This is a genomic window from Mesorhizobium sp. M0106 (assembly GCF_040322715.1).
Classification (GTDB): Bacteria; Pseudomonadota; Alphaproteobacteria; order Rhizobiales; family Rhizobiaceae; genus Mesorhizobium.
Map to the genome: position 1 here is coordinate 57,672 of NZ_JAMYUA010000002.1, position 55,986 is coordinate 113,657.

At 63.8% G+C, this 55,986-nt stretch carries 52 protein-coding genes and 1 pseudogene (1 of these 53 cut by a window edge); 18 read left to right on the plus strand and 35 right to left on the minus strand.

The features are described from left to right. Positions 1-105: 105 nt before the first annotated feature. Positions 106-2,526, plus strand: coding sequence for a polysaccharide biosynthesis tyrosine autokinase (locus NKJ55_RS02070; RefSeq protein WP_352448460.1), 2,421 nt, complete (start codon positions 106-108; stop codon positions 2,524-2,526). A 15-nt stretch (positions 2,527-2,541) separates the two neighbouring features. Here the strand turns inward: NKJ55_RS02070 and NKJ55_RS02075 are convergent, their stop codons facing one another. After that, positions 2,542-3,243 (minus strand): metallophosphoesterase family protein, encoded by a 702-nt coding sequence (locus NKJ55_RS02075; protein WP_352448461.1) that lies wholly within the window; start codon positions 3,241-3,243, stop codon positions 2,542-2,544. Positions 3,244-3,436: 193 nt separating this feature from the next. After that, the gene (locus NKJ55_RS02080; RefSeq protein WP_352448462.1) at positions 3,437-5,344 is read right to left on the minus strand and encodes a propionyl-CoA synthetase; all 1,908 of its coding nucleotides are present in this window, start codon (positions 5,342-5,344) and stop codon (positions 3,437-3,439) included. Between the two features lie 381 nt (positions 5,345-5,725). Here NKJ55_RS02080 and NKJ55_RS02085 point away from each other — a divergent pair, with 381 nt between their 5' ends. After that, positions 5,726-6,307, plus strand: coding sequence for a DUF2259 domain-containing protein (locus NKJ55_RS02085; protein WP_352448463.1), 582 nt, complete (start codon positions 5,726-5,728; stop codon positions 6,305-6,307). Positions 6,308-6,592: 285 nt separating this feature from the next. Here NKJ55_RS02085 and dhaK read toward each other — a convergent pair whose 3' ends face one another. The 14 genes from dhaK to NKJ55_RS02155 form a co-directional block, all read right to left on the minus strand. Further along, positions 6,593-7,579 (minus strand): dihydroxyacetone kinase subunit DhaK, encoded by a 987-nt coding sequence (dhaK, locus tag NKJ55_RS02090; RefSeq protein ID WP_352448464.1) that lies wholly within the window; start codon positions 7,577-7,579, stop codon positions 6,593-6,595. Between the two features lie 26 nt (positions 7,580-7,605). Next, complete coding sequence (locus tag NKJ55_RS02095) at positions 7,606-8,028, minus strand: hypothetical protein (RefSeq protein ID WP_023676327.1); 423 nt, start codon at positions 8,026-8,028, stop codon at positions 7,606-7,608. Between the two features lie 8 nt (positions 8,029-8,036). Further along, positions 8,037-9,653 (minus strand): phosphoenolpyruvate--protein phosphotransferase, encoded by a 1,617-nt coding sequence (ptsP, locus tag NKJ55_RS02100; protein WP_352448465.1) that lies wholly within the window; start codon positions 9,651-9,653, stop codon positions 8,037-8,039. Beyond that, positions 9,637-9,939, minus strand: a complete 303-nt coding sequence (locus NKJ55_RS02105) for an HPr family phosphocarrier protein (protein WP_023676329.1) — start codon at positions 9,937-9,939, stop codon at positions 9,637-9,639. The genes ptsP and NKJ55_RS02105 overlap by 17 nt, the downstream gene beginning before the upstream one ends. A 22-nt stretch (positions 9,940-9,961) precedes the next feature. Continuing rightward, a complete protein-coding gene (dhaM, locus tag NKJ55_RS02110; RefSeq protein WP_352448466.1) occupies positions 9,962-10,351 on the minus strand; it encodes a dihydroxyacetone kinase phosphoryl donor subunit DhaM in 390 nt (129 codons plus the stop codon). Beyond that, positions 10,348-10,950, minus strand: coding sequence for a dihydroxyacetone kinase subunit DhaL (gene dhaL, locus NKJ55_RS02115; protein WP_352448467.1), 603 nt, complete (start codon positions 10,948-10,950; stop codon positions 10,348-10,350). The genes dhaM and dhaL overlap by 4 nt, the downstream gene beginning before the upstream one ends. Positions 10,951-11,031: 81 nt before the next feature. Continuing rightward, complete coding sequence (locus NKJ55_RS02120; RefSeq protein WP_352448468.1) at positions 11,032-12,675, minus strand: dihydroxyacetone kinase subunit DhaK; 1,644 nt, start codon at positions 12,673-12,675, stop codon at positions 11,032-11,034. A 67-nt stretch (positions 12,676-12,742) separates the two neighbouring features. Then, a complete protein-coding gene (locus NKJ55_RS02125; RefSeq protein WP_352448469.1) occupies positions 12,743-13,756 on the minus strand; it encodes an ABC transporter ATP-binding protein in 1,014 nt (337 codons plus the stop codon). Then, entirely contained in the window at positions 13,749-14,861 is a 1,113-nt protein-coding gene (locus NKJ55_RS02130) for an ABC transporter ATP-binding protein (protein ID WP_352448470.1), read from the minus strand. The genes NKJ55_RS02125 and NKJ55_RS02130 overlap by 8 nt, the downstream gene beginning before the upstream one ends. Before the next feature lie 3 nt (positions 14,862-14,864). After that, positions 14,865-15,065 carry a hypothetical protein gene (locus NKJ55_RS02135; RefSeq protein WP_023676334.1) on the minus strand — a complete coding sequence of 67 codons (201 nt, stop codon included), beginning with the start codon at positions 15,063-15,065 and terminating at the stop codon, positions 14,865-14,867. Next, positions 15,062-16,012: a carbohydrate ABC transporter permease gene (locus NKJ55_RS02140; RefSeq protein WP_352448471.1), complete on the minus strand. Its 951-nt coding sequence runs from the start codon at positions 16,010-16,012 to the stop codon at positions 15,062-15,064. Before NKJ55_RS02140 ends, NKJ55_RS02135 begins: the two co-directional genes overlap by 4 nt. Then, the gene (locus tag NKJ55_RS02145) at positions 16,009-16,956 is read right to left on the minus strand and encodes a carbohydrate ABC transporter permease (protein ID WP_031211681.1); all 948 of its coding nucleotides are present in this window, start codon (positions 16,954-16,956) and stop codon (positions 16,009-16,011) included. Before NKJ55_RS02145 ends, NKJ55_RS02140 begins: the two co-directional genes overlap by 4 nt. 127 nt (positions 16,957-17,083) lie before the next feature. Next, complete coding sequence (locus NKJ55_RS02150; RefSeq protein ID WP_352448472.1) at positions 17,084-18,415, minus strand: ABC transporter substrate-binding protein; 1,332 nt, start codon at positions 18,413-18,415, stop codon at positions 17,084-17,086. A gap of 212 nt (positions 18,416-18,627) precedes the next feature. Then, positions 18,628-19,317, minus strand: coding sequence for a PIG-L deacetylase family protein (locus NKJ55_RS02155; protein WP_352448473.1), 690 nt, complete (start codon positions 19,315-19,317; stop codon positions 18,628-18,630). Positions 19,318-19,344: 27 nt separating this feature from the next. Between NKJ55_RS02155 and NKJ55_RS02160 the strand changes: the two genes are divergently transcribed. From NKJ55_RS02160 to nhaA, 5 genes are all read left to right on the plus strand, one after another. After that, positions 19,345-20,235 (plus strand): DMT family transporter, encoded by an 891-nt coding sequence (locus NKJ55_RS02160; protein WP_352448474.1) that lies wholly within the window; start codon positions 19,345-19,347, stop codon positions 20,233-20,235. A 75-nt stretch (positions 20,236-20,310) separates the two neighbouring features. Then, positions 20,311-22,929 (plus strand): ATP-dependent helicase HrpB, encoded by a 2,619-nt coding sequence (hrpB, locus tag NKJ55_RS02165; RefSeq protein WP_352448475.1) that lies wholly within the window; start codon positions 20,311-20,313, stop codon positions 22,927-22,929. Positions 22,930-23,019: 90 nt separating this feature from the next. Next, positions 23,020-24,345: an ActS/PrrB/RegB family redox-sensitive histidine kinase gene (locus NKJ55_RS02170; RefSeq protein WP_352448476.1), complete on the plus strand. Its 1,326-nt coding sequence runs from the start codon at positions 23,020-23,022 to the stop codon at positions 24,343-24,345. 63 nt (positions 24,346-24,408) lie between these two features. Beyond that, on the plus strand, positions 24,409-24,972 hold the full coding sequence (locus tag NKJ55_RS02175) for an ActR/PrrA/RegA family redox response regulator transcription factor (protein WP_023676342.1): 564 nt from the start codon (positions 24,409-24,411) through the stop codon (positions 24,970-24,972). A 91-nt stretch (positions 24,973-25,063) separates the two neighbouring features. Further along, positions 25,064-26,257 (plus strand): Na+/H+ antiporter NhaA, encoded by a 1,194-nt coding sequence (gene nhaA, locus NKJ55_RS02180; protein ID WP_352448477.1) that lies wholly within the window; start codon positions 25,064-25,066, stop codon positions 26,255-26,257. Positions 26,258-26,274: 17 nt separating this feature from the next. Here nhaA and NKJ55_RS02185 read toward each other — a convergent pair whose 3' ends face one another. The 7 genes from NKJ55_RS02185 to NKJ55_RS02215 form a co-directional block, all read right to left on the minus strand. Beyond that, positions 26,275-27,702: a gamma-aminobutyraldehyde dehydrogenase gene (locus NKJ55_RS02185; RefSeq protein ID WP_352448478.1), complete on the minus strand. Its 1,428-nt coding sequence runs from the start codon at positions 27,700-27,702 to the stop codon at positions 26,275-26,277. A 25-nt stretch (positions 27,703-27,727) separates the two neighbouring features. Continuing rightward, entirely contained in the window at positions 27,728-28,543 is an 816-nt protein-coding gene (locus tag NKJ55_RS02190; protein ID WP_352448479.1) for an ABC transporter permease, read from the minus strand. Next, positions 28,533-29,483 carry an ABC transporter permease gene (locus NKJ55_RS02195; protein ID WP_352448480.1) on the minus strand — a complete coding sequence of 317 codons (951 nt, stop codon included), beginning with the start codon at positions 29,481-29,483 and terminating at the stop codon, positions 28,533-28,535. Before NKJ55_RS02195 ends, NKJ55_RS02190 begins: the two co-directional genes overlap by 11 nt. Positions 29,484-29,497: 14 nt before the next feature. Beyond that, positions 29,498-30,493: an ABC transporter ATP-binding protein gene (locus NKJ55_RS02200; protein WP_352448481.1), complete on the minus strand. Its 996-nt coding sequence runs from the start codon at positions 30,491-30,493 to the stop codon at positions 29,498-29,500. Between the two features lie 189 nt (positions 30,494-30,682). Beyond that, positions 30,683-31,837 carry an ABC transporter substrate-binding protein gene (locus NKJ55_RS02205; RefSeq protein ID WP_352448482.1) on the minus strand — a complete coding sequence of 385 codons (1,155 nt, stop codon included), beginning with the start codon at positions 31,835-31,837 and terminating at the stop codon, positions 30,683-30,685. Positions 31,838-32,092: 255 nt separating this feature from the next. Then, positions 32,093-33,019 (minus strand): LysR family transcriptional regulator, encoded by a 927-nt coding sequence (locus tag NKJ55_RS02210; RefSeq protein ID WP_023676350.1) that lies wholly within the window; start codon positions 33,017-33,019, stop codon positions 32,093-32,095. A gap of 79 nt (positions 33,020-33,098) precedes the next feature. Continuing rightward, the gene (locus tag NKJ55_RS02215) at positions 33,099-33,875 is read right to left on the minus strand and encodes a DeoR/GlpR family DNA-binding transcription regulator (protein ID WP_352448483.1); all 777 of its coding nucleotides are present in this window, start codon (positions 33,873-33,875) and stop codon (positions 33,099-33,101) included. Positions 33,876-34,310: 435 nt separating this feature from the next. Between NKJ55_RS02215 and NKJ55_RS02220 the strand changes: the two genes are divergently transcribed. Both NKJ55_RS02220 and NKJ55_RS02225 read left to right on the plus strand, forming a co-directional pair. Next, on the plus strand, positions 34,311-35,195 hold the full coding sequence (locus NKJ55_RS02220) for a phosphotransferase (RefSeq protein WP_352448675.1): 885 nt from the start codon (positions 34,311-34,313) through the stop codon (positions 35,193-35,195). After that, entirely contained in the window at positions 35,192-37,645 is a 2,454-nt protein-coding gene (locus NKJ55_RS02225; protein ID WP_352448484.1) for a GcvT family protein, read from the plus strand. The genes NKJ55_RS02220 and NKJ55_RS02225 overlap by 4 nt, the downstream gene beginning before the upstream one ends. 18 nt (positions 37,646-37,663) lie before the next feature. On the opposite strand, the gene NKJ55_RS02230 is transcribed toward NKJ55_RS02225, so the two are convergent. After that, positions 37,664-38,296, minus strand: a complete 633-nt coding sequence (locus NKJ55_RS02230) for a class I SAM-dependent DNA methyltransferase (RefSeq protein ID WP_352448485.1) — start codon at positions 38,294-38,296, stop codon at positions 37,664-37,666. Positions 38,297-38,399: 103 nt separating this feature from the next. Here NKJ55_RS02230 and NKJ55_RS02235 point away from each other — a divergent pair. Next, a pseudogene (locus tag NKJ55_RS02235) lies at positions 38,400-39,302 on the plus strand (phosphotransferase). Here the strand turns inward: NKJ55_RS02235 and NKJ55_RS02240 are convergent. From NKJ55_RS02240 to ilvD, 3 genes are all read right to left on the minus strand, one after another. After that, a complete protein-coding gene (locus NKJ55_RS02240) occupies positions 39,299-40,219 on the minus strand; it encodes a DMT family transporter (RefSeq protein WP_352448486.1) in 921 nt (306 codons plus the stop codon). The pseudogene NKJ55_RS02235 and the gene NKJ55_RS02240 sit on opposite strands and share 4 nt — an antisense overlap. 220 nt (positions 40,220-40,439) lie before the next feature. Then, entirely contained in the window at positions 40,440-41,714 is a 1,275-nt protein-coding gene (locus tag NKJ55_RS02245; RefSeq protein WP_352448487.1) for an amidohydrolase family protein, read from the minus strand. Between the two features lie 231 nt (positions 41,715-41,945). Continuing rightward, a complete protein-coding gene (gene ilvD / locus NKJ55_RS02250; RefSeq protein ID WP_352448488.1) occupies positions 41,946-43,790 on the minus strand; it encodes a dihydroxy-acid dehydratase in 1,845 nt (614 codons plus the stop codon). Between the two features lie 287 nt (positions 43,791-44,077). Between ilvD and NKJ55_RS02255 the strand changes: the two genes are divergently transcribed. Continuing rightward, positions 44,078-44,551 carry a VOC family protein gene (locus NKJ55_RS02255; RefSeq protein WP_352448489.1) on the plus strand — a complete coding sequence of 158 codons (474 nt, stop codon included), beginning with the start codon at positions 44,078-44,080 and terminating at the stop codon, positions 44,549-44,551. Positions 44,552-44,724: 173 nt separating this feature from the next. Here NKJ55_RS02255 and NKJ55_RS02260 read toward each other — a convergent pair whose 3' ends face one another. The 5 genes from NKJ55_RS02260 to NKJ55_RS02280 all read right to left on the minus strand — a co-directional run bounded on the left by NKJ55_RS02260 (position 44,725) and on the right by NKJ55_RS02280 (position 48,556). Continuing rightward, a complete protein-coding gene (locus tag NKJ55_RS02260; RefSeq protein ID WP_352448490.1) occupies positions 44,725-46,317 on the minus strand; it encodes a peptide chain release factor 3 in 1,593 nt (530 codons plus the stop codon). Between the two features lie 89 nt (positions 46,318-46,406). Next, positions 46,407-46,613: a hypothetical protein gene (locus NKJ55_RS02265; protein ID WP_352448491.1), complete on the minus strand. Its 207-nt coding sequence runs from the start codon at positions 46,611-46,613 to the stop codon at positions 46,407-46,409. Then, positions 46,607-46,768 carry a hypothetical protein gene (locus tag NKJ55_RS02270; protein ID WP_352448492.1) on the minus strand — a complete coding sequence of 54 codons (162 nt, stop codon included), beginning with the start codon at positions 46,766-46,768 and terminating at the stop codon, positions 46,607-46,609. Before NKJ55_RS02270 ends, NKJ55_RS02265 begins: the two co-directional genes overlap by 7 nt. 266 nt (positions 46,769-47,034) lie before the next feature. After that, positions 47,035-47,961, minus strand: coding sequence for a haloalkane dehalogenase (locus NKJ55_RS02275; RefSeq protein WP_352448493.1), 927 nt, complete (start codon positions 47,959-47,961; stop codon positions 47,035-47,037). Positions 47,962-47,965: 4 nt separating this feature from the next. After that, a complete protein-coding gene (locus NKJ55_RS02280; protein ID WP_352448676.1) occupies positions 47,966-48,556 on the minus strand; it encodes a TetR/AcrR family transcriptional regulator in 591 nt (196 codons plus the stop codon). 118 nt (positions 48,557-48,674) lie between these two features. On the opposite strand from NKJ55_RS02280, the gene NKJ55_RS02285 reads away from it, so the two are divergent. Continuing rightward, positions 48,675-49,751: an NAD(P)/FAD-dependent oxidoreductase gene (locus tag NKJ55_RS02285; RefSeq protein WP_352448494.1), complete on the plus strand. Its 1,077-nt coding sequence runs from the start codon at positions 48,675-48,677 to the stop codon at positions 49,749-49,751. Here NKJ55_RS02285 and NKJ55_RS02290 read toward each other — a convergent pair. Both NKJ55_RS02290 and NKJ55_RS02295 read right to left on the minus strand, forming a co-directional pair. Continuing rightward, positions 49,745-51,118, minus strand: a complete 1,374-nt coding sequence (locus NKJ55_RS02290) for an amidase (RefSeq protein WP_352448495.1) — start codon at positions 51,116-51,118, stop codon at positions 49,745-49,747. The two genes, NKJ55_RS02285 and NKJ55_RS02290, sit on opposite strands and share 7 nt — an antisense overlap. Before the next feature lie 170 nt (positions 51,119-51,288). Then, complete coding sequence (locus tag NKJ55_RS02295) at positions 51,289-51,504, minus strand: DUF6356 family protein (RefSeq protein WP_352448496.1); 216 nt, start codon at positions 51,502-51,504, stop codon at positions 51,289-51,291. Between the two features lie 115 nt (positions 51,505-51,619). Between NKJ55_RS02295 and NKJ55_RS02300 the strand changes: the two genes are divergently transcribed. The 3 genes from NKJ55_RS02300 (at position 51,620) to NKJ55_RS02310 (ending at position 53,316) form a co-directional block, all read left to right on the plus strand. Further along, a complete protein-coding gene (locus NKJ55_RS02300) occupies positions 51,620-52,090 on the plus strand; it encodes an Lrp/AsnC family transcriptional regulator (RefSeq protein ID WP_352448497.1) in 471 nt (156 codons plus the stop codon). Positions 52,091-52,174: 84 nt separating this feature from the next. Next, on the plus strand, positions 52,175-52,660 hold the full coding sequence (dut, locus tag NKJ55_RS02305) for a dUTP diphosphatase (RefSeq protein ID WP_352448498.1): 486 nt from the start codon (positions 52,175-52,177) through the stop codon (positions 52,658-52,660). Further along, complete coding sequence (locus NKJ55_RS02310) at positions 52,660-53,316, plus strand: HAD family hydrolase (RefSeq protein ID WP_352448499.1); 657 nt, start codon at positions 52,660-52,662, stop codon at positions 53,314-53,316. Before dut ends, NKJ55_RS02310 begins: the two co-directional genes overlap by 1 nt. Before the next feature lie 33 nt (positions 53,317-53,349). On the opposite strand, the gene NKJ55_RS02315 is transcribed toward NKJ55_RS02310, so the two are convergent. Beyond that, entirely contained in the window at positions 53,350-53,934 is a 585-nt protein-coding gene (locus NKJ55_RS02315) for a TetR/AcrR family transcriptional regulator (RefSeq protein ID WP_352448500.1), read from the minus strand. An 80-nt stretch (positions 53,935-54,014) separates the two neighbouring features. On the opposite strand from NKJ55_RS02315, the gene NKJ55_RS02320 reads away from it, so the two are divergent. The 3 genes from NKJ55_RS02320 to NKJ55_RS02330 all read left to right on the plus strand — a co-directional run. After that, complete coding sequence (locus NKJ55_RS02320) at positions 54,015-54,425, plus strand: SRPBCC family protein (protein ID WP_352448501.1); 411 nt, start codon at positions 54,015-54,017, stop codon at positions 54,423-54,425. 75 nt (positions 54,426-54,500) lie between these two features. Beyond that, positions 54,501-55,358 carry a hypothetical protein gene (locus tag NKJ55_RS02325; protein ID WP_352448502.1) on the plus strand — a complete coding sequence of 286 codons (858 nt, stop codon included), beginning with the start codon at positions 54,501-54,503 and terminating at the stop codon, positions 55,356-55,358. Between the two features lie 77 nt (positions 55,359-55,435). Further along, positions 55,436-55,986, plus strand: the 5' portion of a protein-coding gene (locus NKJ55_RS02330) for an isocitrate lyase/PEP mutase family protein (protein ID WP_352448503.1). The gene runs 253 nt beyond the window's last position; 551 of the gene's 804 nt are visible here — the first part of the coding sequence; its start codon is at positions 55,436-55,438; its stop codon lies beyond the right edge, outside the window.

A 55,986-nucleotide genomic window follows, 5' to 3' on the forward strand; every position in this document is an offset into this window, starting at 1 on the left:
ACAGGCCGTTGCGCCGCGCGTAACGCGCACTGTCCGGCGCAAGGTTTGCACCCTATGTCCCGACCTTCGAGGCGGTAGCGCCTGCAAACTAGAATTGGACCGAAGATGAACTATGCCAATTTTCCTGTCGACAAGAGGACGCCATTGCCGGCTTCTAATGCGGCAAACGCCGAAGACTTCATCGACATCGAGCGCCTGCTTGGCATGGCCGCGCGGCAGGCGAAAGTGGTTGCCGCCTGCGCCGTCATCGGTCTCTTTCTCGGCGTGCTCTATTTGCAGACGACGCCTCCTACCTATGTGGCGACGAGCAGCGTGCTGATCGACGAAGGATTGAACAAGGTCGTCGACGACATTTCGGCGGCGTCGGTCAGCATGCAGACCGACTCCGCCGTTCTGAGCCAGATCGAAATACTACAGTCGGCCAGGCTGGCTGGGGTGGTCGTCGACAAGCTGAAGCTCGATCAGAACGACGCTTTCATGAACCCTCCGACATCGGCCCTGTCGAAGGTTGCTGGCTTTGTGCGCGGTATCGTCCAGTCTGTCCGCCCCAAGCGCGCCGCTAGCACAACCGATGTCACTCAGCTTGATGCTGCGACGCGTGACGCGATCACCGCATCCTCATCGCCCCGTGACTACGCAATCTTCAAACTGCAGACCCAACTCGATGCCGAGCGGATCGGCCGGAGCTTTGTGATCAGCATCTCCTTTCAGGCGACCGATCCGGCGCTTGCGACCGCCATCACCAAGGCCTATGCCGATGCCTATCTAGCCGATCAACTTGATGCCAGCTTCGACGCGACCGAGCGGGCGGCGGTCTGGCTGCAAGGCCGGCTGACCGAGCTTCGTGAGAGCTCCCAGGCGGCTGCACTGGCGGTCGAAAAGTTCAGGGCCGAACACGGATTGGCCGTCAATGACGGCCAGCTGATCAGCGACAAGCAATTGTCCGATCTCAACACCCAGCTGATCGTCGCGCAGGCCGATACCGCACGTGCCGGCGCCCGCTATCAGCAGTACAAGTCGATCGTCGAAAGCGGGTCGGACAATGCGTTCAAGGACGCTGCGATATCGAACGACCAACCGAGCAGCTCGGTCATCACGACGCTGAAGAACCGCTATCTCACCGTATCCAAGCGGCAGCAGGATGTCGAAGCCAATTTCGGCCCGCAACATCCGCAGGCCGTCGCGCTCGCCAAGGAGAAGGCCGACATATCGGCGCAGATTTTCGGCGAGCTGAAGCAACTGACCGAAAGCTACCGCAACGAATACGAGGTCGCTCTGGCGCGCGAAACCGCGCTCCGCGCAAATGTCGCCTTGGCGGCTGGCAAGAGCTCCATCGACAATCAGTCGCAGGTCAAGCTGCGTGAGCTGGACCAAAAGGCGACGGCGCTGTCGACGCTCTACCAGACGTTCCTGAACCGCTATGAGGAGGCCGCCCAGCAGCAATCCTTCCCGGTCGGCAAGATCCGGGTCATCTCGGACGCGACGATGCCGCAGTCGGCCGCAACCCCGCGCACAGCCATCGTGCTGGGGCTTTCGCTGGCGCTTGGCATGATGCTGGGGGCAGGGGTTGGTGGCCTGAATGAATTCAGGGAACGCTTCTTCAGGACCGGCGAGGATGTCCGCGACCGTGTGGGCCTCAAATTCCTCGGCTACCTGCCGGTCATCGGCAAGGCTGGCAAGGATGACCAGCGCAATGGCGGTCAGCCTGACGTCAAAGTCGTTGAATCCAAGTCCGCCAAGTCCTCCAAATCCCAGCCCTCCAAAACATTGTCGGCAGCCGAAAAACGTGCGCGGATGCGGGTAACCGTCGATGCCCCGGCATCGATGTTCTCCGAGACGCTGCGCAACGCCAAGATCGCCTTCGACGTCGTGATGGAGGGCCAGGGCAGCCGGGTCATCGGCGTGGTCTCGGTGCTTCCCGGCGAGGGCAAGTCGACGGTGGCGGCCAATCTTGCCGGGCTGCTTGCCGTCAACGGATCGAAAACGCTGCTGATCGATGGCGACCTGCGCAATCCCGGCCTCAGCCGCAGCCTCGGTATGGAGGCCGAGCAGGGCCTGATGGAAGCTGTGGTGAGCGGGCAGACATGGCAGTCGGTCGGCAAGATCGACCGGCAGACCAAGCTGGCTATCATCCCGGCCGTCCTGCGTGGCCAGTTTTCGCATACCAGCGAGCTTCTGTCTTCAGCCGGCATGCGGCGTTTCATCGATAACGCCAAGGAAACCTTCGAATACATCATCGTCGATTTGCCGCCGCTCGGGCCTGTCGTCGACGCCAAGGCCTTCGCTCCGCTTGTCGACGGCTTCGTGCTGGTCACCGAGTGGGGACGCACGCCGCGTGCGATGGTGCAATCCATGCTCAGCTCGGAGCCCTACATCGCCAAGAAGATCATTGGCGCGGTGCTGAACAAGGTCGAACTGAAGAAGCTGGCCAAATATGGCGCGATCGGCGGCTCGGAAAAATTCTTCGACAAATATTCGAGCTACTATCTGGAAAAATCGGAAGCGCGCACCAGGGCAGCCGCCTGAGCGACGACATCGCGCTCAGGAAAATATCAACCTGGCGCGGTTGTCGACGATCCTGAGGGCGGTCAGCTGGCCGGTTTGGAAGGCGCCGGTGTCTATGCCAAGCCGGCGTCCCTCGAGCTTCGGAGTGTCGACCGGCGTATGTCCGTGCACGACATAGCGGTCGAGAAGATGCGCAGCGTCGAAGAAGTCCGAACGGATATTCAGCAGGTCGTCCTCGTCCTGCGCGGCCAGCTCGATGCCGGGCCTGATGCCGGCATGGACGAACACGAATTTCGCCGAACAGACCATGACCGGCAGCGCGCGCATGAAGCTAATGTGGTCGGCTGGAATGACTTCCCGAATGCGCTTGTCGACCTCCTCGCTTGACCCATAGAGATCGGCCATGCGCGACGGGTCGACGCCGTAGGAAAACAGCGTTTGCAGGCCGCCTATTGCCAGCCACGACTCTCTCGAAATGATCCCGTCGAGATAGTTCAGCATCACGACTTCGTGGTTACCGGCAAGGCAGATGCGCTGGAAGCCTTGGAGTGGCGGCGCCAGCAGATGATCGAGCACGCGCGCCGACTGGGGGCCACGATCGACGTAGTCGCCAAGCATGATGATGAGCTTGCGCCCTTCGAAGGGCGCCGAATCGAGCAGGATCTTCTGCTCCAGGGCGCGGAGTTCCTTGTAGCAGCCATGCACGTCGCCGATCGCATAGACGACTGCGCCCCGCATATCGATCTCCAACCGCTGGCGTGCCGCGGCCTGGGGCTTTCTCGATCGCTGGAACAGGGTCACGTATGGCATCTCGCATGGCTGTGGGTGCGTCTCGATTCCGAAACAACATGACGACACCGCGCGTGGATACCACGTCCGGCGCCGGTCGTTCCATACCGGAGCTTCGGACGCAACTCGGCTTCGGCGCCCCTTACAGGCCGATGCCGCGCCGGTTCAGCGCGGCGGTGATCTCGTCGAGGATGGCCGGGTCGTCGATCGTTGCCGGCATGGCCCATTCCTCCTTGTCGGCGATCTTCTGCATGGTGCCGCGCAGGATCTTGCCGGAGCGCGTCTTCGGCAGGCGCTTGATCGTCACCACCGTCTTGAAGGCAGCGACCGGGCCGATCCGTTCGCGCACCAGGGTGACAACCTCATTTTCGATGATGCCGGCGTCGCGGTCGACGCCGGCATTCAGCACGACGAAGCCGAGTGGAACCTGGCCTTTCATAGCATCGGCAATACCGACGACGGCGCATTCGGCGACGTCGGGATGCGCGGCCAGAACCTCCTCCATGGCGCCGGTCGATAGCCGGTGGCCGGCGACATTGATGATGTCGTCGGTGCGAGCCATGACATAGAGATAGCCATCCTCGTCCATCATGCCGGCATCCGCGGTTTTGTAGAAGCCGGGGAACTCGTCGAGATAGGCTTGGCGAAACCGCTCGTCGGCATTCCACAGCGTCGGCAGGCAGCCGGGGGGCAACGGCAATCTCACCACGACATTGCCAAGCGTACCACGCTTGACCTCATGCCCGGCATCGTCGAGCACGCGGATGTCATAACCGGGCATCGGCACGCCGGGCGAGCCGTATTTGACCGGCAGCAGGCCCAGTCCGGCGGGGTTGATGGTCATCGGCGAGCCGGTCTCGGTCTGCCACCAATGGTCGATCACCGGCACGGTCAATTTCTGCTCCGCCCATTTGATGGTTTCCGGATCGGCGCGCTCGCCGGCGAGGAACAGCGTCCGGAATTTGGACAGGTCGTATTTCGGGACGAATTCGCCCTTCGGGTCCTGTCCTTTGATGGCGCGAAAGGCGGTTGGCGCGGTGAACAGCGCGACGACGCCATGCTCGGCGATCACACGCCAATAGGTGCCGGCATCGGGCGTGCCGACCGGCTTGCCCTCGAACAGGATCGTTGTGCAGCCATGCAGCAGCGGGCCGTAGACGATATAGGAATGGCCGACCACCCAGCCGACATCGGAAGCCGCCCAGAACACTTCGCCCGGTTTGACGCCGAACTCGTTTTCCATCGACCATTTCAGCGCGACCATATGGCCGCCATTGTCACGCACGATTCCCTTCGGCTGGCCGGTCGTGCCCGACGTGTAGATGATGTAGAGCGGATCGGTGGCAAGCACCGGAACACAGTCGACATTGGCACCCGCGGCCCGCTCGCGCGCCACGGCGTCGGCATAGTCGATATCGTGGTTTTCCCTGAGTTCGCAGCGCAGTTGGTCGCGCTGCAGGATAAGGCAGCTTTCCGGCTTGTGCCGCGACATCTCGATCGCCTTGTCGAGCAGCGGCTTATAGGCAACGACGCGCCCTGGCTCCAGGCCGCAGGAAGCGGAGATGATCAGCTTCGGCTTGGCGTCGTCAATGCGGGTGGCGAGCTCATGCGAGGCAAAGCCGCCGAAGACCACCGAATGCACGGCGCCGATCCGCGCGCAGGCGAGCATGGCGAAGGCTGCTTCCGGCACCATCGGCATGTAGATGATGACGCGATCACCCTTTTGAATGCCGCGATTCTTGAGCACCGAGGTCAGTGCGACCACCTCGCGCTTCAACTCGGCATAGGTGAATTTCCTGATTGTGCCCGAAATCGCGCTGTCATGAATAAGCGCGATTTGGTCGGCGCGGCCGCCCGCCACATGGCGATCGACGGCATTGAAGCAGGTATTGCACGAGGCGCCATTGAACCACCGGCCATAGACGCCGGCATTGGCGTCGAACACGGTCTCGAAGGGCGAGAACCAGTTGATTGCGCCGGCAGCATCAGCCCAGAATTTTTCCCGGTCGCGTTTCCAGCCGTCGTAGACCTCATGGTAGCGTGACGCCATCCAGCTTTCTCCCCAGGAATGTTTGCTGTCCTTGAAATAGCGTATGCTGGTTTGTGTAACCATGTATTTGTGCGTTTCGTTTGCTGTCGTTCTAACTTGGCCGCAAGTGCGGGTCATGGTGGTCTGGGGGCCGGTATCGTTCGAATTTTCGGCATTAGGGGCAGGGCGCGATGAAATTGCGATATGAGCTTGGGTTTGCCGCGGTTGCGACGCTGGCGGTGGTGCTCGCTTCAGCTGCTCAGGCAGGCGACGCGGCGGCAAGGCGCATCATCGGCTTTTCGCCAGACGGCAACTACTTCGCCTTCGAACAGTACGGCACGCTCGATGCCGGTGCTTCGGATTCGGGCTGGTCGGAGATCGACATCATCGACACGCGGACCGATGAGTTCGTCGGGCGGCAAGCCGATCGTCATCGCCGACGAGACGGAGGATTCGACATTGACGCTTGCGCAGGCGAGGGCACAGGCCGCCGAACTGGCGGCGCCCTTGCTGGCCAAATATGCCATCGCGCCGCGCGGCGAGCGGACTGCCTTGGACAGGTTCACCTTTCCCGACGACATGGTCGCCTACAATGACATTGCGCGCCTCGAGCAGGTTTCGCAAAAATGGCTTTCGCCGGCCTATGACGAACTTGGCACCATCCAGCTCGAGCAGATCCGTGCCGACAGCACGGCGGATTGTTCAGCGAGTTTCGACGCGACGCTGCAAGGCGAAACGACCGGCAAGGCGCTCGGCTTTCGCCTGACGCTGCAGGGTCAGGACGGCAAGCCGATCAAGCTGCTGCATGAGGACAAGGCGGTGCCCGGTTCGAGGAATTGCCCGACTTCCTACAGCCTGTCGGAATCTTACGCATTCACCCCGGATGGAAAACCGGGCGTGCTTGCGGTGCTCGTGCAGCGCTTCAGCCAGGGATTTGAAGGGCGCGACCGCCGTTTCATCGCCGTGACTGGCCAGGCGCACTGAGGCAACGCGCTGAGACGTAGTCCGCTACCCGAGTTTGTTGTCCCTAAAGCGGGAGGGCAGCGAGCATAAGTCCGACCCCGCCGACGATCAGCAAGGCGGCTGCCAGCACCTTTCCATGGCGCTCGAAACCCGTCGGCGCCCGATCCCAATTGTAACGCATGCTCGAACTCCCCAAACCCGCAGATTCTTTATCTTACGCAGGGTGAGGAGGGCAACCTGTCTGGCGATGCGCGGCGTTGCCGATACCGGTCTTGTCACCGACTATTTCTGGGGCATTCTCCGCCGCTACATGCCCCAGCGCAGCGCGGCCGTATGTACCGGTGCATCCCACCAAACAGCCGCCTCGTCGTCGAGCATGCTCAGCGTGATCGAACAGCCGGCCATATCGAGCGAGGTCACATAGGACCCGACCAGCGACCGGATCACCGTCACGCCGTGCTTCTCGAAGATTTTGCGGGCGCTGTTGTACATCAGATAAAGTTCCATCAACGGTGTGCCGCCAAAGCCGTTGACGAAGAGTAGCGCCTGGCCTCTGGCACCGTCGCCCAGGTCACCCAGGATTGCGGTACAGATCTCCTCGGCGATAGCATCGGCGCTTTTCAATGTGTCGCGCCGCCTCCCAGGCTCGCCGTGGATGCCGACCCCGAACTCCATCTCGCCGTCGCCGATATCGAAGGTCGGCTTGCCCGCCGCCGGCACGGTGCAACTGGTCAGCGCCACGCCCATCGAGCGCGTCGCGCCGTTGACGCGCTCGCCGAGCGCCTTCAACGGCTCCAGTGCCATGCCTTGTTCGGCCGCCGCGCCGACGATTTTCTCGACCACCAGCGTGCCGGCGACGCCGCGCCGGCCGGTGGTGTAGGACGAGTTTTCGACCGCAACGTCGTCATTGGTCACGATTTGCATCACGCCTTCCGACATTTCAGCGGCCATGTCGAAATTCATCACGTCGCCCTCGTAGTTCTTGACGATGAACAGGCAGCCGGCGCCCGTATTGACGACTTCGGCCGCCGCCATCATCTGGTCAGGCGTTGGCGAGGTGAATACCTGGCCGGGGCAGGCCGCATCCAGCATGCCGTGCCCGACGAACCCGCCATGTAGCGGCTCGTGACCCGAGCCGCCGCCGGAGATCAGCGCCACCTTGCCCGGTGTGAGCAGCTTGCGGCGGACAAATCTGTGTTCCGCGCCAAGCGCCAGGATATCGGCATGCGCGGCAACGAAGCCGTCGAGGCTCTCGGTCAGCACCGTATCGACCGAATTCAAAAATTTCTTCATGGCCGTCCTCCCGAAATAGCCCAGCGTCAGCTGCCCTTGCCGGCAATGCTGGTGATCTTCTGGATGAAATCGTTGACCGCCCGGTCGAGCGCCGCGTTCTGCTTGTCGTCGCCGAAATCGGGAACGATCAGCGAGACATGGCGTGTCTTGCGCAAGCCTGCGGCCAGCGACATCTTTCCCGGATGCGCCCGATGGTAGGCCTCAAGGAAATGATCGCGTTCGGCCGGGCTGAAATGGCAGACGGAGAAGATAGCCGGCAAATGCTTCGACGGGATCGGCGTCGAATAGGCCGGGCTGGAAATCTGCGTGACGAAGCTGCGATGCTTGCCCAGCGCATCGGCGAGGCGCTGGCGCATGCCGGACGGGCGCTGGTCGATCACCTGCGACAGGATCGTCTTGTAGGCGCGGATCGCCTCTTCGGGGCCGGATTGCGACGCCTTGTCTGCCATACCGGGGCCTAGATCGAAACGTCCGCGATGGCCGCCTTGGCCATCGCGAGTTGGGCGGGAGCGACGGAGAGGTCACGCAGGCCGGTTTCGAGCAGCGCCGGGATCGAGGCGGGGTCGCCGCCGGCATCGCCACACAGGCTGACCGGGATATTATGCTCGCGGCCGAAGGCGGCAACCGAGGCGATCAGCCGGAGCACGGCCGGATGCCTGACGGAATTCAAATGTGCGACCGACGCATTGTCGCGCGCGGCGGCCATCACGTATTGGGTCAAATCATTCGAACCGATCGAGAAGAAAGCGGCCTTGGCGAATGCCTCCGGTGCGATGGCCACCGACGGCACCTCGACCATGATGCCAAGCGGCGGCATTTTGTGCGCGATGCCGCGCGCCAAAAGGTCAGCCTGCTCCTCAGCGAACAGCGCGGTGGCGTGTTCATACTCTTCCGGAACGGCGATCATCGGGAACATCACCTTCAGATTGCCGTGCATGGCGGCACGTAGCAAGGCGCGGATCTGCACACCAAAGACCTCCGGACGCATCAGCGACAGCCTGATCCCGCGCAGGCCAAGGAATGGATTACCTTCCTCGACGGTCAGGCCCGGCACAGGTTTATCGCCGCCCGCATCGACAGTACGGATCGTCACCGGCCTGTCGCCTGCCCATTCCAGCACTCTACGGTAGGCGCGATATTGCGTCTCCTCGTCCGGCAGCGTCTTGCCGAACAGGAATTCGGTCCGCATCAGCCCGACACCGTCGCACGCCGCAGCATCGATGCGGTCGACATCGGACGGATCGGCAATATTCACCTGCACGTGGACCGCTATGCCGGTCTTCGTTGCTGCCGGCCTTGTCAAATAGGCTGCCGCTTTGTCGCGATGCGCCGCGAAAGACGACGACGATCGCCGGAATGCGTCGATCTCCACTTTCGAAGGCGCCAACACGATGCCGCCATGTTCGGCATCGAGCAGTGCGATTCCGGCAAGGTGAGCCGGCGAAGCACCGGGCCCGGCTACCCCACGCGCTACGAGCCCCAACCCCACCACCATTGGCACGCCGCGTGAGCGTGCCAGCATTGCGACATGACTTGCGGCACTTCCGGCCGCAAGTGCTATGCCGCCGCCGGCACTCCAGTCGGTTTCGAGGAAGCGCGTCGGTGCGATATCCTCGCCGTAGAAGATCGCACCTGCCGGCGCGGCAATGTCGCCGCCCCCGGCAAGCGCGCGTAGCACCTGGTCGCGTATGTCGCGCATGTCGGCCGCGCGCGCCCGGAAATAGTCCTGCTCGGATGTTTCATAGCCGGCTATCTCGGCGTCGAGCGCTTTTCGCCAAGCCACATCAGCAGCCATGCCCTCGGCAATTCGCTCAAAGGCCGGGCCGGTCAGCGCGTCGTCCTCCAGCATGGCGAGCTGGAATTCGAGGATACCGGCCGCCTCGCTGTCGCTGGTTTCCATCAATGTCGCGAGCCGGCCTGCGGCAATGGAGATGGCGGCCTCAAGCGCCGCCTTCTCGTCCGCGGCAGTCGCCTTGCGGACATAACGCACAGCAGCCTGGTCCAGATTGAACAGCGGCCCCTCGGCATAGCCGGCCGATGCCGAAATGCCCTGCAGCCTAAGCGGTTCGGGCATGGTCCTTGCCTTCGTCGAAATCGCGCCGCACCAGCTCGACCAGTGCGCCGACCGCCTCGCCGGCGCCGTCCCCTTTGGCTCTGATATGCAGGACAGTGCCTTTCGGCGCTTTCGCCGCCATCACCTTGACGATGCTCTTGGCGTCGAACCATGGCCCGTTGGCGGCGAGCGCAATCTCGACGTCGGCCGAAAACGTCTTGGCAAGCTTGGTGAACTTCACCGAAGGACGCGCATGCAGTCCCACCTCATGGGTGATCAGGACGCTGGCTTCGGCTGCTGCGGACATGCTTGTCAAAATTCCCGTTCGTTCACGACGGCGACAATTCGTGCGCCGTCGCCACCACTTCCCTGAGCGAGGCGCCGCCGGAAGCCTCGGTCGCCGCCATCACCGCGCCTTCGACGATCGGCGCATTGCAGACGATGATCTTCTGGGCGCGTGGTTCGCCGATCATCTCGACCGCCATCTCGCTATTGGTCTCGGCACCGCCGAGATCGACGAGGATCGCGACCCCCGCCTCCGACCAGGCCTTGTCGATGGCGCCCATGATCGCCTCGACATTGGTTCCCAGCCCGCCATGGCCGTTTCCGCCGCACCATGCAAGCGGCACTTCGTTGCCGACCATCTGCCGCACCATGTCGGCGGTGCCTTCGGCGACCAGCGGCGAATGCGATACGATGACGATGCCGACATTGCTCATGCGCGCCTCTCGATTGCCTCGGCTACGGCCCGCACCAGAAGCGCAGTCGAGCGTGCGCCGGCATCCATATGACCGATCGAACGGTCGCCAAGGAATGAGGCGCGTCCACGCAGCGCCTTCATCGGCACGGTCGCGTCGGCCGCGTTGTCGGCGATCTCGACGATGTCCGCTGCCGTCTTTCCCTGCAGCAGGGCCTCATGCACCGGCTGCAGCACGTCGAGCATGGTTTTTTGCCCGGCCTGCGACTTGCCTCTGGCGGCAACCGCTTCGATCGCCTTGCCGAAGGCCGCCGCCAGGTCGGCGCGACCCGGCGCGGCGGAAATCTCCTTGCCGAGCGCCATGAACAGCGTGCCGAACAAGGGACCGGAGGCTCCGCCGACGGTCATCACCAGTTTGGTGCCGATCGCCTTCAGCGCCTCGGGCAACGGCTTTGCCGCAACCGCGCCGGCCTCGGCCCGCACTGCCTCGAAGCCGCGTTTCATGTTGAGCCCATGGTCGCCGTCGCCGATGGCCTGGTCGAGACTGGTCAGCTCTTCGGCATGTGCGGCGATCGTGTTTGCCGCCGCCTCGATCAGCCTGAAAATATCCGCTGCCGCCATATCACCCATGCTCCTGGCCCCTGCGCTGCCGGCAGTACGAGAAAATTGCATATCCGGCAATTGAAGCATTCTTTTCCCCAGTCAAGCGGGTTCGAGCAACGCAGCGAGGGCAGTGAAGACCTCGGCGACGGCAAAGGCGCCGGGGTCGACCACGCCGTCGAGCTGGCTGCCAATATAGGCGGACCGCCCGGCCTTGGCCTTACGCATGGCAGCGGTGGCCTCGGCTCCGCGTTGCGCCGCGACCGCCGCATCTTCCAGACTCCCCCTATCCAGCGCCCTCAAGGCGGGTTCCAGGGCATCGATCATCGTGCGATCGCCGACCCTCGCTCCACCATAGAAGGACATCCGATCGAGGCCGGCGAGAAGCGCCTTGGGAAGCGTTTCGCCAGATTCCAGCGCCTGCGCGGCGGCGGTGAAGAAGATCGACAACAGCACGCCGCTAGAGCCGCCCATGCTGGCGCTCAGGATGTCGCCGACGACGGCGAGCGTTGCGGCAGGGTCAGCGAGCGGCAGTGTCGCAATGCGGCCAAGCACGCTGCGCGCACCGGCCGCCACAGTCGATCCGGTGTCACCGTCTCCCGCCTTGGCATCCAGTCCGTTCAACGCGCCTTCAAGCGAGATCAGCCGTTCGCAGACCGCGACAACCAACCGGTCGGTGCGTGCGTCCTGGCTGGCTTTCGACGCGTTGTTCGGGCCGGCGGCTTTGGCCATCGGCACGACGCTGGCTTGGCGAACGGCTCTTGCCGGCAGCCAGGCGTGGGGGCCTACCGGCGCCCGCAACGCCGCTTCGCGCGACGCATCGAGCCGGATCAGCGACAGGGAAAAGCCGTTCATGTTGAGCGCGGTCATAAGCTGCCCGGGCCCGATTGTCAGCGTCACCTTTTGCGCCAGCGGTGAAGCCAGTACCGCATTGGCGACAAGCAACATTTCCAGCGGTGGCACCGAACCGAGATTATTGATCAGCAAGGCGTAGTGGCTGACCGGATCAAGCCGCGCGGCAAGGCGCTCCGACATGATCGCAACCAGCCTTTCGGCACTTTGCACCGCAATCCGCTCAACGCCCGGTTCGCCATGGATGCCGAGGCCGAGTTCGGCATCGTCCGCCCCGAATCTTTCTTCATGGCTCTGGCCGGGGATCGAGCAGGATGACAGCGATATGCCGAGCGAAACGATATCCGCCGCCACTGCCCGCGCCGCCCCGGCAATCGCCGCCAGGTCAATGCCGGCTTCCGACTGGTGGCCGGCGATCTTGTGCACGAACAAGGTGCCGGCCAGGCCACGCGGCTGGGCAATGTCCGGCAGGGCGATATCGTCGGCGACAATCACCATCTCGACCCGGAAGCCTTCGGCGCGCGCCTTCTCGGCTGCCAGGCCGAAGTTGAGGCGATCGCCGGTATAGTTGTTGACGATCAGCAGACACCCGGCGGGACCGGTCACCGCGCGGATGGCGGCCAATACCGCTTCCACGCTCGGCGAAGCAAAGATCTCGCCCGAAACCGCCGCCGTCAGCATGCCAATGCCAACAAAGCCGGCATGGGCAGGTTCGTGCCCGGCCCCGCCGCCGGAAATGACCGCAACCTTGGTCTTATCCCAGTCCGCGCGGAGAATGACCTTGATCTCGGGATAGCCGTCGAGGCGAGCGAGATCGCCGGCGCCGGTAGTATCGAGGAAGCCGTCCAGGGCCTCAGTTACGATCGTATCCCTGCGATTGAAAAAATGCTTCATCGAATTGGTCCAGTCCGGTGCCCGAAATTGCCGGTTGAAAGGTGCCAGGAAAACACTCGCGCAGCGCTCACATCAGCCGTCGCCCATCGGGGCCGAAATACAGCGGCGAGCGATAGCGGATCATGATCTTGTCGCCCTGAGCCAGGTCGGTGTCGGGGTCGGTTAGCGTCACCAGCTTCCTGGTCCCCACCGTCACATGCAGATGGTTCTGGTCGCCGAGATGCTCGACCCAATCGACGACGCCGTCGGCATGGCCGTTCGCCGCCTTCTCGATCGAAAGATGTTCGGTGCGAGCACCGATCGTCTTTGTTCCCGCCGGCGCGCCGCCATCCGGCAGCAGTCCGACCGGCAACAAATTGATTGCCGGTTGGCCGAGCCGTGCGGCGACGTGTAGGTTTGCCGGCTCAGAATAGATCGCGCGCGGGGAACCGATCTGCACCAGCACGCCGTCGGCGAGAATGCCGATGCGGTCGGCCATGGTCATCGCTTCGATCTGGTCGTGCGTGACGTAGAGCATTGTGGCGCCGAGTTCCGCCTGGATGCGCTTCAGCTCTAGCCTGAGATCGGCGCGCAGCTTGGCGTCGAGCGACGACAGCGGCTCGTCCATCAGGTAGATCGACGGCTTGCGCACCAAGGCGCGGCCGATGGCGACGCGCTGCATCTCGCCGCCAGAGAGTTTGGTCGAGCGATTATTCAGCTTGTGGTGGATGCGCACCATCTTGGCCACGTCCTCGACGCGGCGGCGGATCTGATCCTCCGGCATTTTCCGTGCTGGCGAGCGCAGCGGAAAGGCGAGGTTGTCGTAAACCGACAGATGCGGATAGAGCGAATATTGCTGAAATACGAAAGCGGTGTCGCGCTCGGCCGGCGACAGCGTCGTCGTGTCGTGGCCGGCAATATGGATCGAGCCCGCTTCCGGACGCTCCAACCCGGCGATCAGCCTGAGCGTCGTCGTCTTGCCGGCGCCGGTCGGCCCGAGCAGCACGACGAATTCCCCGTCGGCGATATGCAGGTCGAGATTGTCGACGGCGACATGCTCGCCAAAAGCCTTGGTCACGCTTTTGATGTGAACGTCAGCCATGATGTGCTCTCCCCTGGGAGGCCGAGTCATGGATTTCGGTGCGCACCGCACGCCCGGATCCTTTTGCGAACAGCGACAGCCGCGCGCTGCTCAGCGCCAGGCCCACATGATCGCCCGGATTGAGCCGGATTTCGGCCGGCACCCTGGCCTTGATGATGCCGTCCGCTGTCTCCACCGCGACGATCTGAGTGGTGCCGAGATATTCCGTGCCGTAAATAGCACCGCGCAGCTTCGAAGCGTCATCGAAGCGGATGTGCTCCGGTCGGATGCCAAGCGCCATCTCGGCCGGCGCGACGTCCTCGCGGATCTCCGGCACGGCCACCTTCGCGCCTTGCACAACAATTTCCCTGGCGCCCTTTGAAAGCCCGCCGCCGAAGCCGAGGAAATTCATCGGCGGCGAGCCGATGAAGTCGGCGACGAACATCGTCGCCGGCCGGTCGTAGATCTCGCGCGGCGTGCCGAACTGCTCGATGACGCCGTGGTTCATCACCGCGATCTTGTCGGCCATCGACATCGCTTCCATCTGGTCATGCGTGACATAGACGGTGGTGGCGTGAATGCGGTTGTGCAGTTCTCGCAATTCATGGACCATCAGGTCGCGGAATTCGGTGTCGAGCGTGCCGAGCGGCTCATCCATCAGGAAGCATTTTGGCCGCCGTACGATGGCGCGGCCGAGCGCCACGCGCTGGCGATCGCCGCCGGCAAGCCCGGAGACCGATTTGTTGAGCAGATGGTCGATCCGCAAAAGCTTCGCCGTCTCCTCCACTCGGCTCCGGATTTCAGCGCCTGGCACGCCTTGCGCCAGCAGTGGAAAGCCGATGTTCTTCCGCACATTCATGTGCGGATAGAGCGCGAACAGCTGGAAGACGAAGGCGATGTCGCGCTCGCGGGCACGCCGCATGGTGACGTCCTCGCCGCCAAGCAGGATCTTGCCGCCGGTTGGCAGTTCGAGCCCGGCGATCATGCGCAACGTCGTCGTCTTGCCGCAGCCGGACGGCCCCAGCATGACGAAGAATTCGCCGTCCTCGACGACGAAGTTGGAATCTTGCACGGCGACGAAATCGCCGAATGCCTTCCTCAGATGTTCGACCCTGATCTCGGCCATCGTCTACTCCGGAAATTTCGAGACGATGATGAACATCGCCGTGCCCGCAAGCATGGTGATGAAGGAATAGGTGTAGAGCACCAGTGCGAAGGGCTGGAACAGCATCAGGAAGCCGATGGCGATGATCGCGGTGGCGACGTTTTCCATCAGCCCGCGCCTGGCCCAGACGGGCCAGCGCGATTTGCGTTTTGCGGTCATGCTCATTTACGCACCGCGCCAAAGGTGATGCCGCGCAGCAATTGCTTGCGAAGCAGGATGGTGAAGACCAGGATCGGCACCAGAAAGATCGTCGTGCCGGCCGCGACCGCCGGCCAGTCCTGACCGCCTTCGCCGATGATGGTCGGAATGAAGGGCGGCGCGGTCTGCGCCGTGCCCGAGGTCAGCAGCGCAGCGAAGGCATATTCGTTCCAGGCAAAGATCAGGCAGAAGATGGCGGTTGCGGCAATACCGGTGGTCGCCTGCGGCAGCACCGTGCGCCAGAACGCCTGCAGCCTGGTGTAGCCGTCGATCATCGCCGCTTCTTCATATTCGCGCGGGATCTCGTCGATGAAGCCTTTCAGCAGCCACACCGCCAAGGACACGTTGACCGCCGTATAAAGCAGGATCATGCCGAGAGCCGTGTCCGACAGGCCAAGCTCCCGGTACATCAGGTAGATCGGGATGGCGACCGCGATCGGCGGCATCATCCGCGTCGACAGGATGAAGAACAGAAGGTCGTCGGCGAGCGGCACCTTGAAGCGCGAAAAACCATAGGCCGACAGCGTGCCGAGGAAAACCGCGCAAAACGTCGAGCCGAACGCGATAATCAGCGAATTGACGAAGCGCGGCATGAAGTTGGACGGGCCGGCGATCACCATATTGCGCTTGCGCACCGTCTCGTCGCACAGGCCCGTCGCCGGTCCCAGCGAGTTGATGTATTCCGGTGTTTGCCGAGTCCGGGTCGAGAACAAATTGCAGTAGCCCTCGAGGCTGGGCTGGAACAGGATCTTCGGCGGATAGGCGATCGAATCCGGCGGCGTCTTGAAGCTGGTGGCGAAGATCCACAGCAGCGGCACGATCGAGATCAGCGCGTAGGCGACGATGATGGCGCCGGCGACGCGCTTCGACGTGGCCGACGGCGCGACAACGGAATGGGCTGACGTCAGGCTCATCTCTGCTTCACCTTGTTGAGCGCCTTGACGTAGATGTTTGCGAGGCCAAACACTGCGACGAACAGGATGATGGCGAAAGCCGAGGAATAGCCCGTCCGCCAGCTTTCGAAGGCCTGCCGCTTCAGCGTGATCGAGGCCACTTCGGTGGTCGATCCCGGCCCGCCGCCGGTGAGCAAATTGACCATGTCGAACATCTTGAAGTTCTCGATGCCGCGAAACAGCACCGCCAGCATGATGAAGGGCAGCGCCATCGGCAGCGTGATCGACCAGAACTGCCGCCAGTTGGAGGCGCGGTCGACCTCGGCCGCTTCGTAGATGTATTCGGGGATCGAGCGCAGGCCGGCGAGGCAGATCAGCATTACGTAAGGCGTCCACATCCAGGTGTCGACGATGATGATCGACCATGGCGCCAGTGACACGTTGGAGAGCATGCTGATCTCGGTTGCCGGAATGCCGGTGACGAACGAAACGGCGTAGGCGAACAGCCCGATCTGCGGCTCGTAGAGAAAGCGCCAGAAATTGCCGACCACCGCCGGCGATAGCATCATCGGCACCAGGATGATGGTCGTCCAGAAGGCGTGGCCGCGGAACTTGCGGTCGATCAGCCAGGCCAGAGTGAAGCCGATCAGCGTCTGCAGCAGGATGGTCCAGAACACGAAATGCGCCGTCGTCTGCATGGCGATCCAGATGTCCTGGTCGGCGAGGATGCGCTTGTAGTTGGCCAGCCCGAGGTTCTTCACAACCTCGTTGGGCCGATTGGCGCGAAAATTGGTGAAGGACAGATAGATTGCCCAGAACAGCGGAAAGATGTTGATAGCTAACAGCAACAGGATCGTCGGCGAGATGAACAGCCAGGCGAGGCCCTTGTCGCTGATGCCCCGGACCTTGCGGGCCAACGGCTCGGGCGTAGCCCGGGCAACGCTGTCCGCCGTCCGATTGAGCATGGTCAGTCCTGCTTCGGTCACTTGGCTCGTCTCTGACAATGGAATTTATCTGAACTGTGTCCCGTGCCAAGTGGCACGGGACGGTTCGGTCATGGGCTCGGGAGGAGCCGGTTACATCTTGCCCCGGCTACATCTTGCCATCGTCCTGGAAGACCTCGGTCCAGTCCTTGACGAGGCCGTCGAGCGCATCCTTGGCCGAGCCTTGCCCGGCAACGACATAGTCGTGGAAGCGCTTCTGCGATGCCTGCAACAGCGGGGCATAGCTCGGCTCGGCCCAGAAGTCCTTCACGATGGCCATCGAGTCGAGGAAGGTCTGCGCATAGGGCTGGCTGGCCGGGAAGGCGGGGTCCTTGACGACCGCGTTGAGGCAGGAATAGCCGCCGAGCGACCACCATTTGGACTGCACGTCCTTGTTGGCGAACCATTTGATGTATTTGAGCGCGGCTTCCTGCTTGTCGGAATAGGAGACCACCGAGATGCCCTGGCCGCCGAGCTGGGCGAACTGGTCCCCGTCCGGACCTTTGGGATTGACGAAATAGCCGATCTTGTCGCCGCCGACATTCTCGTCCTTCTGCAGGCCTGGCCAGGTGAAGGCGAAGTTCATGTGCATCGCCACCTGGCCGGATTTGAAGGCATCAACGCCTTCGCCCATGTAGCTGTTCGAGGCGCCGGGAGGGGTGCAGCAATCGTAGAGGGCTTTGTAGAACTCCAGGCCCTTCACCGATTTATCGGAGTTGACGAAGCCTTCCATCTCGTAGGGTTTTTTCGGGTTTTCGTACTGGAAGCCAAAGCTGTAGAGCACGTCCATGGCGCCCATGGTGATGCCTTCCGAGCCGCGCTCGGTGTAGATCGACGCGCCATAGACGGTCTTGCCGTCGATGTCGCGCTTCTGGAAGAATTCGGCGATCTGCTTCAATTGGTCGAAGGTCGTCGGCGGGCCGAGATCCCAGCCGTACTTTTCCTTGAATTCCTTCCGCAGCTCCGGCTTGGAGAACCAGTCCTTGCGGTAAGTCCAACCGACGACGTCACCCATGGCCGGCAGCGCCCAGTAATTCGGCGAGTTCTTCGGCCATTCCGAATAGCCGACGACGGTCGCCGGCACGAAATCATCCATGCTGATCTTCTCCTTGTCGAAGAAGTCGTTCAGCTTGACGTAATGGCCGTTCTCGGCGGCACCGCCGATCCACTGGCTGTCGCCGATGATGAGGTCGCACAGCTTGCCGTGCGAATTCAGCTCGTTGAGAAAGCGATCGGCATAGTTGGTCCACGGCACGAATTCGAATTTCATGCCGATGCCGGTTTCCTTGGTGAAGTCCTTGGACAATTCCACAAGCGCGTTGGCCGGGTCCCAGGCTGCCCAGCAAAGCGTCAGATCTTCTGCCTGCGCGACATTCGAAACGGCTGTCGACGCAAAGAGTGTCGATGCCAGTCCCAACGCCAATTTCAAGGTCGATTTCATGCCTTCCTCCCATTTGCGAAACACGTCCGGATGACGGTTTCAAGAGCCCGCTAAACCCCTCCTCCGGGGCCCAAACACAACGACGCGGCGGCGCACCGGATGTTTAGTAATTTGTTTAGTGATGCAATTTTTACTAAACAAAGCAAGCGAATTCGTTGCTGCACCGCAGCATGCTGGACAGGAAAGCAACGTGAGAAGTTGCGGCGACCTGTCTAGGTCACCGTCTTGTTGCTGACAGCCACCGGACGGATCACTGGGGCCGGCGGCAGCAGCGCGCGGATATCGGCGAAGGGGAAGACTGGCTCGAAGCGGAAGGCCTCGGCAAACGATCCGGCCGGGCCGTTGCACTGGCCGGCGCGAAAGGCGTTCTGCGTGCGCGCCGCGTCGACGAAACGCTCGGGATCCTGCGACTGGTGCGCCCGGATCGCCTCCGCCTTGAGATCGAAATGCCTGGAGGTGTCGACGTAGTGCGTTGGCGAAAACCCGGTGCCGCCGAACGTGTCGGCATGTAGCACCGGCACCGAGAATGACGCTGCGATGCGCACGCCATCCGACAGCGCGCGGTGGTCGCCATGATAGTCGTTCGGCGCATGCGTTATCACCAGATCCGGCCCTATCTCGCCGATCAGTGCTTTGAGCGCCCCGATCAGCGCGGCATCCGCGACCAGCCCGCCATCGGGAAAGTCAAGGAAGCGCGGCGTCACGCCAAGCAGGCCGGCCGCCGCCATCGCCTCCTTGCGGCGCGTGCGGGCCAGCGCTGACGGATCGCCGTAGCCGCCCCTGGTGCCATCCGTGGCTATGGCAAAAAAGAGTTCTGCGCCTTGCGCGGCATAGGCCGCCATCGTACCGAACATGAAGATCTCGATGTCGTCCGAATGCGCGCCAAGCGCCAATATCTTCACTCTCATCTCTCCCGGAAATGGAAAAACGTGCCTAACGGAATTCTGCTCGCGCTCATCGCCTATGCAAGCTATTCGTGCAGCGACGCCGTTGTCAAAAGCCTGGGCGGGCAGTTCAACGTCTTCGAGATCGGCTTCTTCTCGACATTGTTTGCCGGCTGCTTTCTGCTCTTTGCCAGGCCGGCAGGCGAGCGCTGGCTCGATTTCTGGCGCACCAACCGGCCCTGGGCGGTACAGGCCCGGGCCTGGGCCGGCATCGCCTCGGGCGTGCTCAGCGTCTATGCCTTCACCACCATCCCGCTGGCGGAAGTCTATGCGCTCATCTTTCTGGCGCCGCTGTTCGTCACCATCCTGGCCACGCTGGTCCTCAAGGAGAAGGTCGGCCCGTGGCGGTGGCTGGCGGTGGTCGCCGGCTTTGCCGGGGTCATGCTGGTCGTCAGGCCGGGGTTTCGCGAATTGCATCTTGGTCATCTGGCGGCGTTCATCATCGCCTTCCTGGCCGCCACCAATGTGATCCTGATGCGTTCGCTCGCCGCGCAGGAAAAGCGCACGACGATGCTCGGCGTGCTGATCGGCTACGGCCTGCTCTTCAACGGCGCCGGTGCGGCGGCCACCTCGTTCTCGTTGCCGGATGGCAGGCAATGGGCCTGGCTGGTACTGGCCGGCGCCTTTACCGCCGGCGGCCAGCTGTTGCATCTGCTGGCGGTCAAATACGCACCGGCCAACCGCATCGCGCCGACGCATTACTCGCAGATCGTCTGGGCGGTGGTTCTGGGTGCGCTGTTCTTCAGGGAATATCCGGATTTTCTGTCGCTGGTCGGCTTGGCCGTGGTCGGCGGTTCCGGCCTGCTGACCATGGTGCGCGAGGAGGTGCGGCTCGGCACGGTGCGCTGGAACCCGTTTTCGCGGACCAGGCTTTGAGTCGGCGCCGAGGTTGCGCCGCGACCGCCACCGCTGATATGCGGTTGCTGCCAACTGGCTGCACAGCATAGCACAATGACGACAAAACCCTTGCCGGACCTGGCGGTCTCCGTTGTCTTGCCGGCGCTCAATGAAACGCTGAGCCATGGTAACAGCGCCGTGCTGGTGGCGCCGCCCGGTGCCGGCAAGACGACGCTGGTTCCACTGGCGCTGCTCGACGCTGAATGGCTCGGCGCCGGAAAGATCATCCTGCTCGAGCCGCGCCGCCTCGCCGCCCGCGCTGCCGCCCGCCGCATGGCCGAATTGCTCGGCCAAGAGCCCGGCGAAACCGTCGGCTATGCCATGCGCATGGAAAACCGCAGTTCCGCAAAGACCAGGGTTCTCGTCGTCACCGAAGGTGTGCTGTCCCGCATGATCCTCGACGACCCGGAACTGCCTGGTGTCGCGGCGGTGCTATTCGACGAGTTCCACGAACGCTCGCTCGACGGCGATTTCGGGTTGGCGCTGGCGCTTGACGTGCAGGGTGCGCTGAGGCCCGAACTCAGATTGCTGGTGATGTCGGCAACGCTCGACGGCGCGCGTGTCGCAAAATTGCTGTCCGGCGCGCCGGTGATCGAGAGCGCAGGCCGCGCCTTCCCGGTCGACATCCGCTATGACGAGCGGCCGGCCGGCGTCACCATCGAGGACGCCATGGCCAAGGCGATCCGCTGGGCGCTTGCCGGGGAGGAGGGCAGCGTGCTCGCTTTCCTGCCCGGCCAGCGCGAGATCGAGCGCACCGCCGAGCGGCTGGCGGGCAAGGTCGGCGCCGATACCGACATCGTGCCGCTCTATGGTATGCTCGACAACAAGGCGCAGGACGCGGCGATCAAGCCGGCGCCGCTCGGCCGCCGCAAGGTCGTGCTGGCGACGTCGATCGCCGAAACCTCCATCACCATCGACGGCGTGCGCGTCGTCATCGATTCCGGCCTGTCGCGGCTGCCGCGCTATGAACCGGCGAGCGGCCTGACGCGGCTGGAGACGGTACGTGCTTCCCGCGCTTCCGCCGACCAGCGCGCCGGCCGTGCCGGGCGCACGCAGCCGGGCGTCGCCATCCGGTTGTGGCGGGCCGAGCAGACGGCGGCCCTGCCGGCCTTCACGCCGCCGGAAATCCTCGAGGCCGATCTTTCCGGCCTGTTGCTCGATAGCGCAGCGTTCGGCGTCGCCGATCCGACCAGTCTATCCTTCCTCGACCCCCCACCGGCTCCGGCGCTCACCGAGGCGAGGGTACTGCTACGTGCGCTCGATGCTGTCGATGCGGCAGGACGCCTGACGGATGCCGGTGCCGCGATGCGCCGGCTGGCGCTACCGGTGCGGCTCGCCCATATGGTCGCCGAGGCGGCAAGGACCGGAGAGGCGCTCGAGGCGGCGATGCTCGCCGTATTATTGACAGAGCGTGGCCTTGGCGGCGATGGTGCCGATCTCGAACGGCGGCTGCTGCGCTTTCGCGCCGAAAGATCGCCGCGCGCCACCGCCGCCCGGCAGCTGGCTGAGAGGCTGGCAAAGCAGGCTTCACCCTCCCCCTCGAGGAGAGGGTCGGCGAGCGAGCCGAGCGCAGCGAGACGAGGGAGACGGGGCGGGGTCGTCGATGGCGTGCCCGAACCGACCCCACCCCGATCCGCTACGCGGATCGACGCGCCGGGGCGAGCCACGGGTCTCGCCCGTCCTTCCGACCCCCTCAAGGGGGAGGGCAGCACAGCCGGCGCTCTCCTCATCCATGCCTGGCCGGATCGGGTCGCCAAAGCGCGCGGCGAGCGTGGCCGCTTCGTGCTTGCCAACGGCTCGGGCGCCATGCTCGACGCCTCCGATCCGCTGGCCGGCGAGACCTGGCTCGTCGTCGCCGACCTGCAGGGCAAGGCGCAGAACGCCCGCATCACCGCAGCGGCAGCCATCGATGAGGCCGACATCCGCACTGCGCTGGCGGAAAAGATCGAGGCCCGCCGCGAGGTGAGCTTCCACCGCGACAGGCGCGCGGTGCGGGTGCGCGAAACGGTTCGCCTCGACGCCATCACGCTGTCCGAACGCATGCTGCCGGCGCCGACCGGTGCCGACGCGGATCGCGCCATCCTCGACGCCTTGCGCGAACACGGCCTGTCCCTGTTGCCGTGGAACAGAGAGGCGGAGACGTTGCGGCAGCGGCTCGGCTGGCTGCATCGCGGCCTCGGCGTGCCATGGCCCGATGTCTCCGATGCCGCGCTCCTCGAGCGCCTCGACGACTGGCTGCTGCCGTTCCTTTCCGGCGCGGCATCCTTTGCGGCAATCGATCCCAGCGTGCTTTCGCAAGGCCTGATGACGCTGGTGCCGCACGAATTGCAGCGCAAGATCGACACATTGGCGCCGACCCATTTCGACGCGCCGTCGGGCAGCCGGCTGCCGATCCGCTATGACGGCGAATGGCCGGTGCTGGCGATCCGCGTGCAGGAACTGTTCGGCCTCGACCGGCATCCGGCGATCGCCAACGGCACTGTGCCGCTGACGCTCGAATTGCTGTCGCCGGCGCACCGGCCGATCCAGACGACGCGCGACCTGCCCGGCTTCTGGCGCGGCTCCTGGGCCGATGTGCGGGCAGAGATGCGCGGCCGCTATCCCAGGCATGTCTGGCCGGAGAACCCGCTTCTCGCCGCCGCCACCAGCCGGGCCAAGCCGCGCGGTACCTGATGCTTCCAGACTGTCATCCCGAACCGAGGGCCGGCTTCGGCGGTTTTTCGGAAAAGACCTCCGGCTGTTTCCCCTCTATAATCACTGGCCATGATAAACATCCTGCACGCACCCGACTTCCAGCAAAGCCAGCGGCTGCGCCTCAACACGCTGATCAGGTTGCGCTGGCTTGCCATCGTCGGCCAGAGCCTGACCGTGCTTGTCGTCGCTTACGGGCTGAAATTTCCGCTGCCGGTCAGCATGTGTTTTGCGCTGATCGCCTGTTCGGCCTGGATGAACCTTTTGCTGACCTTCCGCTATCCGGCGGCGCATCGGCTTACCCCGTTCTCGGCCTTCGCCATCCTGACCTTCGACAGCCTGCAGCTTGCCGGCCTGCTCTACATGACCGGCGGACTCACCAATCCGTTTTCGCTGCTGATGACCGTGCCCGTCGTCGTCTCGGCGACGTCGCTGCCGCTGCGGCTGACCGCCATGCTCGGCGCGCTGGTGATCGTGGCGGCGACGCTGCTGGTCTTTTACCACCTGCCGCTGCCATGGCATGAGGGCGCGCCATTGGCGATGCCGTTCATCTATGTCGCAGGCATGTGGATGGCGGTGTTCTGCTCCATCGCCTTTACCGCGATCTATGCCTTCCGGGTGGCCGAGGAGGCGCGGCTGCTTGCCAACGCGCTTGCCGCCACGGAATTGGTGTTGCAGCGAGAGCAGCATCTCTCTGCCCTCGACGGCCTCGCCGCGGCCGCCGCGCACGAGCTCGGCACACCGCTCGCCACCATCACACTTGTCGCCAAGGAAATGGAGAAGGCGCTTGGCGAAGATCCGAAATACGGCGAGGACGTGAAGCTGCTGCGTTCGCAGAGCGAGCGCTGCCGCGAAATCCTGAAGCGCCTGACCAGCCTGTCCTCCGAGAGCGAGGTGCACCTCTCGCGCCTGCCGCTGACCTCGCTGGTCGAGGAGGTGACGGCGCCGCACCGCGATTTCGGCATTTCGATCAAGCTTCGGCCGGGCGAGCGCATCGGCCCGGAACCGGTGGGCCGGCGCAATCCCGGCGTCATTTACGGCCTCGGCAATCTGGTCGAGAACGCGGTCGACTTCGCCCGCAACAGCGTGACAGTGCGCTGGAACTGGAATGAGGCCGCCGTCAGCTTCTCGATCATCGACGACGGGCCGGGCTTTCCACCGGAGATCATCGACCGTATCGGCGAACCCTATATGTCGACGCGACAAGGCACCGAAGCTGGCGGCGGCCTCGGCCTCGGCCTATTCATCGCCAAAACCTTGCTCGAACGCTCCGGCGCGACGCTCGATTTCCGCAATTCAAGCGAGCCCGGCGAGGGCGCTATCGTGCAGATATCGTGGCCGCGCAGCGTCTTCCTCAATCCCGAGCAGGCTTCGGCCACCATGTTCGACACGGCCTAAATTGGACAATAGCGTTGCGAAACTATATTTGCGTAAAAATCAGGCAGCAGGATTTTCAGCACGATGAGTACTGACGAAACGATTGGCGCAATGGTCGAAGGCGAGGATACCTCGCTGCTGATCGTGGACGACGACAAGCCGTTCCTGACGCGGCTTGCCCGCGCCATGGAAACCAGGGGTTTCGTGGTCGAGACGGCGGAGAGCGTCGAGGAGGCGGTTGCCAAGGCGCGCGCCAATCCGCCGGCCTATGCGGTGGTCGACATGCGGCTGGCCGACGGCAACGGCCTCGACGTCGTCGCCGCGATTCGCGAGAAGCGCGACGACGCCCGCGCCATCATCCTCACCGGCTACGGCAACATCGCCACTGCGGTGACGGCGGTAAAGCTCGGCGCCATCGACTATCTGTCGAAGCCGGCCGATGCCGACGATATTTTTGCCGCTCTGACCCGCACCGCGGGCGAACGCGCAGCGCCGCCAGAAAATCCAATGTCGGCCGATCGCGTGCGCTGGGAACACATCCAGCGCGTCTACGAAATGTGCGACCGCAACGTCTCGGAAACCGCACGCCGCCTGAACATGCATCGCCGCACGCTGCAACGCATCCTCGCCAAGCGCGCGCCGCGCTAAAGGGCTCTCATTACAGGCTTGCCCGGCCAGCGCTGTTTGCGCATCATCGCTTGGCGGTGTCGGACCTTGCCGCTGATACGACGGAGGCGACATGCAGGACGAAAAGCGGCTGGTCTCCATGCTGCGCGAATTCCTCGACAGCGAGGCGGCCGGCGGCCTCATCCTGATGGCTGCGGCGGCCTTGGCCCTGATCGTCGCCAATTCGCCGCTGGGCGAGGCTTATTTCTCCGCCCTCCATGCCTATCTCGGACCGCTCAGCGTCTCGCACTGGATCAATGACGGCCTGATGGCGGTGTTCTTCCTGCTGGTCGGCCTCGAGATCAAGCGCGAAATGCTTGACGGCCAGCTGTCGACCTGGCCGCGCCGCGTGCTGCCCGGCATCGCCGCCGCCGGCGGCATGGCAGCGCCGGCACTGGTCTACGTCGCCATCAACCGCAACAATTCAGCCGCTCTGTCCGGCTGGGCGATCCCAACCGCCACCGATATCGCCTTTGCGCTCGGCGTGCTGTCGCTGCTCGGCAGCCGCGTCCCGGGCTCGCTGAAGATATTCCTCACCGCGCTCGCCATCATCGACGATCTCGGCGCGGTGCTCATCATCGCGGTGTTCTATACCAGCGGCCTCTCGCTCGCCTATCTCGGCGCCGCCTTCGCCGTGATCGCGCTGCTGGTGGTGCTCAACCGCATGCGGGTGCTGACGCTGCTGCCGTACATCTTGCTCGGCATCGTTCTGTGGGTTTTGGTGCTCAAATCGGGCGTCCATGCGACGCTCGCCGGCGTCGCGCTGGCCCTCACCATACCGCTGAAGATATCGCCGGGCAGCGGCCATGATCTCGACCATTCGCCGCTGCACCGGCTCGAACACGGCCTGCACAAAGTCGTCGCCTTTTTCGTCATCCCGATTTTCGGCTTTGCCAACGCCGGCGTCTCGCTCGCCGGTCTCAGCGCTGCCGCCCTGGCCGAGCCGCTGACGCTCGGCGTCGCCGCCGGCCTCGTCTTGGGCAAGCTGGTCGGCGTGTTCGGGTCTTCCGCGCTTGCCATCCGGCTTGGCTTCGCCGATCTGCCGGTCAATGCCGGCTGGCTGCACATGGTCGGCATTTCGCTGCTCTGTGGCATCGGTTTCACCATGAGCCTGTTCATCGGCCTGCTCGCCTTCGCCAGCGACGCCGCCCTGCAGGACGCGGTCAAGGTCGGCATCCTCGCCGGCTCCTTCATCGCCGCGCTCCTCGGCGCCGCTGTGCTGCTGGTGGCGCCGGCCGCAGGCGAGGCGGAGGAGGCGGAAGAATAGGCGTCTCCTCGCGGGCGCTACCCGTGAGCGACCATGACGTGGCGGACGGCGGTATAGTCCTCCAGCGCGTAGAGCGACATGTCCTTGCCGTAGCCGGATTGTTTTAACCCGCCATGCGGCATCTCGTTGGTCAGCATGAAATGGGTATTGATCCAGGTGCAGCCATATTGCAGCCGGGCCGCCGTCGCCATGGCGCGCGAAACATCCTTGGTCCACACCGACGACGCCAGGCCGTAGTCAGAGTCATTGGCCCAGTTCACCGCTTCGTCGACTTCGGAAAAGCGGGTGACCGAGACCACCGGACCGAACACTTCGCGGCGCACGATCTCGTCCTCCTGCAGCGCGCCGGCGACGACGGTCGGCTGGTAGAAGAAGCCGGAGCCCTCGCCCGGCTTGCCGCCCGTGGTGATCTCGATGTGCTTGAGCTCAGAGGCGCGCTCGACGAAGCTCGAGACGCGGTCGCGCTGGCGACGCGAGATCAGCGGGCCGATCTCGTTTTCGGTATCGTCAGGACGATCATACTTGATGGTCGAGACGGCAGCGGAGAGGTCGGCGACGAGCTTGTCGTAGATCTTCTTGCCGGCGTAGATGCGGCAGGCGGCGGTGCAGTCCTGGCCGGCATTGTAATAGCCGAAGGCGCGCAGGCCGTTGACCACCGCGCCGAGATCGGCGTCGTCGAAGACGATGACCGGCGCCTTGCCGCCGAGCTCGAGATGCGTGCGCTTGACCGATTTGGCGGCAGCCTGCAGCACCTTCTTGCCGGTGGCGACGTCGCCGGTGATCGAGATCATGTTGACCTTCGGGTGGTTGATCAGCGTGTTGCCGACGCTGTCGCCACGACCGAGCACGACGTTGACGACGCCTTCCGGCAGGATCTCGGCAAGGATTTTCGCCAGCTTCAGCGCGGTCAGCGGCGTCTGTTCCGACGGCTTGAAGACGACGGTGTTGCCGCCGGCAATCGCCGGCGCCAGCTTCCAGGCCATCATCATCAGCGGATAGTTCCACGGCGCGATCGACGCGACAACGCCGATGGCGTCGCGGCGGACCATCGAGGTGTGGCCGGGAATGTATTCGCCGGCGACCTGGCCGGGCATCGAGCGGACCGCGCCGGCAAAGAAGCGGTAGCAGTCGACGATCGCCGGGATCTCGTCATTGAGCACGGCATTGATCGGCTTGCCACAGTTCAGCGCCTCGAGCGCCGCGAAATCCTGTGCAGCAGCCTCGATGCGATCGGCGATCTTCAGGAGATAGCCGGCGCGCTGCGCCGGTGTTGTGCGGGACCAGGTGACGAAGGCTTTTTCGGCAGCAAGCACGGCCGCCTCGATCTGCGCTGGGCTGGCCTCAGGCAGATTGAGGATGGTCGCCCCGGTCTTCGGGTTGAGGATCGGCTCCTCGGTTTCGGTGCCTTTTTCGAATTTCGAGCCGATCAGCATCTGCGTGTCCATGGAAGTCTCTCCCTTATGAACGAGATCATTTGCCCGAACCGGCGATCTGGTCGCCGTCGCGGGTCAGGTAATAGGCAGCGAGGATGGGGAGCAGCGTCACCAGCACTACCACCATCGCCACGACATTGGTGACCGGACGCTGGCGCGGACGGATCAATTCTTCGAGCATCCAGATCGGCACCGTCTGCTGCTGGCCGGCGGTGAAGGTGGTGACGATGACCTCGTCCAAGGACAGCGCAAAGGCAAGCATGCCGCCGGCCAGCAGCGCGGTTGCGATGTTGGGCAGCACGACATGCCGAAAGGTCTGGAAACCATCGGCGCCGAGATCCATCGACGCCTCGATCATCGAGCCGGAGGTGCGACGGAAACGGGCGACCGCATTGTTGTAGACGACGACCACGCAGAAAGTGGCGTGGCCGAGCACGATCGTCCAGAACGAGAACGGGATTTCGGCCAGCGCGAAGGCCGAGCGCAGCGCGATGCCGGTGATGATGCCGGGCAGCGCGATCGGCAGGATGACCAGCAGCGAGATGGTTTCGCGGCCGAAGAATTTTGTGCGGGACACGGCGGCTGCGCACAGCGTGCCGAGGATCAGAGCGATGGCAGTCGAGATCGCCGCGACCCGCACAGACAATGACAGCGCCTGCCAGACGTCGGGGCGGTTCCAGGTGACGGCGAACCATTGCGTGGTCAGGCCCGGCGGCGGCCAGACGAAGCTCTTCTCCTCGGTGGTGAAGGCATAGACGAAGATCAGCAGGATCGGCAGGTGCAGAAAGAGCAGGCCGCCGGTGGCAGCGAGCTTCAGGCCGATCGGCGCAGATGGGCCACGGTCAGAGCGCATCGAAAGCCCCCATGCGCTTGGCGCCCCAGAGATAGAAGCCCATGATGACGATGGGCACCACGGTAAAGGCGGCGGCGAGCGGGATGTTGCCGGCGGTGCCTTGCTGCGAATAGACGGCCTGGCCGATGAACAGCCGCGAGGTGCCGATGATCTGAGGAATGATGTAGTCGCCGAGCGTCAGCGAGAAGGTGAAGATCGAGCCGGCAACGATGCCGGGCAGCGCCAACGGGAACAGCACGTTGCCGAAGGTCTGGCCGGGCGAGGCGCCGAGATCGGACGAAGCCTCGACCAAATTGCCCGGCACGCGCTCGAGTGCGGCCTGCACCGGCAGGATCATGAATGGCAGCCAGACATAGACGAAGACGACGAAGGTGCCGGTTGAGGAGACCGACAATGAGTTGCCGCCGACGATCGGCAGCGATAGCCAGGCATCAAGCAGCCAGAGAAGATGCAATTTGGCCAGCAGCCATGTCAGGATGCCTTCCTTGGCCAGGATCAGCTTCCAGGCATAGATCTTGACCAGGTAGCTCGACCACAGCGGCAGCATGACGCCGAGATAAAACAGCGCCTTCCAACGGCCACGCGCATAGCGCGCCGCGTAATAGGCGATGGGAAAGGCGATGACCGCCGCAGCCAGCGTCACCAGCGCCGCCATCGTCACCGTGCGCAGGATGATGTCGAGATTGGCGGCCTGCAGCAGGTCGCCATAAGTCTTCAGCGTGAACTCGCGGTTGATGAGGCCGGAGAACTCATCGATCGAAAAGAAGCTCTGCAAAAGCAGCGCAAACAGCGAGCCGATATAGACGATGCCGAGCCAAAGAACCGGGGGTAGCAGCATCAGGAGCAGCAAGAATTGCGGCCGGCGCCAGAAGAGATCGGAGAGCCCGCCGCGTACGCCGCCACTACCCGGCAGGATGGCGGGGGCCGTGGCCCGCGGCATGGCAGCGTCCAGGCTCATCCTGGCTCGTCCATCAGATGCAAATGCTCGCGGTTGAAGGTGAGCACCACCGCCTCGCCTTCCCGGGGCAAGGCAGCACCCGCCGGCACGATGGCATGCAGCCGCAAGCCCTCTGCATCGAGCGCCAGTCTTGTCGTGGCGCCGAGATAGTTGGTCGAGACCAGGCGGGCGGCAACCCCTTCGCCGTTGGCCCGGCCAATACGGATGGATTCGGGCCGCAGGCTGCCCCAGCGATGCTGGCCGGCATAGCGCTGGACGAAATCCGGCGGCAGCACGTTGGACGAGCCGACGAAATCGGCGACGAAGCGGGTCTTGGGGCGCTGGTAGATGTCTTCCGGCGTGCCGATCTGCATGATCTTGCCGTCATTGAAGACGGCCACGCGGTCGGCCATCGACAGCGCTTCGCCCTGGTCGTGGGTGACGAACACGAAGGTGATGCCGAGCGCCTTCTGCAGCGATTTCAACTCCTCCTGCATGTTTTCGCGAAGCTTGAGGTCGAGGGCGCCGAGCGGCTCGTCGAGCAACAGCACCTTGGGCTGGTTGACCAGCGCACGGGCGAGCGCGACGCGCTGGCGCTGGCCGCCGGAAAGCTGGCCAGGGCGACGGGCGCCGTAGCCGGGAAGCCGCACCAGCGCCAGCGCTTCTTCCGCCGCCTTTTGCCGCTCCGGTCTGCCGACGCCCTTGACCATCAGCCCATAGGCGACGTTGTCGAGCACGTTGAGATGCGGGAACAGCGCATAATCCTGGAACACGGTGTTGACGTTGCGGCGATAGGGCGGCACGCCCTCGGCGCGTTCGCCGAAGATCGAGATCGAGCCCGCCGTCGGCTGCTCGAAACCGGCGATGAGGCGCAGGCACGTCGTCTTGCCCGAGCCGGAAGGCCCGAGCATGGCGAAGAACTCGCCCGGCACGATGTCGAGATCGACCGCGTCGACGGCACGCACGCTGCCGAAATGGCGAGAGACGTTTTGGAAGGAAACGGCGGAGGTCATGGGGCTGTCCTGATCTGTCAGGCTCATCAAATTTCAGGCGGTAGCGCTGCCTCTCATCCGCCTGCCGGCACCTTCTCCTCGTATAGTGGACGGGGAGAAGGGAGGCGCTCCAACGCTGGCGACCCCCCGTTCTTCACGGGGAGAGGGTAAGGGTGAGGGGCAGCGCCGAGCTTCGTAGGTGAGGCGAACTCACCGCCCGCCGATGACGCCGATATAGTCCGACACCCAGCGGTAATAGGGCACGCACTGGTCGTTCTGGGTGGCGCATTTCGAGACCGGCGTCTTCCAGAACTTGATCTTGTCGAAATTGTCGTACCCGTTGGTCTTGCAGCCTTCCTCCCCGAGCAGTTCGTTGCCCTTGCAGGCGGCGGGCACAACCGGCAGCGAGCCGAACCAGGCGGAGACGTCGCCCTGCACTTTTGGCGACAGCGAATGCTCCATCCACATGTAGGCGCAGTTCGGGTGGGCAGCATCGGCCTCCATCATCGTGGTATCGGCCCAGCCGGTGACGCCCTCCTCGGGGATAGTCGAGGCGACCGGCTTCTTGGCCGCGATCAGCGTGTTGACCTGGTAGGGCCAAGAACCGGAGGCGACGACGCCTTCGTTCTGGAAATCGTCGACCTGGATGGCGGCGTCGTGCCAATAGCGTCCGACCAGCGTACGCTGGACCCGCAGCAGGTCGAGCGCCGCCTTGTACTGATCCTCGGTCAGTTCGTACGGATCCTTGATGCCGAGCTCCGGTTTGTGAGCCATCAGGTAATTGGCGGCGTCGGCGATGTGGATCGGCCCGTCATAGGCCTGGACGCGGCCCTTGTTCGACTTGCCGTCGGGAAGCTTCATTTCCTCGAAGACCACGTTCCAGCTCTTCGGCGCCTCCTTGAACACTTCGGTGTTGTACATCAGCACGTTCGGCCCCCACTGATAGGGGACGCCGTAATGGACTCCGCCGACGGTGAACCAGGGCGCATCCTTCAGCCGGTCGTCGACCGTCTTCCAGCTCGGGATGAGGTCGGTGTTGATCGGCTGGACGCGCTTGCCGGCGACCAGACGCAGCGAGGCATCGCCCGAGGCGGTGACCAGGTCGAAACCGCCCTCGTTCATCAGCGAGACCATCTCGTCGGAGGTGTTAGCGGTCTTGACGTTGACCTTGCAGCCGGTTTCCTTCTCGAAGGACGTGACCCAATCATAGCCCTTGTCGGTTTCGCCGCGCTCGATATAGCCCGGCCAGGCGACGATATTGACCTCGCCTTCGCCTTTGCCGAGCTCCTTGACCTGGGCGATGGCCTGGCCGGAGAAGCTCAGCGCGACCGTTAAGGCAGTGCATGATTTCAGCAATGAATTCATCGTCGATCTCCCATTTTGCATGACCTCGAAACCGGTTTCGGGTTTCGGAAGAAGATCATGCGCCCGTTCAAAAACGTTGGATGCGCGGCTCTGAAAGCCCGATGCGAAAACTAAAAGTCTTAGAGCGTACTATGTGCGTCCAATTGGACGCACGTCGCTCTAACGGCAGCTTTGTTCCCTGACCGAAAAGTGCTGCGAAATTTCCGGTTTCGCAAATTCATTTATCAGAAAGCCGATATCGGTTTTTCCGATACGTCAGCGGCCGATCTTCTCGGGCCGTTGGCGCACCATGCGCTGCGACTGGGCAAGTCCGATGAAGTCGCGCGCCGCCTGCGGCAGGCCGGAGCCGCGCCGCCAGACCATGCCGACCTGGACGACTGGTAACGACCCCGAAATATCGCGCGATTCGATGCGGTCGCCTTCCAGCGACCATGGCCGGTAGACGAGGTCGGGCAGCAGCGCCACGCCGGCGCCGGTAGCGACGAGGCTGCGCACCGCTTCGACCGAGCGGGTGCGGAAGGCGACATGCGGCTTGGCGCCGATTGCCGTCAGCAGCTTTCCGGTGTTCTCCTCGATCTCGTCGACGGTCAGCATGATCAGCGGTTCCGAGGCGATGTCGCCGATGCCGATGATGTCGGCACCGGCCAAGGGATGGCCGAGCGGCAGCCACAGCCGATAGGCCGAGACTTCGAGGATTTCGGACTGCAGTGCCGTGCGGTCGCGCAGGTTCGAGGTGACCATGACGGCAATGTCGAGCTTGCCGCCAATTAACAGGTGCTCGAGATAGTCGCCATTGTCCTCGATCGCCGAGACCTCGACACCCGGATAGGCGCGGCGGTAGCGGGCAAGAAGATCGGAAAGCACATAGCCGGCGACCAGCGAGGTGACGCCAAGTTGCAGCCGCCCGCTTGCCGCGGCCTGTTCGCCGAAGAAGGCGCGGCGCGCATCGGAAACGTCGGCCAGGATCTTTCTCGCATGGCGCAGGAACTGGTGGCCTTTGTGGGTGATGTTCAAGCCGCGCGGGTGGCGCTCGAACAGCTCGACGCCGAGATCGTGCTCCAGCTCCTTGATCGCCTCGGTGACCGAGGATTGCGAGATCGACAGGTTCTGGGCGGCGCCCGACACTGTGCCCTGCTCGGCGACGGCGATGAAGAACTGCAATTGGCGGATGGTGAAAGCCATGGCCGGACTAAACACGGCAGAGGCGGCGCTGGGAAGTGGGTGCTGGCGCAGATCTCCCGATGGTGCTCCCGATAAGAGCTCAGCCCTCGCTTCCGCCATCGGCAATGCTGAGTCGTGCGCCGGCCTGGGCAAGGGCGGCGGCGATGTCGTGCGGCGGCGGACGGTCGGTCGCGAGTTCGGAAAAGCCGCCGAAGCCGCAGACCTGAACAAGGCCCTGGCGGCCGAATTTGCTGTGGTCGGTGACGACAAGCGAACGCTGGCCGCGCGACAGCACCATGCGGGCGAATTCGGCCTCTTCCAGATCATAGTCCATGACGCCGGTGACGGCATCGACCGCACCGGTCGATATCACTGCATGGCTGACGGAAAAGCGGCTGACGAATTCGATGGCCGAGACGCCGAAGGCAGCACCGGAATCGCTGCGCAGCTCGCCGCCGGCCATGTAGACCTTATTGCCGTTGACGGTGGCCAGCGTGCGGGCGATGTCGGAGGAGTTGGTGACGACCGTCAGCCGCCGGTGGCCGAGCAGTTCCCGGGCCAGGAAAGAGGTGGTGGTGCCGGTGTCGAGCATGATCGATTCGCCGTCGCGGATGGTGGCGGCGACCATGCGCGCTATTGCCCGCTTGGCATCGGCGTTCTCGCGCATGCGCCGCTCGAACGGCGCTTCGCCGGCAATCGACGGCAGGCCGACGGCGCCGTGCATCTTGAGGATGGAACCGTCGCTGGTCAGTGGCTTGACGTCGCGGCGTACTGTCTCCAGCGAGACGCCCAGCCGGTCGGCCAGGCTCGCAATGGTCACGGTGCCTTCCTCCTTGAGGAGGCGCAGGATTTCGCCATGCCGCTTCGAGTGGACCATCGGTTCCATCCGGTCGGATTGTTGCACCGCTGACCGTTTCTACGGCATAAATGCCACTAACTCCAAGGAATTTAGCAAAATTCGGGCAAAAAACCAGAAAATACCACAATTTCGCGTTGACAACGCCTCCAGCGTGGCGCGACATTATCGCTGTGACAGGCTCGGAACGGAGGACGGAGGCTGAGCCGCACGAAAAATCGCTTGCCCGAACGCCCGGGAGATCGTCGGGTGCAAGGGTACCGAAATTCAGGATCCGCGGGGGCGGATGCCGGTGTCGAAGAACCCGGCACAAAGGGGCTCGTCGGTGCGGTGCGGGATACCGATCCCGAGATCTGCACCGACGAGATCTTCGCGTTGCCTCCATTCCTCCGTCCGATTGTCATCGCTGGCCAGCCGTGACATGCGTGGAAAATTGACCCAATGTTGGACGAGATCGTGACTGTCGAAGACCGCATCCGTGCGCTGCCTTGCTGGACCGGCAGCATCGACATCGCGCCGCTGCCGGGCGGGCTGAGCAATGCCAATTATCTGGTCAAGGACGCGGCCGGGCGGCACGTCGTGCGGCTCGGCCAGGACTATCCGTTCCACCATGTCTTTCGCGAGCGCGAGATGATGACGGCGCGGGCAGCGCACGCGGCAGGCTTCGCTCCGGCCGTCCACTTCACTGGACCCGGCGTCATGGTGACGGAGTATCTCGGCGCCAAGGCCTATGTCGCGCAGGACGTGCGCGCCGATCTCGGCCGCGTTGCCGCGTTGCTGCGCGGTTTCCACCGGGAGATGCCCGGTCATGTCTCCGGCGCCGGCTTCATGTTCTGGGTATTCCATGTCATTCGCGACTATGCGCGCACGCTGGAGGAAGGCCGCAGCCGCAAGTTGGGCGAACTGCCGCGCCTGCTGACGCTGGCGGACGAGCTCGAGCGCGCGCAAAAGCTGCTGCCGATCGTCTTCGGCCATAATGACCTCTTGCCGGCTAACATAATCGATGACGGTCACAGGCTGTGGCTCATCGATTTCGAATATGCAGGCTTCAACACCGCGATGTTCGACCTTGCCGGCGCGGCGTCGAATGCAGGCATGAGCGACGAGGAGTCCTTCGCCTTCCTGACCGCCTATTTCATGAAGGAGCCGGACCCGGCGATACGGCGCTCGCACGCCGCCATGCAATGCGCGTCGCTGCTGCGTGAGGCGATGTGGGGCATGGTTTCCGAGCTTTACCTCGACGCGCCCGGTGTCGACTACGCCGCCTACGCTGACGAAAACCTGGCGCGGCTCGAAGCCGCCCTGGAAAACTACAAGACAAAATACGGGACGCGGACATGACCTTGCCCGCCCAGGCCGGGATCGTCGTCATCGGCGGTGGCATCATCGGCTGTTCGACGGCCTATCATCTGGCGCGCGACCACAAGGCCGAAATCGTGCTGCTCGAACAGGGCAAACTGACCTCGGGTTCGACCTGGCATGCTGCCGGGCTGGTCGGCCAGCTGCGCTCGTCGGCGTCGATCACGCGCGTGCTCAAATATTCCGTCGATCTCTACAAGGGGCTGGAAGCCGAAACCGGCCTCGCCACCGGCTGGAAGATGACTGGCTGCCTGCGCCTCGCCACCAATGCCGACCGCTGGACCGAGTATAAGCGGCTGGCAACGACGGCTAAGAGCTTCGGCATGGACATGCATCTGCTGTCGCCGGCCGAGGTCAAGGAAATGTGGCCGCTGCTGGAAACCGGCGACCTCGTCGGCGCGTCCTGGCTGCCGACCGACGGTCAGGCAAGCCCTTCCGACATCACCCAGTCGCTGGCCAAGGGTGCGCGCATGCATGGCGCAAAATTGTTCGAGGAGGTGCGGGTCACCGGCTTCGAAATGAGAGACGGCCGGATCACCGCGGTAAAGACCAGCAAGGGCGATATCGCCTGCGACAAGGTAGTGAACTGCGCCGGGCAATGGGCGCGGCAGGTGGGTGCGCTCGCCGGCATAAACGTGCCGCTGCAGCCGGTGAAGCACCAGTACATCATCACCGAAAAGATCGATGGCCTGCCGACCGACGCGCCGACAATTCGCGACCCCGATCGCCGCACTTATTTCAAGGAGGAGGTCGGCGGGTTGGTGATGGGCGGTTACGAGCCGAACCCGCAGGCGTGGACGACCGGTCTGCCGGGCGGCGATGTGCCGGACGATTGGGAGTTCCGGCTGTTCGACGATGATTACGATCATTTCGAGCAGCATATGAGCCAGGCGATCGAGCGTGTCCCGGCGCTCGCCAATGCCGGCGTCAAGCAGATGATCAACGGGCCGGAGAGCTTTACGCCGGATGGCAATTTCATCCTCGGTGTGGCGCCGGACTGCGCCAATATGTTCGTCGGCGCCGGCTTCAATGCCTTCGGCATCGCGTCCGGCGGCGGCGCCGGCTGGGTGCTGGCGCAATGGGTCGTCGACGGCGAGGCGCCGCTCGATCTGTGGGTGGTCGACATCCGCCGCTTCTCCGATCTCCACCGCGACCGGCAATGGGTCCGCGACCGCACGCTGGAAGCCTATGGCAAGCACTACACGATCGGCTTCCCGCATGAGGAATATGTCAGCGGCCGGCCGCGCATCGTCTCGCCTTTGTACGAGCGGCTGCAAAAACATCGCGCCGTGTTCGGCTCGAAACTTGGCTGGGAGCGGCCGAACTGGTTCGCGCCGGAAGGCATCGAGCCGAAGGACGTCTATTCGATGGGCCGGCAGAACTGGTTCCCGGCGGTTGGCGACGAGCACCGCCACGTGCGCGAAAAGATCGGTATTTTCGACCAGTCGTCTTTCGCCAAATACGAAATGACCGGAGCCGACGCGCTGAAGGCGCTGGACTGGATCTGCGCCAACGACGTCGCCAAGCCGGTCGGCCGGCTGACCTACACGCAGCTCCTCAATACGCGCGGCGGCATCGAGGCCGATTTGACCGTGGCGAGGCTCGGTGAGGAAAAATTCTACGTGGTCACCGGCACCGGTTTCCGCACGCATGATTTCTCCTGGATTGCCGATCATATCGGCCGGGAGTTCGACGTGACGCTGACCGACGTCACCGAGGATTTCGGCACATTGTCGCTGATGGGGCCGCGCGCCCGTGACGTGCTGTCAGCGGTGACCGATGCCGACGTCTCGAATGCCGCCGTTCCATTCGGCCATGTTCGCGAGATCGCCATTGCCGGTCATGCCATCCGGGCACTGCGCGTCACCTATGTCGGCGAACTCGGCTGGGAACTGCATGCGCCGATCGCGGCGACGGGCGAGGTTTTCGACGCGCTGATGACGGCGGGCGCTGTCCACGACATTCGCCCGGTCGGCTATCGGGCGCTGGAATCGCTGCGGCTGGAAAAGGGCTACCGCGCCTGGGGCGCCGACATCACGCCCAACGACACGCCGCAGGAGGCCGGCCTCGGCTGGGCGGTGAAGCTCAGGAAGAACACCGATTTCCTCGGCCGGCGGGCTCTGGAAAAGCTCGACGGCGCGGCGCTCGGGAAACGCTTTGCCGGCTTCACTGTCGATGATCCGGACGTCGTGCTGCTCGGGCGCGAGACCATCCTGCGCAACGGCGAGGCGGTCGGTTATCTCACCAGCGGCGGCTATGGCTACACCATCGGCAAGAACATCGGCTACGGCTATGTGCGCAATGCCGATGGCGTCAACGATGATTTCCTCACTTCCGGCAACTACGAGCTGGTGGTGGCAATGGAACGGACGCCGGCTAAGATACACCTCGAGCCGCTTTACGATCCGGCAGGAGCAAAGGTGAAGGCGTAGAGCCTTTCGGTTTCAGCCTCAGTTCACGATGAGCACCAGCCCCCGGCTCGGCACGGTATCGGCCTCGCCTGGCATCGAAACATAGGACGGCGTCTCTTCGGCGCGCGTGACGGTGCCTTGCGCCTCGAGATCGGCGATCCGCGCGGCAAACCCGGCATCCCACAGCGTGTTCTTCACTGTCAGCACGATCACCCCGCCCGGCCGGCAGATGCGGATCAGCTCGTCCAGACCCTCGGCCCCGACATGGCCGGACGTGAAGACGCCGGCTGAGATGATCCCGGCATAGGCGTCGTCCACGAAGGGCAGCGGTCCGCCAAGCGCCAGGCAGTGCAGCGCCGAATAGACGCCCTTGCGCGCGGCTTGCGCCAGCATGCCTTCCGAGATGTCGAGCGCCTCGACCTGCGGATAACCGGTAATGGCAAGCCATTCGCCGATGAGCCCGGTGCCGGCGCCGGCATCGAGCAGAGGAGCGGCGCCGCGCGGCAGATGGCGGGCCAGCAAGGCAAGGCAGATGGTGGGATGGCGATAGCCAGCCGCCGACATGTCGGCGTCATAGGTGCCTGCCCAACTGTCGTAGAGCGCCGCGACGTCTTCCGGCCGCTTCGCCGCATAGGCTGCGGCGAGTGCGCTCTGCTGATTGCTGTCCGTCATCGCTTTCCGTCGCCTGGTATCGATCCGCAACGCGATCATAGCCAAACGGCGAAAACTGTGGAACCGTCGTCGTCCCAATAACACGGGGAAAGGAGCGAAATCCATGGCGGACGACCGGGCGCGCGCCGCACTTGCGGCCATTCCGATGCTGGCCGGCTATGACGGCCCTCTGGAACGGCTCGGCGGTCTCACCAACCTCGTCTTCAGGGGTAAGGATTTCTGCCTGCGTATCCCCGGCAAGGGCACCGAGGAATACATCAACCGCGCCAACGAGGCAGTGGCGGCGCGGGAAGCGGCGAAGGCCGGCGTCAGTCCCGAAGTGCTGCATGTCGATGCCGAGACCGGCGTGTTGGTGACCCGCTTCGTTGCCGGTGCCGAGACGATGTCACCGGAAAAGTTCAAGACTCGGCCGGGCAGCCCGGCACGCGCCGGCAAGGCCTTTCGCAAACTGCACACATCCGGCGCGGTGTTCCCCTTCCGCTTCGAGCTGTTTGCGATGATCGACGATTATCTGAAAGTGCTGTCAACCAAGGACGTCGCCCTGCCTGCCGGCTACCACGATGTGGTCCGCGAGGCGGAGGCAGTGCGCTCAGCACTTGCGGCTCAACCTCTGCCGATCGTCGCCTGCCACTGCGACCCGCTCTGCGAAAACTTTCTCGATACGGGCGACAGGATGTGGATCGTCGACTGGGAATATTCCGGCATGAACGATCCGCTCTGGGATCTCGGCGACCTCAGCGTGGAAGGGCAATTCGACGCCGCGCAGGACGAGGAGATGATGCTGGCCTATTTCGGCGGCGAGCCGAGACCGGCGGAGCGCGCCCGCATCGTCATCTACTAGGCGATGTGCGACCTGCTGTGGACGCTGTGGGGACTGATCCAGCTTGCCAACAAAAATCCGGCCGACGACTTTCGCGCCTATGCCGACGGCCGGTTTGCGCGCTGCAAGGCACTGATGGAGATGCCGGAATTTTCGCGGCATCTCGCAGTGGTGCGCCGGGGTTAATTCACACCCTTCGGAACGTTTTCGGGCGGTACCGTGTCGACCACCTTCTGGCGGTGGAAGATGAACAGGCCGGCCAGCACGACGATGGCCGAGCCGATCAGGATGCGCGGCCCAGGCACATCGCCGAAGAAGGCCAATCCGAAGACCACTGCCCACAAAAGCAGGCTGTAATGCAGCGGCGCCAAGGTCGAGGCAGGGGCAAGCTTCAACGCCCGGGTGATCATCAGGTGCGCGCCGCAGGAGACGACGCCGAGAAGCAGCATGGCGCCGAAATCGAGCGATGACGGCGTCTTCCAACTGCCTATGGTCAACGCAGCGCCGACCAGCAGCGTGCCGATGGTTTGCCAGGTGACCAGCGAGGTGTCGCTGGTGCCGCGCAGCCGCCGATTGAGGATGATGGCGAAGGCAAAGGAAATGCTGCCGGCGAGCGCGAACATCGACGACAGCGAGAACGCGGCCGAGGACGGCTTCAGCATGATCAGCACGCCGCAGAAACCGACCAGGATAGCCGCCCAGCGGCGCCAGCCGACCCTTTCGCCGAGCAGGAAGTGCGACAGCGCCGCGACATAGATCGGCCCGGCCATGTAAAAGCTCATCACATCGGCGAGCGGCAGATAGACGACCGCCGCGTAGAACAGCGCCGTGTCGAGCGTCGTCATCACCACGCGCAGCAGCTGCAGCTCCGGCCGCTCCATGCGAAACAGCTTGGCCGGGCCCTGATGTGCAATCATCGGCCCGAGTATGAAAAAGGCGCCGATCGAGCGGATCAGCACGACCTGGCCGACGGAAAAACTGGCGACCAGCCACTTGCCCATCGCATCGTTCAACGCAAACAAGAAATCGCCGGCGAGCATCAGCAGGATGCCCGCCAGCAGCACGTTCATGATCGTTGAGTACTGGGCTGCGGGCCGCGCCATGCCGTTACCGGTTCCTCGCCGTGGGGGTACGGTGACCCGCGTCGTAGTCGCAAGCTGCGGCCATGACGAGGCGAAAATCGAGAATTCGGTAAGACCAGCGCCGGAAATCGGCTGGACTAATGCATGTCGCGCAAAAGTGTGCAGCGGTTTTGCGATAACGACACGCTTAAAAACAAGACCTTAAAGCGCGTCGCGTGGGTCCGTTCAAACGCGACGCGCTTTAAGCGTGGCGCCGGTTCACCGTGCCCGGCCTTCCGGCGATCGAAAGCCGCGTGTCCTGCCGGCTCCGCTCGGCCACCACCTTGCCTCTGGCGATGACGCAGAGGCGCTCGGGGCGCAGCCGCAGCGCTTCGACCGGATTGCCGGCATCGAGAACGACCAGGCTGGCGCGCTTGCCGACGGCCAGGCCAAGGTGATCGAGGCCCATGATGGCTGCATTGACGTTGGTGACCATGTCGAAGCAGCGCGCCATCTCGGCCGGGCTCGACATCTGCGCGACATGCAGGCCCATGAAGGCGACGTCGAGCATGTCTGCGGTGCCCAGCGAATACCAGGGGTCGAGCACGCAATCCTGGCCCCAGCCGACGCGGATGCCTTGCGCCAGCATCTCCTTGACCCGCGTCAGTCCGCGGCGCTTGGGAAAGGTGTCGTGGCGGCCCTGCAGCATGATGTTGATCAGCGGATTGGGGATCGCCGAAACGCCGGCCTCGGCAATCAGCGGCAATAGCTTCGAAACGTAGTAATTATCCATCGAATGCATCGATGTCAGGTGCGAGCCGGCCACTCTGCCCTGCAACCCGAGCCGCTGCGTCTCATAGGCAAGCTGCTCGATGTGGCGCGACAGCGGATCGTCGGTCTCGTCGCAATGCAAGTCGACCATCAGGCCGCGCCTGGCCGCCATCTCGCAGAGTTCCGTCACCGAGCGCGTGCCGTCGGCCATTGTCCGCTCGAAATGCGGAATGCCGCCGACGACATCGACGCCCATGTCGAGCGCGCGGATGGTGTTTTGGCGCGCCGTCGGCGAGCGATAGAAGCCGTCCTGCGGAAAGGCGACCAGTTGCAGGTCGATATAGGGGGCGACCGTCTTCTTCACCTCGAGCAGCGCTTCCACCGCCAGCAGGCGGTCGTCGCAAACATCGACATGGGTGCGGATGGCGAGCAGGCCCATCGACACCGCCCAGTCGCAATAGGCGAGCGCACGGTCGCGCACCGCTTCGTGGGTCAGAAGCGGCTTCAACTCGCCCCAAAGCGAGATGCCTTCGAGCAGCGTGCCCGAGACATTGATGCGCGGAATGCCGAGCGAAAGCGTGGCGTCCATATGGAAATGCGGATCGACGAAGGGCGGCGAGACCAGATTGCCATGGGCATCGATCGCCGTGCCGGCGCTGACGTTCAGCTCGGGCTCTATCGCTGCGATCGTTTCGCCGACGATGCCGATATCCGCGATCCTGCCGTCGGGCAGCGTCCCGCCGCGCACCACAAGGTCAAAATCCATCTAGCGCCACCTCGTTCAAAAAAGCCGTTTCTTTCCATGCAGCGTGCTGCCGCAAGGCGGAACCTTCAGGCGCGGCCCTTCCCTTCTTCCCTTGTGGAAGAAGGTGGCCGCGAAGCGGCCAGATGAGGGGTGTTCCAGCTTGGCGCCGGCGGCACTCCGTCCAGCACCCCTCAACCGTCTTGGCGTTGCGCGCCAATCCACCTTCTCCCACAAAGGGAGAAGGAAAAGCCTCTATTCCGGCACGTACCGCACCGCCCCCTTGGCGGCACTTGTCGCCATCGCCGCATAGGCGCGCAAGGCCGTCGTCACCTTGCGCTTGCGCTTTTCTTCGGGCTTCCAGGCAGCCGTTCCCCTGGCCTCCATCGCGGCACGACGGGCGATGAGTTCGGCGTCGTCGACAGCAAGCCTGATGGTGCGGTTGGGGATATCGATCTCGATCGTGTCGCCTTCCCTGACCAGCCCGATCAGACCGCCTTCCGCGGCTTCCGGCGAGACATGGCCGATCGACAGGCCGGAGGTGCCGCCGGAAAAACGACCGTCGGTGATCAGTGCGCAGGCTTTGCCGAGGCCTTTCGATTTCAAATAGCTGGTCGGGTAGAGCATTTCCTGCATGCCGGGTCCGCCGCGTGGCCCTTCATAGCGGATGACGACGACATCGCCGGCCTGGATCTTGTTCGACAGGATCGCCTTGACGCTGGCGTCCTGGCTTTCGAACACTCTTGCCGGACCGGTGAATTTCAGGATCGATTCATCGACGCCCGCCGTCTTCACGATGCAGCCATCGATTGCCAGATTGCCTTTCAGCACGGCAAGGCCGCCATCCCTGGAGAAAGGATGTTCGGCCGAGCGGATGACGCCCTTCTCGCGGTCGAGATCGAGATCGTCCCAGCGGCGGTCTTGGCTGAACGCGACTTGCGTCGGCACGCCGCCGGGTGCCGCCAGGAAGAAATCCCGGACATTCTGGCTGGTGGTGCGCGAAATGTCCCAATGATCGAGCGCTTCGCCGAGGCTTGCGGTGTGCACCGTCGGCAGGTCGCGGTTGATCAGCCCGGCGCTATCCAACTGGCCGAGGATGGCCATGATGCCGCCGGCGCGATGGACATCCTCCATGTGGACGTCAGCCTTGGCCGGAGCCACCTTGCACAGCACCGGCACCCGCCGCGACAGCCGGTCGATGTCCTCCATGGTGAAGTCGACCTCGCCCTCATGTGCCGCGGCGAGGATGTGCAGGACCGTGTTGGTCGAGCCGCCCATGGCGATGTCGAGCGTCATGGCGTTCTCGAAGGCGCCCTTCGAGGCGATGCTGCGCGGCATCGCGGTGTCGTCGTCCTGCTCGTAATAGCGCTGGGCAAGATCGACGATCAGGTGGCCGGCCTCGACGAACAGGCGCTTGCGGTCGGCATGCGTCGCCAGCGTCGAGCCGTTGCCGGGCAGCGAGAGGCCGAGCGCCTCGGTCAGGCAGTTCATCGAATTGGCGGTGAACATGCCGGAGCAGGAGCCACAGGTCGGACAGGCCGATCGCTCGATGATCCTGACGTCCTCGTCGGACACCTTGTCGTCGGCGGCCGCGACCATTGCGTCGACCAGATCAAGCGCCTGGCTCTTGCCGGCGAGCACCACCTTGCCGGCCTCCATCGGCCCGCCGGAGACGAAGACGGTCGGGATGTTGAGGCGCAGCGACGCCATCAGCATGCCGGGCGTGATCTTGTCGCAATTCGAGATGCAGACCATCGCGTCGGCGCAGTGCGCGTTGACCATGTATTCGACCGAGTCGGCGATCAATTCGCGCGACGGCAGCGAATAGAGCATGCCGTCATGGCCCATGGCGATGCCGTCATCGACGGCAATGGTGTTGAACTCCTTGGCAACGCCGCCGGCTTTTTCGATCTCGCGGGCAACCAGCTGGCCGAGATCCTTCAAATGGACATGGCCCGGCACGAATTGGGTGAAGGAATTGACCACGGCAATGATCGGCTTGCCGAAATCCGAGTCCTTCATGCCGGTAGCGCGCCACAGGCCGCGGGCGCCGGCCATGTTGCGGCCATGGGTGGTGGTGCGGGAACGGTAGGCGGGCATTGAACTGTCCTTGCTGTCTGCGTCGCGCCCAAAGGTGCGGAAAACCGGAATTGAGCCGCAGGCCTTATAGACGGCACACTCTGGTCTGGCCACAATTTTGCGCTGCGCCAGGGTGCGGAACGAGCGGCCGGCCAAAGACGCAGCCGGCCCAGACCGTAAAAAAGTCAGAGGTGCTGTCGGGTCGGGTTTCGTTCGAGCGTCCTTGGGCAGACGGCGGACCGGGCATCAATTGCCAGCCGGCCGTTTTGCGAGCGAAACAAGCCAAAACCAGCCCGAGGAGCAAGCGAATGCAAAAGATCACCCCCTGCCTGTGGTTCGACGACCAGGCCCAGGAGGCCATGAACCATTATGTCTCCATCTTCAAGAATTCGAAGGTGCTGAGCGTGATGCGCTGGCCCAAGGGCAGCGGCGATAATGAGGGCAAGGTGCTGATGGTCTCATTCGAGCTCGACGGCGTTCAGTTCCAGGCGCTCAACGGCGGCCCGCAATTCAAGTTCACCCAGGCAGTCTCGCTCTCCATCGACTGCAAGACGCAGGAAGAGGTCGACTATTTCTGGGACAGGCTCATCGCGGGCGGTGGCCAGCCCAGCCAGTGCAGCTGGCTGAAGGACAAATTCGGCCTCTCCTGGCAGGTCGTTCCCGAACAGCTGCCCAGGCTGCTGCTGGACCCCGACAAGGAAAAGGCCAGCCGCGTGATGCAGGCGATGATGCAGATGAGCAAGATCGACATCGCCAAGATCGAAGAGGCGGCCAAGGGGTGAATGGAACGCGATCTTGCCTTCTCCCCCCTGTGGGAGAAGGTGGATCGGCGCGAAGCGCCGAGACGGTTGAGGGGTGTGGGACGGAATGAGACGTTGGTGTTTTCTGGAACACCCCTCATCCGTCGCCTTCGGCGACACCTTCTCCCACAAGGGGAGAAGGGAAAACCAACAGCTCAAGCCGCCCTGTCGCGGACCTGATAATCCTTGACCGCGGTGAAGCGGATCGCCTTCCAGCGCTCGGCCTCGTAGTTGAGCGAGAAGGCGTGCTGGGCGAGGAACACCGGATCGTTGTCGAGGTCGCGGGCAATGTCGCCGCGATGCGCCTCGATGAAGCGCTGGAGCTCGGCCTTGTCGTCGGCCGATATCCAGCGGCAGACGGAAAAGCGCGACATCTCGAAATCGACCGGCAGTGTGTATTCGAAGTTTAGCCGCTCCTTCAAGACGTCGAGCTGCAGGGCGCCGACGACGCCGACGATGGCTGGCGAGCCGTCCTCCGGCGAGAACAATTGCACGACGCCTTCCTCGGCCATCTGGTGCAGCGCTTCCTTGAGCTTCTTGGCTTTCATGGCATCGCCGAGGCGAACGCGGCGCAGGATTTCAGGCGCGAAATTCGGCACACCGCGAAACAGGATCTCCTCGCCTTCGGTCAGCGTGTCGCCGATGCGCAGCGTGCCGTGGTTGGGGATGCCGACGACATCGCCGGCGAACGCCTCGTCGGCCGTGACGCGGGTGCGGGCGAAGAAGAATTGCGGTGCCGACAGGCTCATCAGTTTTCCCGTGCGCACCAGCTTGGCCTTCATGCCGCGCTCGAGCTTGCCGGAGCAGACGCGGACGAAAGCGATGCGGTCGCGATGGTTGGGGTCCATATTGGCCTGGATCTTGAAGACGAAGGAGGTCATCTTGTCCTCGGTCGCCTCGACCTTGCGGCTGTCGGCCTCCTGCGCGCGCGGCGGCGGCCCGTAGGCGCCGAGCGCCTCGATCAGGTCGCGCACGCCGTAATTGCGCAGCGCCGAGCCGAAATAGACCGGCGTCAAATGGCCCTCGCGGAAGGCATCGAGGTCGAGCGGGCGACAGGCCGCGCGCGCCAGCTCCAGCTCCTCGATGAAGGCCTCGCGCTCGTTCTCCGGCAACAGGCCGGCGACGCGGTTGGAATCGGGTCCATTGACCGGCGTGCGCTCCTTTTCGGCGTCGCCCTTGCGCACCGCGTTCAGCGCTAGATGGTAGGTCCCGGAAAAGGTCTTGCCGCGGCCGATCGGCCAGGTGATCGGCGCTGTATCCAGTGCCAGCTTCTGCTCGATCTCGTCGAGGATGTCGAATGGGTCTCGGCTTTCGCGGTCCATTTTGTTGACGAAGGTGATGATCGGGATGTCGCGCAGCCGGCAGACCTCGAACAGTTTCAGCGTGCGCGGCTCGATGCCCTTGGCGGCGTCGATCACCATGACCGCGCTGTCGACCGCCGACAGCGTGCGATAGGTGTCGTCGGCGAAATCCTCGTGGCCGGGCGTGTCGAGCAGGTTGAAGACGGTGTCCTCGTATTCGAAGGTCATCACCGAGGTGACCACCGAAATGCCGCGCTCGCGTTCGATCTTCATCCAGTCCGAGCGGGTCTGGATGCGGTCCTTCTTGGCCTTGACCTCGCCGGCAAGCTGGATGGCGCCGCCGAACAAAAGCAGTTTTTCGGTCAGCGTCGTCTTGCCGGCGTCGGGGTGGGCAATGATCGCGAAAGTGCGGCGGCGCGATACCGCTTGTTCGATGTCTTCAGCCAATTTCATGGAATCCTGTCTGTGGCGCGGGCTTCTAGCAGCGCTTTTCCGGCCTGTCGAACGGAAACACCGCTGATATCCCGGCAGCAGGTTCAGTCTCTGACGATAGCCGCCTGCGTGACCGAGCCAGCGTCATCCAGGCGCATAACCAGCCATTCAGAATCGATCGAAAAAAATCCTCTTTCCGAACCAAGAATATAAACCAGACTCCATTTCTCGAAATAGTCCGTCTTCGGCGGCTCGCCGAGCATGGCAACAACTTCTGCCCGCGATTTCCCAACCAACGCCCCGGTCAGCACCAAACCGTCAGCAATGCGATGGGCTTATGCAAAGGATCCAGCCAGTTGTCGTCCTGCCACCAAGATCGAACGATCGGCAGCGGGCCGAAGAAGACGGCATAGACAATGGCGGCTCCGGCTGCAGCAAAAACCAGCCCTTTTATCCAGCGGCGCAAATGACCCTCATGTGATTGAGCTGAACGTTTCCAGTGAGGCGATCGTCATCGACCCGCTTCGAGAGCGGTCCCGGCAACGCTCTTGGCAAGTCTGTAGCATGGTGGCAATGAGGGCAAGAAGTCCTGGGCGTTTGAAGGTACACGGCCGCGAGCAAGAACATCATCGTCATTGGATCCGGCATCATTGGCGCCTCCATCGCTTGGCACCGGGAGAGCTAAGCTGTCGACCTCTCCGGCTGCCGCAGCCGCCGGTTCACATCCCGACCTCAGGCCGATTCGGTCGCTCGGCTCTCGAAGGCCACCTCCGGAATCCACTCGGCAATTGCGGCGCCGATCCTGTCGGCATGGTCCTCCTGCAGATAATGCGCGCCGGGTCCGAGATCGATCAACCGGCAGTTCTTCAGGCCGGCCGCGAATTCCCGTGCCGCCTGCGGCGAAACGAGGGCCCCCGGATCGCCTGAGAAAAGCAGCTTCGGGTAGGAGGAGAGCCGGAGCGCCCGATGGTCGTGCTCGCTGATGGCAGCGACATCGGCGGGCTGGCCTTCAATCGGCAGGTCGCGCGGCAGCCGCAGGATCGGCTTGCGCGATTGCGGCGTCGGGAACGGTGCCCGGTAGGAGGCTATTTCCTCATCGCTCATCGTGCGCAGCACCGCAGCCGGCAGCACCTTTTCGACGAAGACGTTGTCTTCCAGGACAAGCTTCTCACCGACGCCAGGCGTGCGCATTGCCTTGAACAATTCGCGCGCCTGCGGACGCTGGTGAAAATCGTCCCAACTCTCGAAGGGGCGGATGAATTCCATGAAGGCGAGGCCGAGGATCCGCTGCGGCCGCCGGGCCGCGAGATGGAAGGCGAGCGCGGTGCCCCAGTCCTGCGCGACGACCACCACGTCGGTGATGCCAAGCGTCTCGATGAAGGCGTCGAGATAGCGGACGTGGTCGAAGAAGCGATAGTCGATGTCCGGCTTGCCGGATTGGCCATAGCCGATCAGGTCGGGCGCAATGCAGCGGCCGAACGGCGCCACATGCGGGATGATGTCGCGCCAGATGTAGGACGACGTCGGGTTGCCGTGCAGGAAGAGCACCGTCGGACCGGCAGTACCTGCCTCGACATAGGAGATGGTGGAATCGAGTACCGCGACTTGCGAGCGCGGCACCGTTGTGCGGGATTGCTGCTTTTCGAGTTTCGGGTTCATCGGATCAGCTCCTTTTTGCGAAGACTGTTTTGAGGACGATATTCTTGAAACGCTCGAGCGGTTCGGGACTGCGCTCCACCTTCATGCGCAGCATCGCGCCTTGCCAGGAACTCAACAGGAAATCGGCGAGGTCCTCGGCATCGAACGCGTCGGTGATGTCGCCAGCCGCCTGGCCCTCGGCGATGCATTCGGCAAAGGGCTTACGCCAGCGTTCGAAAATGGCGACGAGTTGCAGCCTCAGCGCCTCACTGTGAGCCGCCGTCTCGAGGCTGAGATTGCCGATCATGCAGCCCCGTGCCCAATCATGCGCCTCCAGCTTCGACGTGATGATTTCGAGATAGCGGCGCAAGCGCCCGACCGGGGGCGTGCCGTCCCGAGCAAGGGCCTGCTCCGCCAAACCGCTAACATAGGCGAAATAGCGGTCCAGCACCTCGCCGGTGAACGCCTCCTTGGATGCAAAATGATTGGTGAAGGACCCCGGACGGGCATCGGCCGCGGCGACGATGTCGCGTACGCCGGCGGCCGAATAGCCGGAACTCCAGATGGTTTTGAAACCGGCGTCGAGAAGTTTTTCGCGAAGTGAATGTCTAGCCATCGCGGTATAATACGTACGTACGTATTTAAAATCAAGAGGCATATTTGGTACCGCGCGCTCTTGGCAGAACCCACGGGCGATGGCATCGCAGTGGTGGCGTTGGAACGAGGAGTGAAGCATGACAGCGGCGAAACAAGTCATCGTCATCGGCGCCGGCATCATCGGCGCCTCCATCGCCTGGCACCTGACCAGGGCCGGAGCAAAGGTGACGGTCGTTGCCGGCAGCGGCGCCGGCGGCGTCGCGACACCGAATTCCTTTGCCTGGATCAATGCCAGCTGGGGCAATCCGGAGGTCTATTTCCGCCTGCGCATTCGGTCGATGGCCGAATGGACGCGATTGGCGAACGAGGTGCCCGGCATCCCGTTGCAATGGCGCGGTGGCCTATGCTGGGACCTGCCACGTCCCGAACTTGAGGCCTATGCGGCCGAGCACTCCGCATGGGGCTACGGCATCGAGCGTGTCGACCGTGCCGGAGCGGCGCGCATCGAGCCCAATCTGGCCGAGCTTCCCGATTTCGCCCTTTATGTCGCCGAGGAAGGCTTTGCCGAGCCGGTCGCCGCCACGCAAGCACTGCTGGCCGATGCCGAACGGCGCGGCGCGCGAATTGTAGCCGGGACGACCGTCACCGCTCTGGTGCAAGCCAACGGCAGGATTGCCGGCGTCGATACATCCGGCGGGCGGATTGCTGCCGACGAGGTGGTGATCGCGGCCGGAGCCGGCTCTCCGGCACTAGCTGCAACAGCCGGGATAGAACTGCCGATCGAGACACCACCCGGCCTGATCGTGCATTCGCGGCCGTACCAAAAGCTGCTCAACGGCCTGGTGATCGGCGACCGCCTGCACATGCGCCAGACGGCGGAGGGACGCATCATCGCCGGCTCGGATTTCGGCGGCGCCGATCCGGGCATGGATGCCGCAGCCACCGCCCGCAACCTGTTTGCGGCGATGAAGGCCATGCTGCGCGGCGCGGACGGGCTGGAACTCGATTTCCACACCGTCGGCTATCGGCCCACGCCGGTCGATGGCTTTCCGATCACTGGCCGCGCCGAAGGCACGAGCGGCGTCTACGTCGCGGTCATGCATTCCGGCATCACGCTGGCACCGGCCGTCGGCCTGTTCGCCGCCCGCGAAATCCTCGACGGCGAGCGCGATCCTCTGCTTGATCCCTACGGGCTGGCGCGGTTTACTCAATAACCGGACGGGCGGCGAAAGCCGCCGGCTAGCGGCTCGATTGCCCTGGCGATCCCGAGCAGGCGCGACTCCGACCAGCGTTTGCCAACAATCTGTAGTCCGATGGGCAGGCCGTCGCGATCTTGTCCGCAGGGCAGCGACAGTGCCGGATGGCCGCTGTAGTTGAACACCGCGCCATAGGCCGGCAGCATCCAGTAGCTTTGCTCGCTACCGTCGACCCCGATCGGCGTTCCTGGCTCGCAATGCGGGAAGGCGGTGGCCATGGCGACCGGGCACAGCAAGGCGTCGCAGCCGTCGAAGAACCGTTCCCACGCCAGGATGGGGCGGTCGCGGCGGGCGAGCGCCTCGAACCAGCGCGAGACCGGTGTCGGCTTCTCCCGCGGTTCGGGCTGCGCCGACTCCAGCATCATGCCGATCAGCGCGCCGCCTTGCTCCAGATCGTCGTGCAGGTCGAGCTTCGGCAATTTGGCCTCCTCGACGATCGCGCCTGCCGACTGAAGCTCCTTTGCCAGGCTTTCGACCGCCGCGCTGATTTCGCCGGCCACCGGAAAGCCCGGAAAGGACGGCGCGACGGCAATCCGCAAATTTCTGAGATCCAGCTCCGGCATGGTTTCGACCGGTACCGGCGCAAGGTCGGTATCGCTTCCATCCGGCCCGGCAATGAGGCCGTAGATCAGTGCCAGGTCCTCGACGCTGCGCGCCATCGGTCCGAGGCAGGAGATCAGCCTCACGCTGCGCGGCGCCCCGCCTGGATCGGGGAAGGCGCCGGCGAGCGAGACGCGGTGCTCGGTCGGCTTGAGGCCGTAGACGCCGCAAAAGGCAGCGGGCAGCCGGATCGAATCCTGCATGTCGGTGCCGACCTCGAACGGCGTCATACCGGTGCTGAGTGCCGCCGCCGCACCGCCGCTGGAGCCGCCGGCGGTGCGCTGGAGGTTCCAGGGGTTGCCGGTGCGGCCGAACAGCGGATTGTCAGACTGCCAGTCACCGAGCATTGTCGCCACGTTCGTCTTGCCCACCAGTATGCCGCCTGCCGCCTTCAGCCGGGCAACGACCGGACTGTCTGCCCGCGGGGCATAGTCGGCGAAAGCCGGGAAGCCGACAGTGGTTCTCATGCCCGCTGTTTCGTGCGTGTCCTTCAGTGTGAACGGCACGCCGTGTAGCGGCCCAAGGGCCTCGCCGCGCGCCTGGGCTTCGTCGGCCTTGCCGGCGCGTTGCCGCGCACCTTCCCGATCGAGGGTTACGACTGCGTTGACCGCCTCATTGTGCCTGTCGATCTGCGCCAGATGCGCATCCAGCGCTTCCACAGCGGAAATCTTGCGGTCGCGAATGGCGGCAGCCAATTCTGTCGTCCGGGAAAAGACAATATCCATCGTGGATGCTCCGGGCTATCGCGCCGCGATCCTCAAAATGGCGGATTGGCGCGTGGATGCAAGCCTGGCTCGGCATTCGACGATGGCGGCGCTTGATCGGGATTGCGCTGCGGGGCCTGTTGGGGGGCGGCCCTGTCCAGCGGCCTCGCTGCGCTCGGTACCTCTACGGCTTACCGTCCTCTGTTATGCGTCCGCTCATAGAGCTCACGGATGATGCCGCTTGCCGTGGTCTCGAACAGAAACGGCAAGAAAGCATGAATGAGCGCGGCAAAGGCCGCCATGAACAATCGCGACGAGAACCATGCGGCGAAAGCCACATGGCCGAAATAGCTCTCGCCGACCGCGGCCGGGTGAGAGGTGAAAAGTCTTGCGAGCCGTGCGGTCATGTCAATCCCTCCTGCCGGCATGAAGAGCCGGCGATGAGTATACTGGCACTGGTGTTCGGTTCATCGGTCTCAAATTGTCCTTGTGAAAGGCTGAATTTTGGGACAAACATCCCACATGGCGCAGGAAATCGACGAAATAGACCGGAGATTGCTGGCCGAGCTGCAACGCGACGGCACGCTGTCCGTCGACCAGCTCTCGGCAAGAATATCGCTGTCGCGCAATGCCTGCTGGCGCCGGGTCAAGCGGCTGGAGGAAGACGGCGTCATCACCGGCCGGGTGGCGCTGGTCGACGCCGACAAGCTTGGGCTCGGCCTTTCGGTGTTCATCCTGATCCGCACCTCCAACCACGATCCGGACTGGCTGCAAAGATTCCGAGCGGCGGTGACTGGCTTTGCCGAGATCACCGGCGCTTACCGCATGTCCGGCGATCTCGACTATGTCCTGCGCGCCCGCGTCGCCGATGTGAAGGCCTATGACCGGCTCTATCAACGGCTGATCGCCAAGGTGGCACTGTCGGACGTTTCGGCCTCCTTCGTCATGGAGGAGATCAAGGAGACCACGGTCGTTCCGATGGAACTGCGCTGAAGCGGAACTGTGCTGAAAGAAAGCCGTTGATAGCATTGCCGCCGAGTTGACTGAACCGGCGTTCGCGACGATAGGATCAGCCTCATGCGCGCAGCACTTTATCCCACCTCCGTCATCGGTCCGGCTGTCGGCTTCGTCAGGCTGCCGCATGGCGAGGGATTGCCGCTTCCTGCCTATGAGAGCTCGGGCGCCGCCGGCATGGACCTGCGCGCCGCCGTCCCGGACGACAGGCCGCTTTTGATCCTGCCGGGAAAGCGCGCGCTGGTGCCGACCGGGCTGGTCCTGGAAATTCCGGAGGGCGTCGAAGGCCAGGTCCGGCCGCGTTCCGGCCTCGCCTTCAAGCACGGGCTCACCTGCCTCAACACGCCGGGCACCATCGACAGCGACTATCGCGGCGAGGTCAAGGTGCTGCTGATCAATCTCGGCGACGAGGATTTCGCGGTGACGCGCGGCATGCGGATCGCCCAGATCGTCTTCGCCCCGGTGACGCAGGCGACCGTCGAGGAGCGCACATTGGCTGGCGGTACGGCGCGCGGCTCGGGCGGCTTCGGATCGACCGGCACGGCCTGATGAAAATACCCAAGCTCGTCATCTTCGATTGCGACGGGGTTCTGGTCGACACCGAGAACCTGGCCAATCGGCGCCTCGCCGAATGGCTGACCGCGGCCGGCTTTCCGGCCAGCTTCGAATATTGCCGCAAGAATTTCTCCGGCCGCAGCATGGTCTCGGTGCAGAAGGAAGTCGAGGTTACCGGCGTCAGCCTCGGCGCCGATTTCGTCGAGCGCTGGAACGCCGGCCTGCCGGACCTGTTCGCGCATGGCGTCGAGGCCATCCCCTACGTTCGCGAGTTCATCGAAACCGTGCACGCCGCCGGCATCGCCACCTGTGTCGCGTCGTCGGCACGGGTGTCCAAAATGCACATCACGCTCGGCCAGACCGGGCTGCTGCCGCTATTCGAGCATGCGCTGTTCAGCTCGACCATGGTCTCGCGTGGCAAGCCGTTCCCCGACCTCTTCCTGCATGCGGCAGCGACGATGGGCTTCGCGCCCGCCGACTGCATCGTCATCGAGGACAGCGTCGCCGGCACGGCAGCCGGCATCGCCGCCGGCATGCGCGTCTATTCCTACCACGGCGACCCGCTTTCCGACCGCGACGGGCTGATCGAAGCCGGCGGCATCCTGTTCGACGACATGCGTAAACTGGCCGGGCTGGTGCCGATCCACTGATCGCCTTTGCGCAGGCTGCATGCGCGCCCGATCTCAGACCGGGCGCGGCGCTCCAAGTACTCGGTCGACCGTGTCGCACATGAGACTGCGCAGATTGGCCGGCCTGTCGAGATGACTGACGACAAGCAGGCCGTCGGCCGCCACCGTTAGCGCGTCCGCGGTGCGGTCCGGATCGCGATTTGCGTCAGCGATCAGCAGATCCCTTAGGATGCCCCACTTCCAGTGACGATGCTTATCGATTGCCTGGCGAACCGGGCTCCTCGGGTCGGGGTATTCGGCCGCGGCATTCTGGAACGGGCAGCCGCGGTAGCCCGGCTGATCCGCCGCGTCGGCGATGAGATCGAATATGGCAAGGATCATCTGGCGAGGTGGCCGCCGGCCAAGGCTCGCGATTGCCGCCCGTCCTCCCTTGCTGAGCTCCTCGATGTAGGCGCGGACGAGATCGTCCTTGGCCGCGAAGTGATGATAGAACGTCGCCTTCGCAACGCCGGCCTCGGCGATGATGCGGTCGATGCCGACGGCACGGACCCCCTCCAGAGAAAACAGCGCGGTCGCCGTATCGACGACGCGGCGGCGCGCAAGGCTTTCGGGACGATCGTTGATTCGGGCTGTGGACATGCCTTGACTATAGCAGACAGGTCTGTATATATCCACATTGTAGACAGACAGGTCTACCTACTAGCGGAGGAAAAACGAACATGGCTTCGATAGTCAGGGAAATCATCGTAGATGCTTCACCGGAAAGCGTATGGGCGACGGTGGGCGACTTCGCCGGCGGCGCCCAACGGATAGCCCCAGGCGTTTTCGTCGACTGCCGGGTGGATGAGGGCGACGTGCGGGCCCTTACTTTCGCCGACGGCAAGATCGTGCGAGAGCGGCTCATCGCCCGCGACGAGCAGAGCCGGCGGATCGTATGGGGATGGCTCGGCGATGAGGTCACCCACGATAACACCTCCATGCAGGTCTTTGCCGAGGGCGAGGGCCGGAGCCGCCTGGTCTGGATCCACGACACTCTGCCCGACGAACTCGGCGCGTGGCTCGCAGCCGCCATGGATCAGCTGGTGCCGGTTTTCCGGCAGACCCTGGCGAGCCAAGCCAAGCCAACATAGTGAGGCAACGCCAGGGGTTTCCTCTTGGTCGCAAAATGCTCTAGCTTGCGCGCGCCCGACATAACGAGCGCGCGCATGACCTTCTCCCTGCTTCGTTTCATCTTTGCCTGCCTGCTGCTGCCTTGTCTTTGGACGACGGCCAGCGCGGAGGCCGTCAGCTTCCCGGAGCTCGGTAGCGCCGTCCCCGGCCACGGCGATCTCACCTATCTCGATCTCGCCAGGATGGTCATTCCCGATCTGGCGGCGGACAAGGACGGCTTTTTCCGGGGTTCCATTCCGATCGAGATGCGCCACATCGCTGGACCGGACTACGACGGCTCGCCGCCGGCGACGTCGGGTCTTTCCAGCGGCGACGTGCTCGACATCAAGGCCGGCGCCAAGGACCGGCTGGCGATGCTGCTCGACCTCGGCGACTCGCCTGACAGCGCCGAGGGTTATGCAGTGCTGGCACTCTACGACATCACCGGCAAGCCGGCCTTGCTCGACGCGGTCAATGTTGCCGTCGACCGCAGCACCTACTTTCGCGATCCGGGCAAGCTGTCGATCGGGCCCGGCGATGACGTCATCATCACCACGAGCACGCATTTCAATTCGAGCCAGGGCTATGTGATCACGCCGCTGGTCATGGTCCGCAACGACAGGTTCGAGCTGATCGACATGATCTATACGTTCGACGAAAACCTCTGCACCAACCGAAGGACGCAGAATGTGGCCTTCCAGGCGATTGCCGACAGCCAGCCCTATGCAGCCATCAAGGTCACGGTGACCGACGCGACAGTGCCGGGCGATGAAAGCTGCGACGGCCAGCCGCCGCCAGAGGCGTCTTCGCGCGACATTTCCGTCACCTATCATTGGGACAAAATCGCTTCGCGCTACGTCAAGGATTCCGATGCGCTGGACCGATTGGCGGATGAGAACGCCAAACGCTTCTGAGCCAACCGCATTTGTTTGCCCGGCGCGTTCCGCCGGGCTAGAATTTGCCTCACATTCTGCACTGGAGGGGAGCATCCATGGACAAGGGCAAGATTTTTCGCGACCTGCATGCCTCGATCTTCGTCATGGCCAATTCCTGGGACGTTGGCACGACCAAGCTCTTGGCCTCATTCGGCTTCAAGGCGCTGGCCACGACCAGCGCCGGCTTTGCCTTTTCGCGCGGCCTGCCCGACGGCGCGGTGACGTTCGAGGCGATGATCCATCATTGCCGTGAAGTGTCAGCGGCGACCGGGCTGCCGGTTTCGGCCGACCTCGAAAAGGGCAAGGGCGACAGCGCGACAAGTGCCGGCGAGACCATCTTCGCCGCCGAGGCGGCTGGCCTCGCCGGCTGCTCGATCGAGGACCATACCGGCGAGCCCGCCAAGCCGATCTATGATTTTTCGCATGCCGTCGATCGCGTCGCGGCGGCGGCGGAAGCGGCACGGGCACTGAAACGCGATTTCGTCTTCACCGCGCGGGCCGAGAATTTCCTGTGGGGCAAGCCCGATCTCGACGACACGATCAAGCGGCTGCAGGCCTTCGAGAAGGCCGGCGCCGACGTGCTCTATGCACCGGGGCTGGGCGACAT

Bases quoted from the DNA above. Each gene is read 5' to 3' on its own strand.
- NKJ55_RS02255 (WP_352448489.1), top strand. From the start codon at position 44,078: ATGCAAAAGATCACCCCCTGCCTGTGGTTCGACGACCAGGCCCAGGAG.
- NKJ55_RS02275 (WP_352448493.1), bottom strand. From the start codon at position 47,961: ATGAACCCGAAACTCGAAAAGCAGCAATCCCGCACAACGGTGCCGCGC.
- NKJ55_RS02185 (WP_352448478.1), bottom strand. From the start codon at position 27,702: ATGGACACGCAGATGCTGATCGGCTCGAAATTCGAAAAAGGCACCGAA.
- NKJ55_RS02120 (WP_352448468.1), bottom strand. From the start codon at position 12,675: ATGAAGCATTTTTTCAATCGCAGGGATACGATCGTAACTGAGGCCCTG.
- NKJ55_RS02205 (WP_352448482.1), bottom strand. From the start codon at position 31,837: ATGAATTCATTGCTGAAATCATGCACTGCCTTAACGGTCGCGCTGAGC.
- NKJ55_RS02245 (WP_352448487.1), bottom strand. From the start codon at position 41,714: ATGGATTTTGACCTTGTGGTGCGCGGCGGGACGCTGCCCGACGGCAGG.
- dut (WP_352448498.1), top strand. From the start codon at position 52,175: ATGCGCGCAGCACTTTATCCCACCTCCGTCATCGGTCCGGCTGTCGGC.
- NKJ55_RS02105 (WP_023676329.1), bottom strand. From the start codon at position 9,939: ATGTCCGCAGCAGCCGAAGCCAGCGTCCTGATCACCCATGAGGTGGGA.
- NKJ55_RS02140 (WP_352448471.1), bottom strand. From the start codon at position 16,012: ATGAGCCTGACGTCAGCCCATTCCGTTGTCGCGCCGTCGGCCACGTCG.
- NKJ55_RS02285 (WP_352448494.1), top strand. From the start codon at position 48,675: ATGACAGCGGCGAAACAAGTCATCGTCATCGGCGCCGGCATCATCGGC.
- NKJ55_RS02135 (WP_023676334.1), bottom strand. From the start codon at position 15,065: ATGAGCATGACCGCAAAACGCAAATCGCGCTGGCCCGTCTGGGCCAGG.
- NKJ55_RS02075 (WP_352448461.1), bottom strand. From the start codon at position 3,243: ATGCGGGGCGCAGTCGTCTATGCGATCGGCGACGTGCATGGCTGCTAC.
- NKJ55_RS02175 (WP_023676342.1), top strand. From the start codon at position 24,409: ATGAGTACTGACGAAACGATTGGCGCAATGGTCGAAGGCGAGGATACC.
- nhaA (WP_352448477.1), top strand. From the start codon at position 25,064: ATGCAGGACGAAAAGCGGCTGGTCTCCATGCTGCGCGAATTCCTCGAC.
- NKJ55_RS02240 (WP_352448486.1), bottom strand. From the start codon at position 40,219: ATGGCGCGGCCCGCAGCCCAGTACTCAACGATCATGAACGTGCTGCTG.
- NKJ55_RS02300 (WP_352448497.1), top strand. From the start codon at position 51,620: ATGGCGCAGGAAATCGACGAAATAGACCGGAGATTGCTGGCCGAGCTG.
- NKJ55_RS02145 (WP_031211681.1), bottom strand. From the start codon at position 16,956: ATGCTCAATCGGACGGCGGACAGCGTTGCCCGGGCTACGCCCGAGCCG.
- NKJ55_RS02170 (WP_352448476.1), top strand. From the start codon at position 23,020: ATGATAAACATCCTGCACGCACCCGACTTCCAGCAAAGCCAGCGGCTG.
- NKJ55_RS02080 (WP_352448462.1), bottom strand. From the start codon at position 5,344: ATGGCGTCACGCTACCATGAGGTCTACGACGGCTGGAAACGCGACCGG.
- NKJ55_RS02195 (WP_352448480.1), bottom strand. From the start codon at position 29,483: ATGCCGCGGGCCACGGCCCCCGCCATCCTGCCGGGTAGTGGCGGCGTA.
- NKJ55_RS02125 (WP_352448469.1), bottom strand. From the start codon at position 13,756: ATGGCTGACGTTCACATCAAAAGCGTGACCAAGGCTTTTGGCGAGCAT.
- ilvD (WP_352448488.1), bottom strand. From the start codon at position 43,790: ATGCCCGCCTACCGTTCCCGCACCACCACCCATGGCCGCAACATGGCC.
- NKJ55_RS02130 (WP_352448470.1), bottom strand. From the start codon at position 14,861: ATGGCCGAGATCAGGGTCGAACATCTGAGGAAGGCATTCGGCGATTTC.
- NKJ55_RS02315 (WP_352448500.1), bottom strand. From the start codon at position 53,934: ATGTCCACAGCCCGAATCAACGATCGTCCCGAAAGCCTTGCGCGCCGC.
- NKJ55_RS02150 (WP_352448472.1), bottom strand. From the start codon at position 18,415: ATGAAATCGACCTTGAAATTGGCGTTGGGACTGGCATCGACACTCTTT.
- dhaM (WP_352448466.1), bottom strand. From the start codon at position 10,351: ATGAGCAATGTCGGCATCGTCATCGTATCGCATTCGCCGCTGGTCGCC.
- NKJ55_RS02210 (WP_023676350.1), bottom strand. From the start codon at position 33,019: ATGGCTTTCACCATCCGCCAATTGCAGTTCTTCATCGCCGTCGCCGAG.
- NKJ55_RS02325 (WP_352448502.1), top strand. From the start codon at position 54,501: ATGACCTTCTCCCTGCTTCGTTTCATCTTTGCCTGCCTGCTGCTGCCT.
- NKJ55_RS02280 (WP_352448676.1), bottom strand. From the start codon at position 48,556: ATGGCTAGACATTCACTTCGCGAAAAACTTCTCGACGCCGGTTTCAAA.
- NKJ55_RS02215 (WP_352448483.1), bottom strand. From the start codon at position 33,875: ATGGTCCACTCGAAGCGGCATGGCGAAATCCTGCGCCTCCTCAAGGAG.
- NKJ55_RS02200 (WP_352448481.1), bottom strand. From the start codon at position 30,493: ATGACCTCCGCCGTTTCCTTCCAAAACGTCTCTCGCCATTTCGGCAGC.
- dhaL (WP_352448467.1), bottom strand. From the start codon at position 10,950: ATGGCGGCAGCGGATATTTTCAGGCTGATCGAGGCGGCGGCAAACACG.
- NKJ55_RS02225 (WP_352448484.1), top strand. From the start codon at position 35,192: ATGACCTTGCCCGCCCAGGCCGGGATCGTCGTCATCGGCGGTGGCATC.
- hrpB (WP_352448475.1), top strand. From the start codon at position 20,311: ATGACGACAAAACCCTTGCCGGACCTGGCGGTCTCCGTTGTCTTGCCG.
- NKJ55_RS02085 (WP_352448463.1), top strand. From the start codon at position 5,726: ATGAGTTCGTCGGGCGGCAAGCCGATCGTCATCGCCGACGAGACGGAG.
- NKJ55_RS02310 (WP_352448499.1), top strand. From the start codon at position 52,660: ATGAAAATACCCAAGCTCGTCATCTTCGATTGCGACGGGGTTCTGGTC.
- NKJ55_RS02095 (WP_023676327.1), bottom strand. From the start codon at position 8,028: ATGGCAGACAAGGCGTCGCAATCCGGCCCCGAAGAGGCGATCCGCGCC.
- NKJ55_RS02230 (WP_352448485.1), bottom strand. From the start codon at position 38,296: ATGACGGACAGCAATCAGCAGAGCGCACTCGCCGCAGCCTATGCGGCG.
- NKJ55_RS02190 (WP_352448479.1), bottom strand. From the start codon at position 28,543: ATGCGCTCTGACCGTGGCCCATCTGCGCCGATCGGCCTGAAGCTCGCT.
- ptsP (WP_352448465.1), bottom strand. From the start codon at position 9,653: ATGCCCGAACCGCTTAGGCTGCAGGGCATTTCGGCATCGGCCGGCTAT.
- NKJ55_RS02320 (WP_352448501.1), top strand. From the start codon at position 54,015: ATGGCTTCGATAGTCAGGGAAATCATCGTAGATGCTTCACCGGAAAGC.
- NKJ55_RS02290 (WP_352448495.1), bottom strand. From the start codon at position 51,118: ATGGATATTGTCTTTTCCCGGACGACAGAATTGGCTGCCGCCATTCGC.
- NKJ55_RS02070 (WP_352448460.1), top strand. From the start codon at position 106: ATGAACTATGCCAATTTTCCTGTCGACAAGAGGACGCCATTGCCGGCT.
- dhaK (WP_352448464.1), bottom strand. From the start codon at position 7,579: ATGAAGAAATTTTTGAATTCGGTCGATACGGTGCTGACCGAGAGCCTC.
- NKJ55_RS02295 (WP_352448496.1), bottom strand. From the start codon at position 51,504: ATGACCGCACGGCTCGCAAGACTTTTCACCTCTCACCCGGCCGCGGTC.